Here is a 57,671-nt window from a genome sequence, read left to right as displayed (position 1 = left end):
TTACGCAACGACGAGGCTTATTACGTCAAGCCCATTACGCTACGGCATCCTCTCATTTTTTATTTAGGACATACGGCTACTTTCTTCGTTAATAAATTGATTCTAGCTGGCTTGATTACCGAGCGCATCAACCCCAAGATGGAATCGATGTTCGCTGTCGGTGTCGATGAAATGAGCTGGGACGATCTGGATACGACTCACTATGATTGGCCCGCTGTTGAAGAAGTGCGCGCCTATCGGCGCACCATGCGCCGCATCGTCGATGAATTGATCAGCAAAACCCCCTTGAGCTTACCCATCGGTTGGGACAGTCCTTGGTGGACGATTGTCATGGGCGTTGAGCACGAACGAATTCATCTGGAAACTTCTTCCGTATTGATTCGCCAGCACGCATTGCAATATGTTCAATCTCATCCCGATTGGCAGCCTTGTCGCAAGACAGGCACGGCGCCGGACAATCAATTGATTACGGTTCCGGCAGGCACCATCCAGATCGGCAAAAATAAAGCGGACTCAACCTACGGTTGGGATAATGAATATGGCCACCATACTGCGGATATCCCCACTTTCCAGGCGAGCCGTCATTTAGTCAGTAACCAGGAATTTCTTGCTTTCGTCGAAGCCAATGGCTATGGTTCTGAAGATCATTGGGAAGAAGAAGGCCGCGGCTGGCTGCGGCATACGTGCGCGCAATACCCCACTTTTTGGATCAAACGGGACAATGAATGGCATTTCCGTCTTATGACCGAGGAAATATCGATGCCTTGGGATTGGCCGGTAGAGGTCAATTACCACGAAGCCAAAGCATTTTGTAACTGGAAAGCAAAAACCAGCGGCTTGCCGGTGCGCCTCCCTACAGAGGACGAATGGTATCGATTATACGATGTCGCAAACTTGTCTGAAGTGCCGCATGCGAGCCCAGCTGCCGGCAATATTCATCTCGATTATTATGCATCGAGTTGTCCCGTGACAGAATTCCCTCAGGGTGAGTTTTTCGATATTGTCGGCAATGTATGGCAATGGACTGAAACCCCCACTTATCCATTTGAAGGCTTTGAAGTTCATCCGCATTATGATGATTTCACCACGCCTACTTTTGACGATCGGCATAATCTCATCAAGGGCGGCTCTTGGATTTCGTGCGGAAACGAGTCATTGCGATCGTCACGCTACGCGTTCCGCCGTCATTTTTTCCAGCATGCGGGATTTCGCTACGTCGTCACCGATGCCCCCGCCTTTCAACCCAGCTCTCATTACGAAACAGACAAATTACTGTCCGAATATGCAGAATTTCACTATGGCGATACCTATTTCGATGTACCCAATTTTCCAGCTACTCTCGCCAAATTGGCGATTGCGGCCATGGGTAACAAACCTGCCCGCAAGGCGCTCGATCTAGGGTGCGCCTCCGGTCGTTCCACGTTTGAACTGGCCAAGCATTTTGATCATGTAACCGGCGTGGATTTCTCGGCGCGTTTCATCAATCAGGGCGTACAGCTCGCTCAGCAAGGCATTTTGCGATATACGTTAACGGATGAAGGTGAGCTGGTTTTCTATAAAGAGCGTTCACTCGCGAGCCTCGGTCTTGATGATGTCAAACATAAAGTCGAGTTCTTCCAGGGTGATGCATGCAATCTCAAACCCATCCTTACGGGCTACGATCTCATTCTCGCTGCCAATTTGATCGATCGATTGTATGATCCAGCCAAGTTCCTGGCCAATGTACATAGCCGCATCAACCAAGGCGGTTTGTTGATGATTGCATCGCCTTATACCTGGCTCGAAGAACATACCAAACGAGAAGCCTGGGTTGGCGGCTTTAAGCGGGATGGTGAAAGCTTCACGACATTGGATGGGTTGAAAGCAATATTGGGCAATCATTTCAAATTGATCCAAGGTCCGCAGGAAGTGCCTTTCGTCATTCGTGAAACCAAACGCAAATTCCAGCACACCCTATCTGAAGTCACGATTTGGGAGAAATTCGCGTGAGCGAGAAGTTCGATCGAGATATTGATCGGTCAGGAACAAACAGCACAAAATTTGACGATCGGCTCGGGATATTTGGCAATGCCAACGTAATGCCACTGTGGGTGGCTGATATGGATTTCGCCGCTCCTGCAGAAATCACGCACGCGTTAATCAGGCGTGCCACCCACCCCATCTATGGTTATACGCTAGTACCGGAAAGCCTCTATGAATCGCTTATTGATTGGCTCAAGCGCCGCCATCATTGGCATGTGGAGCGCGAATGGATCATTCTCAGCCCAGGCGTGGTCCCCTCACTCACCGCGGCAGTCATGGCACTTACGCAACCTCGCGAGCAAGTCATTGTACAGCCACCCGTGTATTTTCCATTTTTTTCAGCAGCAACCAAAACCGACAGGCGGTTAGTACTCAATCCACTGCATCTCGAACAAGGACACTATACGATCGATTTTGATCAGCTTGAACAAATCGGTGCTGATGCACGTATGCTGCTTTTTTGTTCTCCTCATAATCCTGTCGGTAGGGTGTGGCGTAAAGCCGAACTGACGCGGCTGATCGAGATGGCTCAACAATACGATTGGCTGATCATTTCAGACGAAATTCATGCCGACCTGATTTATCCAGGGCAACTGCATTACCCCTTAGCCAATTTAGCTCAAAATGCCGACCATATCATCACGGCAATTGCGCCCAGCAAGACATTCAACATCCCCGGACTACATTTGTCTGCCTTAATCGTGCCTAACAAAACCCACCGAGCTGCGATTATGCATTTTTTCGACATGATCCATGTCAGTGCAGCCAATCCGTTCAGCATCATCGCATTTGAAACTGCGTATCGGCAGGGAGAAAAGTGGCTGGATGAATTGATGCCGTATTTACGAGAAACTCGGGATCAAGTCAGTGCCTATCTATCAGAATATTTAGCCCCCATTCAACTGATCAAACCAGAAGGTACTTACCTTCTGTGGCTCGACTGTCGCGCCTTGAACATGAGCGACAATCAACTCAAGCATTTCTTTATTCATGAGGCCGAGGTTGGACTGAGCCCCGGAATTTTATTTGGAAGAGAAGGGAGCGGATTCATGCGTATGAATATTGGCACGCCCCGCCATCATATTATGAAAGCACTTGAAAATATCAAAAAGGCTTACGATAGAATGAAAATGAGGTCAGGAAAAATAGGTTAAAAATGAAACTATCTCAGTAACTTCCCAATAAACATCGAAACATTCGAGCTGTTCCACAGCAAAATATCTTCGTCTCTCAACAAATCTGGGAATTTCTTGGCAGGCATCTCACAAATTTCATCATCACCGATCAACATAATTTTCAATTTTGCTTCAAACGCACAACGCAACTCCCACAATTGTCCATCAGCCCGCATGGTATTGGTCGAGATAATCCCGATCACCCCATCGCACCCTCTTACCTTTTCCTTGCACTCTTCTTTCCATGCGCTTTCCCACGATCTTTTTTCAGGCATGAAGACACAAGTAAGCTCGGGGCTTTCTTTGTTGATCTGCTCTATCAGCTGATCTCGAAGTTCAGCATCCTTAAGCGCGAAACTGATGAAAAGCTGCTTCGTGGTCGTTTCTTCCATCTAATTCCTCCCTGACTTTTGTTGTTATTAAAAGATGCAAGCTTTACATCTTTTCAGCCTTTTTTCAGGCTGGGAAGGAATATAGCACTCACCCAATCTAGCGTCAACGCGGATGCAAGCGTAACAACCCTATGCCAAGACTGGCCATTGCAATAGAAACTAAGGGATTGAGCAAATTCAAGAAGGCATAAGGCGCATAGTCCAAAACCGGGATTCCCAGCGTCGCAGCATAGAAAGCCCCTGCAGTCGTCCACGGTATCAACGCAGTTGTCAGCGTAGAGCCCTCTTCGACAGAACGAGAAAGTACCGCGCTATCGAGATGGGCCTTATGATAGGCATCTTTGAACAACTGACAATTCAGAATGATCGAAACATAGGCTTCCCCCGTGCCCATATTGCTTGCCAATCCAGAAAGTATCGTGGTCGCGACAAGAGTACGGATACGTTTGATACGCGCGATGAGATGTGCAAGAATGACAGATAAAAATTTCGCTTGATGCAGGATGCCCCCCAGCGCCAAAGCCATGATCGAGAGCAACAATGTCCATGCCATGCTATAAATGCCACCTCTACCCAGTAAAGTATCGATATTCTCTATACCGGTGTTGCCGGGTTGATTGAGCCAAAGCGCATTGAATACCTCGATGATATTTCTTTCTTGATAAATAATGGCGATCAGCATGGCTAACACGATGCTGCATGACATGCTGACTACAGGTGAATACTTTTTGATGCTCATGACCAACATGCACACGAGGGGTAATGCAGTAACCCATAAGCTCAACTGAAATACACTTTCCAGTCCGCTCTGAATCAATGCTATTTCCTGCACTGGCAATACACGATCCGAATATTGCATCCCAATCAGAGTAAAAATGATGAGCGTCAGTACAAAAGCTGGAACGGTGGTATACAGCATGGCGTAGATATGGCGATAAAGGTGGGTACCCGCACTCATGGCCGCAAGATTCGTCGTGTCCGAGATAGGCGACAATTTGTCACCAAATGTAGCGCCTGACACGATCATACCTGCCACGATCGCCAAAGGAATGCCAATGACTTCCGCCATACTGATCAGTACCACCCCTATCGTTCCCACCGTTCCCCATGAAGTGCCCGTGGTAATCGACATGACGCTACACAAGATCAATCCCGAAACTAGAAAAACAGTGGGATTCAGGATCTCAAGCCCATAATACAGAAGACTGGCTATGGTGCCGCTTTGCATAAAGCTGGCGATGACCATCCCAATCAAGATGAAAATATAGATTGCGGGAAGTGCGTTACTGATCCCCTTATTCATCATCTGCTGAATGTCATTGAAGGTATAGCCCAGCACTGCGGCATGTCCCCCCACCCACAATAAGCACAGGAAGATGAGCGTGTGAATATGGATTTCAAAAATGAACATCCCCAATGAAATTGCCATAAACACACCGAGCATACAAACGATCGCCTGTAAAAACGAAGGCTCTTTTTGTGCTGTCACGTCAGTTTGTGCCATTTGTTTTATCAGCTATGCGCTTATATTTAATTTTCAGTCAACACGGGCACCAATGGCCAGAAAAACGGGATCAGCAAGGCAGCACCTATCCCCAGCAGTATATTTAACGGGATCCCTAAACGTGCAAAATCACTAAATTTATAGTTCCCGGCACTGTAGACCAATGTATTGGTTTGATAACCGATAGGCGTCGCAAAGCTCATGCTAGCGGCAAACATCACACCTACCACGAAAGGCCTTGCATCTACCCCCATATGCTGCGCCAGCTCGATCACTATAGGCGTCATCAGCACCGCGACTGCATTGTTACTCAATATTTCTGTGGTCATGGATGTCAGCAAAATCACTGCCAAGAGTATCCACCATGGCCCCCATCCTTCTCCCAAATATAGAAGGCTGCGCGCGATGATATCCGCCAAACCCGATTCGCGCATGGCGATGCTAATGGCCAACATTCCAAATATCATTACGATCAATGGCCACTCGATTGACTTGTAGGCTTCATCCGAACGGATACACCCTGTGGCCAATACCACTGCCACGCCCATGATGGCCAAAGCTTCGATTGGTAAGATTTTGAAAGCAGCCAAAATCATGACACCCGCCATCACTCCCAAAGCAATCGGCGCCTTATGCTGGCGTGGCGCAGTCACCTTACCTTCCGTCAGGGCAAATACATCGCCATTCTCACAGAACCGCTTAATTTGCGCAGGTGTCCCTTCTACCAATAAAACATCACCAAATTGCAATTGGAAATCATCGACGATATCGCCTATGCTTGCATCTTTCCGATGCACTGCGATGAGATGGATGCCGTATCGCGCCAATAAATCCAGATCTCGAATGGGGCGTTGTACATAGCGGGAACTCGAACCGACTATCGCTTCGATAACGATCGCGTCCTTGCGTCGGAGCATTTCGAGATCATGATTCGTATTACCCTGCAAACCCACCAGATCCGATGAGTGCAAATCCATCATGGTGCTGCCTTTGCTGTGAACTATCAAACGGTCACCCACTTTCAACCGGGTATTGATAGGCGGGGATGAAACCGCCTCGTCATTACGAAATAGCTTTAATACAGCCACCCCTGCTTGCCCTAGTTTTGCTTCTGCTAACGTTTTACCCGCCAATCGGGATTTTTCGGGCACAAATAGTTCCGTCATAAAGGCACGGTCGCTGACACCCATAAACTGTTGAGCGAGTGTTTCACGCAGAGGTAAAAACTTTGGAGCTAAAAAAAAGATGAAGATCAGACCCAGGAAACCAAGAATGATAGCTGGCACAGTAATTTCAAACATGTTGAAGGGAGCCAAACCCATATCACGCGCCACGCCATCGACAAGAATATTGGTAGAAGTGCCGACCATCGTCATCATGCCGCCTAAAATCGTCGCGTAGGAAAGCGGGATCAAGAAACGAGAAGGTGACGTCTGTAATTTAGTGGCCAGCGTGATGACGGCAGGCATGAGCACCATAACCACAGGCGTATTGTTGATAAACGGTGATATGACCAACGCCGTTATCATGATGACTAGCAAAAGCTTACGCTCGCTTTGGCCAGCCGTCCCCCCCATCCACTGGGATAGCTTAGCGACACAACCTGTCTTCTCAAGCGCCGCACTGATAATAAATAGCGCTGCAATGGTGATCGGCGCACTATTGCTGAACACACTCAGCACTTGCTTACTGTCGAGCAGCCCTAAGCTCAACAACACAGCAACGGCCACAACAACCGCGGTATCCGGTTTAGTCCATTCTCGTACAAAAGCGAGCAGTAAAAGAAAAATAATGCATGCAACCAATATTGGATTTATTAATTCAGCAGCCAAAAATCACCTCAAGTTTATTATCAGACAAGCATTGAATCACCACTCATCGTTTATTGATTATTCCATACCCGGATGTAAAGACAGGGCAATCATTTGCTCAAGTACTGCTTTTTGCATTAATAATTTACCCTCATAGTGTTAGTGATCGCGTTATTTCCATGCGCTTTGAAAGCCAAATCCACGCTCCGAAACGCTATCCTACCCAAGCTAGTAATTTTAAACCGTCTACACAAAAAATTATCACTTTCCTATTCATGCAGCGAATTTAGCAAAATGAATCGAAATATCTTGCTCACTGAGAATTGCAAGCGTAGTATTTTTCCAGAAGAGATTTATGAATAAGCACAACTAAGCCGTTGTTCGTTTTCTAGGGATCATTCAAAAAATGCTGGAAAACTTCGATCATGGGTAGAGTTTGCCATTCAAAGGTCTACACTGATGTTGAGCTGTCTACTGACTGACTAAAGGAGTGGTATATGACACAAAGAATTGCCCACGTCGATGACGATCCTGATATTCGAGACACTGTTTGCCAAATTCTGAGTGCGCATGGCTATCTAGTTGATAGCTATCCAACAGTAGGAGATTTTTTCAATTCACTCAACAACCCCGCTGTTATTCCCGATCTGGCCATTCTTGATGTCATGGTTGAATCCATGGATGCAGGTCTGAATGCTTATGTCGAATTACATGAACGCTTCCCTAAAATGCAAGCGATCTTTATGACATCTCTGGGCGACATGATTCTGCCCTATTTTGAAAACAAATCGCAAGAATGGATCTGTATCATCGAGAAACCAATCGAGCCAACTGTTTTACTATCGATAATTCGGGATCGTTTGAGCGCCACGAAACCTGAAATGAGCCCTTCTTAGCAGAAAGCAGTATGGCGACAGCCGATTTTTCATGGAGCAAGCCAGGACAGCAATTTACTCTGGCCGAAGGCAAAACAAGTGGACAAAAATTAAGCGACGAAATCTTAGTCGATAACATTCGCTGGTTCATTGTTTTTCGATGGGCGGTAATTGGTTCGCTAGTTTTTTTTCAGATTTTCACTTTAATCGCCCCTGACACGCTCAACCAGTTAGGCATCAGAAACCAGCAAGATTGGCCGCTAATCCTCACGGTTATTTTGAGCGCAGCCAACTTTGCCTATATCTATGCATTGGATTTCTGCCCACCTTCAAAATATAACTCACCCTCGATCAATATCTGGGTACAAATCATCGTTGATTTATTGTGCCTATCGGTTGTCGTACACTATGTCGGCAGTACGGCTACACCTGCTCCGTTTTTTTATATCTTGCACGTTGCCCTGGCATGTATCTTTTTTTCAACGCTCGAGAGTTTCTTTGTAGCCATTGTAGTCTCTACGATGTATACGATCGTTTTACTGATTGAAAGCGGAATGTTTTTTCAGGTACCCCATTCGATTTTAATCGACCCACACTATTCGAATGAAAGTTTGAACCAAGGACGCGTGCTCGTTTGGATGGTCGCTCTCGATACCTTGTTCCTCATCGTCTGGTACGTTGTTTCGCGCCTTACCCTGGTGGTGCGCAAACACGAGCAACATCTGCGGGAAGCTTATGAACAAATCAATCAGGCACAGATTGCGAAAGACCAGTATGCCATGTTAATGACCCATCAATTGAAAGCCCCCTTGGATGCGATCCGCAGCAAGATTAACCTTGTCAAAGGAGGCTATTGTGGTCGAGTACCCCGCAGTATCGAAGATGTGCTTGTCAGAATCGATAAGCGGGGACAAGGGATGTCCAGTTTAATCCTGGACGTGCTCAGACTCGAGCGGCTTAAAACGGCCGGAAGGAATACGGACAAGATGGAAGATGTGGATATCTCAACCACCCTCCATAAATGCATCGATAAATTGGAACCCGTAGCAAATGCTAGAAACATTAAAATGACGCTGTCGATGCAAAATTTTATCGCTTTTGGCATTCCCGATCAGATAGAGATCCTGTTGGAAAACATCCTATCGAATGCAATCAATTATTCCTACGACAACGCAACGGTCGACATCGCTTCAGTGATTGACGTGAAGAACGATACAGCTACAATGACCATTACCGATCATGGCATAGGTATTGAAGAAAAAGATTTGCCTAATATTTTTGATGAATACTTTTATTCGCCCAGAGCCGTTATGCATAATCAATCATCGAGCGGCATTGGCCTATCCTTGGTCAAAATTGCAGCTGCCAATAATAATATTCAGTTGAAGGTTTCTAGCGAACCGGGGTTAGGCACTTCATTTTCGATCATTTTTCCCAATATTCGCATTCCGACAGACAACGAACAAAACTAGTCCATACCACGAGAACCTGCATGTAGTAGTCCTTACACAATACAATCAATATATACCGGTTATACCTCATAATTCGGCACCTATACCTTCTTCCGCTGGCTGAGTGAGGATGATAGAAACCGGATTCTGACTTTGGTTCTATAGATTGTTGGGTATACATTTACGTAATTGGCTACGCTACATCGCGATACCGCTATGCATCCTGCTCCTGCTGGGGAGCTGCCCTTATACTCGACCCTTTACAGACGCTTCAGGTCGGGCTATTCCTGCTAGCCTCGCACAAATGGAAATGCTCCAAATTGGCGGCGTGAAACAATCGGTCTGGTTTCGAGGGCGCGACACAGCAGCTCCGGCACTACAATGCCGCATTGGAAGACTATTTTCTGGTTGTCTATTGGGAGCAACGAGGAGCCGGGAGGTCGTATCATGGAAACATCGCTCGCGAATCGATGACTATCGAACCAATCGAGCAGGATCTTGATGAGCTTGTCGATCTGGTACGAAATCGATTCGGAAAAGAACGCGTCATTTTACTGGGTCATTCCTGGGGCACTATCCTCGGCACTCGCTATGCCCATGTTCATCCGGAGAAAGTTGCCGTCTATGTCGGAGTCGCGCAGATCGCCGACTTCGCGGAAGGGGAACAAATCTCGCTTCAATGGGCACTGGCACAAGTCAAGGCACACGATAATCAAAGGGCATTGAATACGCTACAGTCTATAGCACCTGCGCCACAGACAGTTTCACAGGAACTCGAGCTTGGGCGCTGGGTAGGGCGCTCGGGGGTTCACTCCGCGGAGGACTCAATATAGGCAAGTTGATTTGGGCCGCGTTGTGCACGGACGAAGCCAATCCTGTCGATCTATGGAAATTTGGACCAGGCAACCACTTTTCACTGAACGCTCTGCGTCCGCAATACTCGCAGGTAAATCTGACAACTATCCACCGGTTTCAGGTACCTATCGTCTTCATGCTCGGTCGACATGATTGGCGTCAACTCCTTCGATCAAACGATTAGCGGCGCTTGCCGGTGAGTCTGCTCAAGACAAGCGCCAATCATCAGTTTTTAGGTAACAATCCTAATTGCTGTAATGCAGTCAATGCGCCTTCTTCACCTATCTCTTCGGCGATTTTGCCGTTTTCGATGCGAAATACCGTTGTGCCAGTAAAACGCATGGAACGACCTGACGCTTCCGGTAATGCACCGATGGGTAAATCGCCGAATGCTGGGCCGGTATGCGTACCACCACCTTCCCAACGACCCACAACGTAGTCGCCTTCAGCTATGAGTTCGCCAACACCCCAGAAATTCAGATCAGGAAACGCCGTGCGGAGTTCTGTCATCATTTTTTTGACGGCTTCACGTCCTCGTCGCGAGCCATGCATCGGATAATGTACCAGAACATCGGGCGACGCCAATTCGTCGATCACATTTGGGTGCCAGGGGTTGCCCCAAAACTCAGTAAACCAACGAGTAACAATTGCTTTATTCGTTTCTAACATAATCGTTCTCCAAACAAGGTTGCAGGAATAACCAGGATCGACGGAAGCAACCGGAACCGCCGAGTCGACCGTCATACTAGCCGGGACGACAGCAAAGCAAACTCCGATTCTTGCGATTAAACAAGATTCATGCCGTTATTTGGCATCGTGAAAGATGATACCCAGGGTGTGGCGCTGACCAGAACGGATACGGCTGACGCCATGACGCATATTGACGCGGTAATAACCACGAGAACCCTGTACTGGGCGATAATACACGGCGAATATGCATGCATCGCCCTGTTTTAACGGTACTACTTCCGCGCGTGATTGCATGCGTGGCCGTTGTTCTGTCAGAATGAATTCACCGCCGGTAAAGTCGACATTGGGCTCCGAAAGCAAAATCACCACTTGCAATGGAAATATCCAATCACCATACAAATCTTGATGTAGACAATTGTAATCGTTTAGCCCATAGCGAAGTATTAGCGGAGTAGGTTTGCACTGTCCTGCTTGATGGCAATGGGCAATAAAGTCATCATGGATCGCCGGAAAATGCGGTGCCAACCTCATTGCGCACTGCCAGCGATTGGCGATGTCTACCAACGGGACGTACAGCGCACGACGCAATTGCGCGATAACATCCGGTAGTGGATATTGGAAGTACCGATATTCGCCGCTGCCGAAACCATGTCTTGCCATGGTGACTTGACTACGAAACAGTTGGTCGTTGTCATAATATTCAGCTAAAGACTGACAAAGGTGCGGTGGCAGTAATCGGTCAATAACAGAGTAACCTTGATTATCCAAGCCTTGGTAAATAGAAGGCCAAGAAATCGTTTGTAGTTTGTTACAGTCATCCAAGACTTTATCCTCCACTGAATACCAGTTCCCATAAATGCGCAGCGACCAAAGTCCGCCATGGTACAAAGTTTTCCAACCATTGCTGAGCCTGATTTTCATCCGTCACCTCAGCCGGGTTTAATAAAACGTGTAAGCCGGGGGCGACGGCAGCATCGTCATGCAGTGAGCCGCTCAACCAGCCATAGCCGCGCAATAGCGCATAATTGACAGTCCAGGAGCCAATGCCGTGAATCTTCAATAGTTGTTGACATATTTGCTTTATCGGCGGCTCTTTTTGAGTGTTATTCAATATTAATTCACCGGACACGAACATTTGACTCACTGTCAACAAGGTTTGCGCTTTGCTTTGCGAGAATCCAGCTTGGCGCAAGTCGCCGATGCTTAAATCCGCTACATGCCGTGCGTACGGGTAGCAATATAAACTGCTGGAATACTGTAACCCGACCAATTGAATTAATTTACGGTGTAATGAAATAGCGGCGGCCATACTGATTTGCTGTCCGGTGATCGCTCACCTTAAGGCTTCACATGAAGTTGGTGCGGTCAGCAGGCACCCGCAATCCGGATTGCTTGTCAATCAGCCCCCAAACTACGGATGTTGACCAACGCTTTTCTCAAAAATATCAATGGGCTGATTTATTCCAAGCATCCGAACGAACGTGGATGATTCGTCAGCTGCCAATGAAGCTAGTGTATGACCGATACTCAGTACTATTTCAGTGAACAGTAGTAAAAACCTAGGTGTTAAATCAGCCGTCGAACTATGCCATACGATGCCTTTTCGCAACTGGTTGGCCTCTAGTGAATCTGAACTGGCTGAGGCATCACTGATATGGAAAGACAAAATATCCATCATCTGATAATTTGTATGTAACGGCAGCGTGCAAAACAATACGCTGGTGCTCATACTTGACTCTCCCGGCGTAACAGCTCAGCTTTGCGCTCAACTCCCCAACGGTAACCGGACAAACCGCCGTCCGAGCGGATAACCCGGTGACATGGAATCGCCACGGCCAGTGTATTCGCTGCACAGGCACTGGCTACTGCTCGTACTGCTTTTGGTGCACCGATGCGTTGTGCAATATCCCTATAGCTCACTTTTTCGCCGATAGGGATCTGCTTCAAAGTCTGCCAAACTCGCAGTTGAAATGCAGTGCCACGCATGTCCAGCGGTAAATCCAAGCCGATAGCTGGAGCTTCGACAAAACCGACCACTTTGGCAACCCATTGCTCGAACTCATCATCGCCGCCGATCAGCTCAGCCTGGGGAAAACGGTCTTGTAACTCCCGAACCAAGTAGTCAGGATCATCGCCCAAGGCAATAGCACAAAGTCCAATTTCACTGGCCGCTACCAGAATAGAACCAAGAGAGCATTCGCCCAAGGCAAAGCGAATCCGGCTATTGGCGCCACCAGCACGATAGTCGGATGGCGTCATGCCTAACAGTTGCGACGATTGCGCATAAAAACGGCTGTTAGAGTTATAACCGGCATCATAGATAGCCGCAGTAACCGTCTGACTTTTCATTAGTTGGTCCCTTACTCGGTTACCGCGCTGGGCCGCCGCATAGGCTTTGGGTGTCAAACCGGTGATTGCTTTAAAAATTCGGTGGAAATGAAAAGAACTAAGTCCAGCAATAGCTGCCAACTCTGCGAGACTAGGCTCGTTTATCGCCGTTTCTAGCAAACGGCAGATTTCGGTAACTTTATCGATATGCTGTTCGCGCAAGGAAGGTTGATCCGGTTTACAGCGCTGACAGGGACGGAATCCAGCCGCTTCAGCTTCGTCTCGACTAAGATGGAACTGGACGTTTTCCGGTTTGGCGGTACGAGCAGGACAAGAAGGTCGGCAATAGACGCCAGTGGTTTTAACCGAATAGAAAAAGCTACCATCAGCTGCTGAATCACGGGCAAGCACGGCTTGCCAACGATGATCGCTCTCAATTGGCAAGGTGTCAGTTTTTTTCGAGTTCGGCATGTTGATTTCTGTTTTCTTTCATTCATGCCGTAACTTTACTTGAATTGCCGTTTTCAAACACTCCGAGTCTTGCTTTCAAATTCGAATTAGTGTCTTATCAAAATAAATGCCGCATTACTTAACTGCCTAAAATATTATAAGTTTGTAGACAGGATAAATTTGTTCATTAATTAATCATAATCAAATTCAGAAAGTTATATAAAGATCTGAATAAAAACGTACTAACAGTGTAAATAGTGCTCATGAGAATCAATCTTGAGCAATGATGTATTCGCCCGGTGAACAAATTAGAGGAGCCACGCTACCGAGAGTTGATGTAGCGATAACATTATCTTGGTGATTCTGCCAAGATTGGTCACACTCTCTGGTATGTTGCCACTCATGGTGAAGAAAGGGCGGCATCAATTAGTTTTTCCGCTGCTGCCTGGAAGTGCGGTGTGCTTGATCGCTGAATAGGATGGGACTTTCGTCACCAATAAGATCGTTTGAATTTGAGTCGACAAAATCAACATAACCCATACGCTAACTTACAATTTTACCCTGATTCTGTGTTCTCCCCTACCGGGTGTTAGCCCTTCAAAATCCTCTAGTAGCATGTAATCCGTGATATTGTAATTCAATGATTGTTTCCTTTAAAAACAAAGGGTATATAATGGTATTGTCCCCCGCCGTACCAGGAAGGCTTGCCCTCAGAATTTATGGCGAATAGCAAAAATATGAATATCTTTATTAAACGAGCATATGAAAAACCAGACCTAAATGATGGGTTAAGGATCTTGGTCGATAGACTCTGGCCTAGGGGCCTGTCAAAAGCGGATGCCAAAATTGACGTATGGCTAAAATCTGTAGCCCCTTCGAATGATCTGCGTAAATGGTATCAACATGATGTTCAAAAGTGGGATGAGTTCAAAAAAAGGTATTTTGCCGAGCTAGATAGAGAAAAAGAGGCTGTAAACGAATTATTTGAGTATGTAAAAAAAGGCAAAGTCACATTTCTTTACTCGGCAAAAGAATCGCTCAAAAATAATGCGACCGCCTTAAAAGAATATGTAGGTTCAGCACTGTCTTAGTTGCATCACAATATATAGCGCAGGATTCTACAAGCGCAGGAGTATTCTTCGCTTTGCCGGCATTGGGTGAAGTCCCCTATTACATTTCATGTATTCCTAACTGCCGAACTGAGAATGAGCTCGTGTTTAATCTGCTTTAAAGTACGCGATGAAGATAATCATCGTAAGGCTATCTACCAATTTGTTTTTTTAGTTCATCAATTTCAAGTCTTAGTTTAGCCAATAACGCTTTGCGCTGCTCGATACGTTGATCCCAGCGGCTGAGGATCAAATCACGCTCTTTGGCGGCCATTTCAATATCTTTTTCTATACGTTCGAGTGCTTTCTCCTTTTCCTCGATTAAGGCCGGGGCGGTCAGTTTTCTGCCTTTATGCAAAGCTTCGAATTGTTGAGTCAATTTAGAATTGAACTCTTGCTCCAATTTCAAAGCATCTTGTACTGTTTTGATATCCATCATGAGCTCCTTTATATCGCGTCCTTAAATCTTGACATTGAAATTATTGATCGGGGTGGGGGTAACGGTACCCACTTGTATATAATCACCCGTCGTTATATTGCCCATGAGAGCGACTTGGTTACGGTTGCTGAGTGACATGGCATTGACTCTGAGCGGAGCTTTTACATGATTCCCCATCGCGATGAGATGGCCGCCCCACAAGACGATCGTTGCACCCGATTGATTGAAGGTTGCGTTCAAGTGATCACAGACATTATGACTGAAGGTGACTTTTTCAAAACGAAAATCAAAATTGTCGTTGATCACTATACGAAAAAACTCCACCAAACTCGTTTGTCCCGGTCCACGAAAGTGATTGTCGCTCACTTGCGCACTTCCCGACATCAACTCGACAATGGCTGCACCTGTTGCCACCCGGGCAGCCAGCGGCCCAATAAATAAAAATGCACGGTGCTCTTGCTGCATGTCCAATCGGTCTGCTTGTGTATAGCCGACTCGATTATTGATCGCCTGCAGAGCCGGCACCCAACCCACCATACCCAGCGCACGCACCGCTGTCACTTGACTACCGTCCGCGGAAATGCCGGTATCGAGCACTTCGCAGCCATCAATACGCACCATCGCACCCTCACTCACCATCAATTCTTCCGAGAAAACGGCCAGCGCCATGGATAAAGCGGGCGAATAGCCACAATTCATCAGACGGTTATCCAGTAAAGCGGTCGATCCGCGCGCGAACAGCGTGATACCCGTCATGATGCAGGATTGCAGATGATTGTCACTGATCTCCAAATTCAATTCCTGCGTTGCGGTAATCCCGGTCACAACCTGATCAATATGATTGCCGAGTAAATGATTATGCTCACCTTCCGTACTATGCAACGCAAAGAATACCGCTTGCAACATATTATCCTGCACACAGCTATGATGGCAGTCATCGAGCCGTACGCCATACCACCCACCCCCTTCCCCATCGATAACATTCCTGCTCACGATCGCATCGTTGATACGTGAGATGACGATACCCACTTGGGGTCCCTGCAGATGATTGTCGCTAAGCGTAATGTGATCCGCAGCACTTCCCTGTTGAGCACTCGGTAAGCAATAAATACTGGCGGGTACCAGCAATTGGTTGGGCCTAAAGAAACTATGCAAACAATTTGCGGCTACCGTCACCTCAGCCGAACTGACAAGAATACCGCCCCACAAGGGGGAGTTCAGGTCGATATCGTTGCGGCGCACTTCGCAATCGGCCGCTTCGACAGTAATGGCATAAAAACGGGTATCAAGATATTGGCGTAGCGATGCAGTATCGGTTGGTGGAGGTTCTGGTGCTTCAGAGGTAAAACCACTTCGACGAATACGATTGCCGATGATAACGGAACCGGCTGCGTAATACCCCACATGTATCCCGATCCAGAAATGGTCGATCATATTGTTCTCAATATGACAGGGCATCGCTTCCTCAGGATTTGCGCGGATGCCATATTGACCCAATGAGAAGTTACCGGCCGCAGCTTCACCGACTTGGCCGCTAATAACATTGTTGCTGATCAACATGCGTCCGCGATACTCACCCAGCCAGATACCATAGAGCAGATTCTGCAAGCGGTTACCAGCAATGGTGACATCCGTCACATTGTTGAGGTAGCAACCTACCTGACTGGTGAATGTGCTCGCAGTAACGACTAATTCACAATGCTCGATGCGGAGTCTTGAGCAACTATCGGCATACAGTAGCATGCCCATATCGATGGTGCGAGCCGTCTCAAATCGGATACTCTTCACAACGATGTCGGTTACCAGAGCGTTAACGCCAATTTGCAATACCTGCGAGGGACTGCTCGATCGAACGATGGCACCGGGCCCTTCCCCTTGCAGAATAATCCGGGAAGCGCGAATTTCGATCGGCGTTGCGACAAGGTGAACACCGGTTTTCAAGCATACGCATCCCCCTTCGGTGGGTAAAGCATCCAATGCAGCTTGGATGCTTTCACCGGGTGCGACGGTAATGGTACAGCATCCCCCACATGCCGGCGGCCAGTGCGTACGACAGTCTTGTTCCGTATCGGGAAAAGTAACGAGAGCAAGGCGTGCATAATGGCGATGGATGCCTCGAGGCGGTGCATCATTAAATGTTTCCACCGAAGTGTCGTTCGTTCGTGCAGCCGACATCCAATAATCGCCGCAGCGGAATCCATCACCAGCGGGATCGAGACTGAACTGAACTTGAATGCCCTTCTCCAGTACCACCCACACCCCGGCCGCGGGTACCGGAATCACCCCCGAACTCCCCGCCATATCGAGGTTGATGATTTCATTGTCATCCGCATCGCGCACAATGCCCTGCTGATCCCAGCGCCGTACACGTGTATGGCGACTGGTCAACGTGTCGTCCCCACCAGCAGGAATCAGATCAACCGGCAACGCTGGAGCGAATTGGATGGTTTGCTTGGCGTCATCCACAGTAATTTTGCGCATTTCGCCGCGCCGTAGCGCAGGGTCGCCATTTTCTCCGCTGAGTTCGCGCCGGTCGTCGAGTATTTCCACCCAGTCCCCGGTATTGAAGCGTAGTACGGTATCACGGCCTAAACTCGCTAGTTTGAGTTCGGTGCTGGCCGCAGTGTGAGAGACGATTTCGACTACATTGCTCGCCACACTGGCGTTATCACGCGACCATTTGAAGGTTGCCACGCCCACAACACCCTCATCGTGAATCTCGATGCGATAAAGTTGATTTTCCAGTCCGCGATAACCACCGCTTGGTGGTAACTCGCAAGGATCGAGGTCAGGCGGCACGCCTTCCGCCTTGATGGACATGCGACCGGCAGAAGGGCGAATCAGCGTTTGCCATGCGGAAAATTGGTCATCCGGGGTTTTGCAATCAGCAGTACCAATATTGCCGAGAAAGCGTACCTGCCAGACGGTTTGCCAACGTGTGGTCGTATCCACACCGACCGCATTCTCGATGATCTGAGGGTGTTGCAGATAAGTCAGTTCACGTTGCCATACTTCCAGATAAGCGAGATGGGGACCCCCAGCGGGAAGTGCAGGTGGGGCAGGGAAATAAGGCTGTTGGTCATACCCGAGTGCCGTCTGTCCGCGTAATTCGGCAAGCACCGGATCAAATTCTACCGCCCCTCCGCCATGATTTTCCGCCAGCAACCCATCCACATACATCCGCCCACGGCCAATAGTGATATTGCCGCCCGCTGCCTCGATCTTGAAAGCGTCGGGCGTTTGCGGAGAAACGACGGCAACACCTATCATTCCCGGTGTCGGCTGTACGCCAAACGTATCCACGCTTTCCGCGCGAATGCGCCGATCCAACGCCGCTACCCACTCGTTCCAATCCGAATCCAGTTGCACCCGCCCCTGCTGCATCAAAACGCCTGCAAAATCGTTTTCCGGTTTAAAGCGAATCCGGCTGTAGTCTCCGCTCATACAATTCTCCTTATTGTGATAACGGCCAATCTATAATCTTTAAAGGCGTTTCTGAAAAAATTTATTTTTCTCGTTCCAGCAGTACCCGCTTTCAGTCTGTTTCTGGGCTTCTATCTCTTGAACTATAAAAACGATTTGTCCAGAATACTGACATCCTTTTATCCCTTAGCTTCCATAAATCAGCCCCGTTGCCAGACCAAAACGCAGGTATTCCTCCACGCGTACATGCAAGTTAGTCTCGCGCTGTGGCTGGTATAACCCGTGCAACACACCCATTTCGCTCTCGTCGTGCGCCCCACGGCGTATCTTGTCCGAGGTTACCTGACGCAACTGGCCATAACCTGGATCGCCATAGCGCAGCGAAGTAAAGTGTGGCCGGATTTGCTGATCCCCTTCCTCTGGTTGGCAACGATAGCGGTGTGGCGTACGTGATCCAGGCGGAATATACGAGAAACGCACGCAACCCTGCTGTCGTCGCTCAACCCAGAGGGGTGCTTTCCACACATCACCGCCCAAGGCCAGCGCAGCCACGAACAAGCAATCGCTCGCGAGCGTCAATTGTTGCGTATGGACTTTGCCGATTACTGTGCAACTTTCCAACGTCATTGCGCCACCCGGTGCAAGCACATCTGCTCCAGGGGCACGATAGGCGATAAGATCATGGGCAGTGGCATCGACGATGCAATCATGTAATGAGATTTCCACTTCTTCTGCAATATGCAATGGCGCAGTGATGCACCGCTCCAGTTCAATTTTGGTGAAAGGATGATGAACCACCAAACCAGGGTCGTCCGCTTGCGGGGGTGCGCCACCGCCTTGAGTGCGTGGGCCTGGAACCAAAGTACAATCGCGCAAGATGAGATAACGTGGTTGTGCATCGGCAAACGCTGGCATCGTCAATGTTCCGCCCTGGATGACCCAACCGTCCAGAATGAGTGTGGCTTCCGCACCAAGATCGAGTTCGATGTCGCCGTTGGCAACCAACAATGGTCGTGTGCCGTTAATCGCTCGCACAATGACCGTCTTGCCCGCATCAACTTTCACGGTGGGCGTTTCCACGTAGCGGCGGCTATCCTGGACTGCTACCGTGCCACCGTTCTGAATCGTATTGAACGCAGGTTGTAAGACCGATCCGCCTTGAATGGCTTGTACAGGCGCCACGTGTACGGCAGGATCGCTGCGCTCATATTCTCCACCACCAATCGCAATGGGAAAACCATAGTGGAAGCTTACGAGCGGCAGAGTGGCGGGCACATCGGCGAAAGCAAGACGACCCAATACCGGATCGATGGCGACCAGACCAGAGCCTGCAGCCGGTTGGTGTGCCCAAGCGATGACATTGCCCCCGCCATCCTTCACATCACTCAAATCGCAAATATGAATACGATTGCTAGTGATCAATTGCGGTGGATTCTCATCCAGCTCCACCCAAAGACTCTTATCTGGACCATAATAGTCATCAAGATGCCCCTTGAGCCAGCGATGAGTAAGCGGCAGCGGAACATTGCGCGGTTCAGCCAAATGACTGATCACTTCTTCCGTTTCCGGCGTGTTATAAAGGGCAAGATCTACACCGAGTGGATTGAAGCGAAAGCGCAAGCCGCTGCCTATATCAGGATCTTCCACTGCAGGTGAGCGGGTTAGCTGAAAAGCCCGGACCCGCCACAGCGTAAGACCAATATTTGGGATATTATGCCGCCCTGCCCCGGCGCTGATATGCCGTACATCCACCGTATGGGCAAAGGTATCGAATGCACTGCCACGCCAGAGTAACGCCTCTGCACGCCGCAAATCAGGCGCATAATAAGCATGGTGGCGAAGATGATTCATATGCTGGCTCCAGCCCAGTAACTGAAAATATTCTACCGCCCGCGCCGGCCAGCCGGTCACATCGCGCGCCAGTTGCTCCAGCATGGTAGCTGTACCTTTGCGGCGACGATAACGAATCGTGTTCGCCACATCCGCACGCGGAGACGCTACGCTGGGCACGACACCGTGCAAGGTACGATAACCGATTAGATCCCCGATATAAGGCGCCACCCAAGGCGCGCATGTTTCAATAAATTGGTCATCATAGAGTTGTTCAAGGTTTTCCTCGAAAGCTGCAACCTGCTCGGCAATAACAGCCAGCAACTCACGGAGTGGATAGCCTTGTTCCGCATCGCGAATACGGTGAATAGCAGGTAATAACGCATACAGGCGTTCAGCTGTCGTATTCATGGCATTTCCTCCAGATAATCGAACGGCGCATCATCAAGCAGCAATAGCTCGGCTGCCACTGCATTACCAAACCCATCAACTGTGGCCGAGTGGGGTGCCAGTTGGCCCTCCAGCGTTATCGCCACTCCCCGGTAAAAACGATCCAAATCGACACCCATGACGCCCTTTACGGTTTGTGTAGCGGCGATGATTTCGGATCGGGCAACCCATTGCCCAAAATCGCGTGCATCAAACGAAAAAGCCGTGCGCAATGCCATTTCCACCTGCTTCATGACAATATCGCGCTCATGATCTGGATGAAGCTTGATTCGCATGGCCAAACGGAAGGTTGCAAGCTGGTAGACTGCAACCTCGCATCGCACCAACGGATCACCATTCTTTTTGAGCGAATTGAGTAACTTGGTCAGTATCGAATCAGACAGCATCTCACCTTCTTCACCGGCAACGGTGATGACGATAGTCCGCCCAGCGCGGGTATTCAGTACCGCAGCCTTTGCCTTAGCGACCCCGGGGTAAGCCCGCGCAAAATCCTCGTAATCTTGTAATGACACCACACGTCCTAACGTACGCACGCCTAGCGGCATGTTGCGTCGTGCATGATCGATACTGTCAGCATCGACACCCCCGCTTGCAGCCAAAGGATTACTCACCGCCTTTAAACCAAGAGGACGGGTAAGTAATTGTGAAAGTTGGCCAGCCTGCAGATTGCCAGCCCGTCCAATTCCCTTGCGGTACTTGGCTCGTACATTCTCTTGACCTGTCGGCAATCGGGCGCCGTGCCGGCCATCTCCGAATTGAATCGTACCCGTGCCATATTCATCGGTATGCAACACATAAGAAGCATCATTGGCCTTGGCATCATAAAGCGTAGCGGTTTCGTGCCAAAGTACATCATTGACCCGAACCTCCAATGCTGGCTTAGCACCCGATTCAGTGTCCGCAGCAATATGAGTAAGCGGTGCATGCTTGAGATCAAAACGCTGATGCGCCTGACGAGCGCTGCCGCTCCCCAGGGTTTGTTGAACGGTTTCTCCATGCGTTGCCCGGGCAACATTCGCATAGACCCTGACTGAATCACGCCGATAACGATGCTGCAGCGCAGTCGTGAAGAACAAACGGCTGTTCTCGCCATCCGATTCCACCTTGAGTAGCGTCAATATCTCACTCTCTTCTGCGCCCTCGGTGGTCATGCCACTGAGAATCAGTGAACGCTTGGGCATTAGGGTTTCAGCCTTGCGATCAATACGCAACGAGTCGCCTGCCACATCGGTGGTAATCGGTGTTTCAGTCAATTCCAGCAACTCGCTACCGGCAAACACGGCTGTTTCGCGTACCCGTTCGTTAAATAATTCGCGCAAATTCTCACCCTTGACGGTCAATCGTGTCGTTTTGCCTGTTAGCATAAAACGTGCCCGCGCATCTTCCCCTGCCGTCACCACCTGATAGAGCTCCTGGTATTCGGGTATGGATAATACCAGCCAGCTATCCGGCACGATTTGAGGATACACGGCATCCAGATGCAAGGTATGGATATTGCGCGGATAGAGCTGCGATTGTGGAATAATCTGCTTGCTTTGCCCTGGTGGTGCCCAAGAGAGCTTAATGACCGCTGCACCAGTATTTTCATAAAATTCTAATTTGATATCGTATTTATTTCCTGCAGTGAGCGAAATACTCCCGCTGTTCTCAGTGACGCCATGGTCTGTCCAGTTATTGATCAGCAGATGGTTGTTCACCCATAACCGCACGCCATCGTCAGAGGTGGTATAAAAAGTATAAATCCCCGTCACCGGTGTATGCACCCAACCTGTCCAGCGTACCGAAAAAGTGTTTGCGCCAATCAGCGGATCGGGCGAACCGGCTCCCCAGTCAAAATTGATTGTAGTATCGATACGGCTAAGCTTGCGGTCGGTCAAATTTCTGGTATCGAAATATTCGCCATAAAGCCCCGTTCCCGTAGGAGTACTGGTAGGTGGATCGGAAATATCAGCGATAGTGAAACCCGGCCACTGCGTATCGGTTACGGTAGCACCGTCAGGCAGCTCCAGGTAGCCTCGCTTGATGTCATCGGACATCACACGCCAGTCAGGCGCATTATGACCAAATAGCGAAGCACGCAAGCGCAGTGCAAAAACTTTAGGATTGGCTGCAGGCGCCACAAAAGGAGAAGCCGTGCCCAAGCCTCGTTCCAATGCCACGATAGTGTGGCCAGCTTCGCTATCCAGCGTGACACTCAGTATCCGCCTGAAATCCCATCGTTCACTGCCGGAATCGAGCTCGCGCTCGCTTCCGACGAACAGCAAAGCGTCTCCTGCTTTCAGTTGGTTGGCAGTTCCCTTCAAGTATACGATCTGCGTCCCAAACGCAGGGATAACCATCTCGTGTGTTCTTGCTTTAAACACATTCCATGTTGGCCGAGCTTCGATCGATTCCACCGTTTCGAAGATTTGTGGCGTTTCGTCGGATTGCGGCACGCTTTGGACTTTAATGCCGATCGGCAGGGTTACGTTCTCTGGTACACCACTCGCCTGCTTGGGATCGTCATTGACGGATTGTAGTGGAGGCTCTTCAAGCGTAAATGCCAGATAGGTTTCTGCAGCGATGCCCGGCTTAAGCCGATAGCCTATCAGCCGGGCAAGTGCGCTCAAGGATAAGCGCTCACCAGCAGTTCGCAGATAAGATTCATTGGCCAACCGCTCTTGATAGAAACTCAGCACATCCGCCATGCAGGCATAGGCATCCAGTAGGGCAATCGAAAAATCGTCCCGATCCCGGGTACGTAATTTTACGAGCGCCGGAAGCGCCTTGAATGACAATCGAGCTTGCAGGCTAGCAAGTATCTGATGATGGGTTCCGATACGGTATGCTATGACAGTAAGACCTGGACGATTATACAGCTCAACGGGTGACTGCAGGTTGATGCCTTCACAACATCCACATGCATCTTGCAGGTTATCTTGTTGCATTGGATTTCCGCTCATTTACCGCCTCCCATCGACAGTTTCAGAACCCCGCGCTCAGGGTAATTGGGATCGTTATCCAGCCTAGCGATCTCGAGCCGCCCTACCGTCAGCACGCCATCCTCCAAAGGTTTAGGGTCGGGAGGTGTGCGCAATTGCTGGAAAATCGTTATTGCGACCGATGCTACGCCTTGTACCGACTGCGCTGCTTCATAGAGTCTGCTCAGATAAACTGGCTGACCAAAGGTAAATTGATCAGGATGAAATAGCGCACGTGATCCATCGGCCAGCCAGCCACGGCTGAAAACTCGCATCAATGCCGCACGCACATCGGCACGAAAATAGTCTGGCTTCACGCACACTGTCATACTCAATTCCAGGGGGATATAGCGTGGCCCATCGATTTCCAGATCATAACCGGCCATTCGATAACGTTCGATATGATCTCGGAGGGTCTGCTCATAAACAGCATCGACCTCCGCTCCCCCTTTGCGGTCGACCGTGAGAAACACGGTATACCAACTGCCCGTCCAACGAAATGTCGCTGCTGCGCGTTGCACGCTAGGATGGCGTTCCGCGACTTCGGCATAATCTTCCGGTGTCACCGCCCGTTCTTGGATACGAAAAGCCTCGGGAGCATCGCGTTTGATATCTTCTGCACTTTCCGGTTCGGTGCCGCCTTGCGCAGGCAGAGGATTCGTTGCCCGCAGCAAGCGTGCATCGTTACTGACAATATGCGCGATCGACTCCAAGCCGATATTGCCAGACGTGCCATTCCCAATACGGTACGTTGCCGTGAAAATCGTGCCGCTATCTGGCCGCTTGCCATGCACATCGTCTCCAAAACGTAGAAAAGCAGTGCCATCTTGTTCGCTCTCTACGACGAATTCATTCGCGTTCGCATCACTTGCAAGTAAATCTAATCTCGGCTGCCAAGTTGCGGGAATGCCCTGGTACTCACTTGCCAACACAATGGCAGGACGGGCTCGCCTTGGCTCGGCAACGGTCATCAATCGGGCGGGTACCGTGAAGGCGGTCACCCGTATATCGCCACCGGCCAAATGTAGACCATAGGCATGCTTACCATCGGCTACCGACCAAACACCGTCTCCGCCTTGTACCACGACGAAACTCGCTTGCAAGACAATACCGTGTGACTGTAATGCATGCTGCAAGGCTGGCGCATAAGTGCGCGTTTGCAAGGCTGTCTCGATTGCAGCCGTGGCGGTAAAGCTGAACAATGGCATTGTAGCCAGTGGTAACGCATGAGTGAGTGGGCGTTCCGCCAATCTCGGCCGAAAACGAGGCGGTATTGTTTTTAGCGGTGGGCGTTGACAGCTTAACTCATCAGTGACGGAAGCAACCGTGAGATACGAAGCCGGCACTTGGCCCAATGCTTCACCGGTCAATGTCCGGCCATGATCGGCCAATACGATATTGCCATAAACTGCGCTGATTTCATCGAGAAAGATCGCACCGTGATCGTGATCTGTGAGGGTGGATAGGCATAACGGAAATGGCAAAGCATCCTCCTCTGCCCAATGGATTTCGGTCACGTCTAGTGGATTATTGTTGGGTATCGGCAAGAAGAGTCCGCCGGAAGGATCCTGGCTCAGACGGACATCGACCAACCTCACCGACCAGCGATGATTCCGATCCGCATCCTCGACGAATCCGGTACGCGGCCCGCGTTCTTCTGCAAATACCAACACGTCACCGGCCTTGAGGTTGGGAAAATGTCCGAGCAGCGTTGCATATTTTGCGCCCTTTGGCAAACAGCATTCACGCTCGCCCCATGTGTAAAAAACCATGCGCTCATGCGCCTGATAGAGCAAAGTATCTTCAATCGTCTCGAAAACTTCCACTCCGCTTGCCAGTGCATGACGCCATTGATCGCTTCCTGGCACCAGTCGATCAGGCATGTTGGCTACACGTGTCAGCAAGGATGTCCGCGCGGGTATGGTCACGCCATTATCGTTGACAAATACACGCACCCACGCGCGCGCATTACATCCCTCGTGCACCGCGTAATCGACCAACCGAGCATGCCGCCGCAAAGAGGTCCGCTTACGTGCTGTGCCAAGATAAGCTTCCGTGGCAACGGCATCCTGTTGATAGGAAAGCTGGTCTCCAACATAGGCCAGCAACTCGACCAAGGTTACCCCGATATCGGCCGGGTTGCGGCCTTGCCATTCGGGCATCAGCACATGCAAGCGATCCAGCATGAGTCGGCGGAAACTGGCGTAATCCTTGGCCAGATAATCCAATCGGGGGCGATCTTCTGGCGGACTGGGACAAGAAATAGATGAAGCGCAATCAAAATCTGATTCACACTGTACCTTGAACGAAAATGAAATTTCGCTCAGACGGGGATCGAAGCCGGCTGGTGGACTCTCACTACTCGGGCTACTCACCAGGCTGAGTGTGTACCGTGAGAAATCACCATAAGATTGTGTACGAATCACCAAAAATTCATTGAGGGGCGCCAGCCCATCCACTAAAGCCGGCGGCTCGCCTGCAGGCAGGTTATCCGCAACGGCGACCCATTCGATACCCACTATCTTGACCCGTTCGCCGCCCGTGATACGAAACTGATCCGCGCTCAACACCGGCACGGGACGCAAAAATTTGAGGAACAACGTGAGCTGACGCATTGGATCGCCCGCCAAGCCGCTGTCATGGACTTCCAAATACTCCAAACCATTGAGCGTGCCATGCAGTTTGACGATTTCAAGGCGCCGCTGGTCGCAGCAATAGTATTTCATGGCAACCCTCCCGGCACGCCGATCTGCGCGATCCCCTGAGTTTGGGTACGGCGCTCGATATAGCGCACCGTAATGAACAGTATGCTGTCTTGCGTTTGCACATCGACAGATTCAACGATGATGAGATCGCCGAGCCACTGCTGTAGTGAGCCTTGGACAAGAAATTGAGTCGTGGCGGCAATTTCCGGGCTCGTTGCTGCGAAAACGAGTTGCATGACACCGCTGCCAAAATCAGGGCGCATTACGCGCTCTCCAGGCGTGGTCAGCAGAACTTGCTCGATTAAATCGCGGATATAATCGGCACTATCAGTTTGTGACGTACGCCCACGATGATCGAAATGAAAAGGATAGTCGATATGGTTCATGTGGCCATCACCCTCGGTTGAACTACCAACGGCAGCAACCCTGTGCCAGTTGGAACACATACTGCCGTGCTGGTTTGCAAAACGACAGGAACACCTCCTGCCAATACCCGTACTGCACCCACTACCCATTGTGCCGTGATACAAGGTGGATTGGACGTCCCCGCCAGCGCACAACCGGTAATCGCATACGGCGTTGACTGTGTCACGATGGGTTGGCCGCTCACCAGCACACGCGGGAAAGGTGTCAGCGGTGTGGCAGGGCCTGCATGCAAGCAAGTCATGGTTGCACCAAGATGAAGAATGGGGGCAGGCATATCGTCGGCCTCCTTATACCACCGTGAGTGCCCCGAGATTGATATCCACGGTAGGGCCGGTAAGATTGATCACAGCACCTTTGCCGTTTGATATCATGATTCCGATATCCGTGACAGAGATCATTGCGCCGGTCGCAGTCTGCAGCTGAATGCCGCCAGTGGGACCAGGCACATCACTGATGACGATGCCGTTCTTGAGCGATGTTTGCAGCGTGATCCCCGGCACGGCAGGCGGCACCATGCGTGACATCACCGGCACTTCAGCCGCGCTCCCCCAGAAACACCCTACCCATATCGGATAATCCGGATTACCCTGCTCGAATTCCACCCATACCCCACTACCGATCATGGGTAAAGCAAACATGCCGGAATTGATCCCAGCGATCGGCACACAGGGCATTGCCCAACTGGCGGGCGCGAGACCCGCTACGTCGGGGACTTGCACTTGTAATCGACCTTGCTGCATGGGGTCGACGTTGTTGAGCACCATACCGCGGTACTTGCCAAAAAACTTATTGTTGTCAGTCATACTGGAACCCTCGGCGTAATTGAAACCAACCCATTTCTGGTCAAATTAAAGCTTTGCTTGAACTCACCCCGCTTAAGCGTGCTGGTCACACTTTTGACGAAATAAAGTCCATCGTAGGCCACCCCTGCGCCACGCACACCGACCAACTGGCGGGCTTTCAATGGCCGTCCGTAGCGCAGCACATCCAAACTGCCATTGGCGCTCACTGAATCCTGAGATTTTTTTGCTTCATTAAGTCCTGTAGAAATCGCCTGCATCGGATTCATTTTGGCCGTATTTTTCAATACCTTGAGGTTGCTGAGCGGAGTAGATAGCACACCCAACGGGGGTTGCAATGGATTGATATTCGGAATCGGAATCGGGATCGGCACGCGCGTCATCTGATTCTGAATGAACACGATGGGTAGCACCCCTTTGGTCGGGTCGAACGAGAAATTGATATTTTCTACGTTGGTGAAAGCATCCATATCGACGTTGAGCGCAGGCTGAGGTACGCCAATTTTAATTTCCGGCCCGAAGTAGGCGATGTTGGTGCCCGGCGCCGGTCCTGGCTCGATATAAAAAGTGTAGCCTGCTTGCTCTGCAAGTTGCTGGATATATTCGAGATCCGTGCCCTGATGGCTGGGGATGCGTTCTATTGGAATAGGAACATCGGGAAACAGTACGGGAATGATCAAGGGAATCAAACCAAAAGCTGCATACTTAGCGCAGATTAGCGCCACCCGCGCTTCGATTGGCATGGCGGGATAGGGCAAGCCGCTAAAATCGATCATGTTCATCGCTTTCGTCAGATCTTCACCGGTAATCCTTACCATGCCTGGCGCACCATTATTGCCTGCCTGCACCTGAACATTGGTCATGACACCATCGAACAGCGGCTGCGGTGTACCATTGAGGGTCACGATCAGCAGCACGCGCAGTGGCGGTGTTGCCGGACCGCTGTTCATCGCACCAGCGATGAGAAAAATGGTATTCAATTCTGATTTGCTGTTGAACTGAAAACTCATCTGAAAACCACTCGCTTCTCCAGCAGCAGAAGTGACTTGAATGCTATCTAGCGCATCCATCACCACTTGCGGCACTGGGATCGGTACGACCGGCCCGATCAAGATGGTCAACTGTATGCCCTTAGTCAGCATCGGATACCCCCGGAACGCCGGCCGGTAATGTGATCCGCAGCGAACTGCCTGCTGCCTCGGTCAATTCATCAGGGCGGATCGCGCCATTGGCATCACAGATACGCCAATATTGGGAAGGATCGCCCATGTAGCGGGCGGCCAGATTATCCAACCGGTCGCCTTCCGTCACCTGATGCGCTTGCAAGAACGAGAAATGTTCGGGCGGGGGAACAAAACGTCGCTTCAAATGCACGATAACTGAGCCATCGGCTTGATAAAACTGGCTGGTGGTAATGCTATGATAGCGGCTCTCAGGCGGGTGAACGGGTGTCACCAGCGTATTTGCCTGCAGGAAAGCCTGAATCGGATCGATCATTTAGAGACCCCCTATTCCCAGCGTAGAGAATGTGCCAGCCTGCGTTTTGCCAGCAAGCTGCTCCTTGGCCTGTAAGTAACTCATGAATAAACTTCCGCCCTTGTGCGCAAAACCAAGATCATCCACGCTCAATACCCGCAGCCCGATGCTCACTCTGGCGCGTATCGGGTTCAATGACGGATCGAAGGCCTCTTCGGTAATACTGAACTCGGTTACCCGCACGGGAACGACGCGGTGCTTGCTCCAGATAAACAGCGCCAGTGGCGCTTCCATCGGGGCGATTTCCAGCGTACCGGACTGCGCCATGGCGTTACGATCGAGTAATTGAGTGCTGGTTGGGTATACCAGCGATTCCAGCATGGCGAGCTGAGGCTGTATCCCATTCTCCACCACGGCGCGGTATTGCTCTGGAAATTCCAGTTGATCTGATGCATCGATTTCCGCATCCAATTTTAATGTTTCTACCGCAGGCCCTTTAAAGCGCATCGCCTCCGAGCGGTTACCTTCCTCTCCACCTGTGCCCTGCACCTGCAAGTTGCGCGTCAGTGAATCAGGGTTATACTGCAGCGAAATAATGCGCTGCACACGCGCCGATTGCGGATCAACCAGTACGAGGCCACCCTTGAGAATTTTGGGAGCGTTAGGGAAGGTCGTCATGCGCTATCTCCTTTCATTGATCTATCTTATAAACCTGAGTGTTCATCTCTCGCCAGCGGACTCCATTTAAGTAGCGGGACAAGCAGGGATACCCGGTGCCAACCCGAAAATATCCGCCACAAAGCTTGCATAGCATTCGGCATGGCGGAAATTTCCGCCCGCTCCCCTGGCGCCATGGAAAACACTCTCCCAAATCATGTGCGAAGTTTCGTGAATGAGTAACGTAGAGCTGGTACGCAAATCACCCCCCCAGAACCCCGGACAAAGGAAAATCGCATTGACCCCAGGACATGCCCAAGCATCATTGGAACAATCGGTAATATTGCATCCACCAAACGATCGGCTAGTGCTCATACACAAATAATGAATGAATCCGCTGCCAAACTGGTTGGCGATTAATTCATAGCGCCGCGCCATCAGTTCCATCTCTTCACTGAGCGCGATCTCCAGTGTAGGCCGAACATCTCCCGTAAGCCGATTCATGAAGCCACCTCTAACGGCCGGTGGTTCACCGAAACGATCGTCGAAAGCCTGTTCTACTGTGGAGCCGACCGGTCGCATACCTGCCCTGGTCAGTCCAGCAACGAGGGTCAGCAAAATAGATGCTGCTGTCGCCATGCCTTCCGCTCGATCGACAATAGTGGTCAGTTCCGTCACAGGATCGGCAGGCGCGCCATCGGTGCCAGCCGTGCAGTGTACTAACCGGGGAATGACACGACGTGAGAGCAAAGGAGCGCCAGCCCCTATAACTCGATGCGGCAAGCGCTCACCAGACAAGGCGGAACGCGCAAGATGATCAGCATTGACTTCTTCGGAGCCAGACGGATGGCCGATTCGAACAGGCAACGCATTCGATGCAACCTGTTCCTGTTGCATGACATGTGCCAGCTCATGCACCAATAACTCTCGCCCTGAAGCCGTGCCGGGTGTATATTGCCGTGCTCCAAAAACTATATGTTTCCCCGCCGTATAGGCCAATGCATCCACGGCATTGGCCGATTCAGCGGCTTTGTCATCAGTATGTACGCGTACCTGACTAAAATCATGGCTAAATCGCGACGCCATAAAGCCAAGCGTGCCAGAATCCAGTGGATGGCCAGGCGAGCGCAAAACGTCATGTACGATCGGCGGTATTTCAGTTGCCTCACTTCGACGGACCGCTTTCTGCAGTAAACCCATTTGATTATTTTTCTTACACGTGCTACACGAGCTGCTAGCCACGGTGTAGTTGCCGCAGGTGCATTTACGCTGCAGGATTCCTTGCTGGGGCTGCAAAATAGTTACCTGCTTGTTTTGGTAAGAAGCGTTCACTTTATGCATGGCCATTCCTTCCATGCTGAATGTGACTTCCCGACCATGTAAGCTCATGCAAGATAGAAGAGGTCAGCGATTGTTGGATTGGTGCCAATAAAGCCATCGATCTCGATAACACGCCCAACTCATAGGTCTTTAAACCTGTCTTGATCTCTGCTTCCCACCTCAGCTGCTTGGCCGAATTCACATCATGGATAGTTTGATCAATATAAATATATCGCCATTGTGGCCTACTCGATGGCAATGAAGGAAAACTTGAAAATAATTCAGGCGCTATCTTTGTCGTTGTTTTGTTCATCCTATGTTTCCCCTCATGCCTTTTAAAAACTGAATTTCTGTGGAAATTCCATTCGCAACGGTGTATTGATCGGGGGCTTCGATAACGAGGGTGCCCCGAGCGGAGGGCATATCGATTGAAATTCGATTTCAACTCGCCTGTTTTTTGCAGAAAATTTTTCACCGGCAGCGGGATCCACGGGATTATTTTCTCCTTCCGAGCGCGCCAGAATCAGCGGTGATATCCCTCCAGAAACGATCTTCATCAAATCGAGCTGTAGAAGCAACTTAACATGATCAGCTCTGCGCTGCCCAAGCTCCAGATTGTGCTCCTCTGTGCCGGGTTTATCCGCAAAACCCGTGATGGTAATGATGCTGGCTGGGCAGACTTCGATAAACTGACGGATTTGATCCTTTACTTGATCGAAATGGGGTTGTTGCCTGCTGTTGATAATCGATCGGTCGATATCGAAATCATCTATCACACCTATGGTGAATTTCAGATTGAAGGGTCGGGATGAAGGCTCTGGCTTTGGTTCCTGCTTTGGTAGACTCACACACAAACCATTGACCACTTCATCCGGTGGCATACAACATTTGCCTAACGAATCCTTTTGTCCTGGCGGCATGCAAATATTGCTGAGATCTACAGGCACTATTTTTTTACACTTGAAACCAGCCGTTACATACTCATCTTGCCCACAACATACCGGCGAATTGTTGGGAGCAAATTTATCTTTTGGGCAGCAACTAGATTCGCTTTCAATGGTGCTGCTGCAGCACATGCCTCTATATAAAGAAGATTTGCCTTCATGGTAGCCGGGTATATCACATTTGCTGGTTGAGGGCGCCTTCCTGCCTGTAATGGTTTTAATGATTGCTTCGCCCGCTTTTTTCAGACCACCCTTATATTGCTCATCGATAGGTGCAAGATCGATGATTCGATCTAATACGGCTTGGGTAATCGTTTCAGGCGCGTTGTCGATTTCATCTAAGATTTTTTCCTGAGCAAATTCAGGTAATTTTTTAAAGAGACTGTTTTTCTTGAGTGCCTTAGCAACTTCACTAGCAGGCTCTTTTTTCTTGTCATCTGACTGTCTTCGCAGGGTAGATGGATAATTTACAGACTGCTGTACCACGTGAGTCAATTCATGCGCGAGCAACCTTCGTCCCTCTTGAGTTCCTGGAGAGAACTGCCCCGCACCAAATACGATGTCATGCCCTACCGTATAGGCTTTAGCGTTCACTTCGCGTGCTGACTGGCTTGCCGCCACATCAGAATGTACCTGTACCTGAGAAAAATCATAACCAAAACGCTGTTCCATGTCTTGGCGCAATGCGGGTTCTAGCGGACGACCTGAGCTCGACAAGGCCTGATCGACACTATCAGGGGCTATGTTCATCATTCCGCTCGATTGCATGGTATTGCGTTGGATGGGGATGGACAAAAATGCATCGGTCACTCTGGAAAAAGACATCGGCATGGCCATTACCTGATCAGCGATACGATCGGCCTCATTTTCCAGTGGATCGTTACTTGCACCGATCGCCAGTTTACGTTGCAATGTCCTTTTCTTCTTTGCACACTCACTGCACTCTTCACCCATGGGCGTGTGATTGCCGCATGCGCATTTTCGCTGCAACCTGCCACTCGCCGCCCTGGCTAGGATCTGTGGAAATTTGAGAGTTGTTTGTTGTAAGGTCACGATCATAAGCGCTATCTTTGTTTTCAGCCGATGCTGTCACCTAAGTTACTTCACAGGTTCCCACCAGGACACGATTAGGCTCTGGTGATGCCGTTGAAGGATTGATCCCCAGGCCGTATCTTCCCGGAATCAAATTAGCCAAATTAACAGTATGTTCCGTGCCTATCGCGAGATTTCCCGATTGAACGGATGAAGCTGGACTCCCAACATGCGAAGAATCGCAATCATCTACCCAGCCATTGAAAGTAAGATAGTACTGGGGGCGATCGGCTCGCCTATTTCGTTGGTCTGGCGGTCTTTGGTCGGGATCGGTGATCTGCTCTTCCCATCTTGCAATGATCTTGATAGAAACGGAACTGCCCGTCACGAGCAAGCCACCGGGACCAGGATGACCGTCGGAAGGAATGGACGCAAAACCCCGCTCACCACGAAAAGTTGTTCTTACCAAAGGGAGGCTTCGACCTCTGCCCCGTTGCCGACTGCACTCCGGCCCCGCAGCCATGGGGATTGCTTCAGATTCCAGCGGATTGATTCCTTCAGGCTCTCTTCCGGTGGTCGCGACCAATCGAGCAATTTGTGGGGGGCTTTCTTGCAATTGGGAAGGTATTGTAGGAACACTTTGGTGTTCTTCACTCTGCATGGAGTGTACCGATGCCGTTAATACTTGATCGGCGATATGATCTGCTTCCTGCTCGTAACGATCGTTCGGCTCGTTCACTTTGAGTACGTTGGTCGTTAAAGCGATATTTTTATCTTGTTGAAGGGTATGCGCCAATTCGTGTGCCAGCAATCGCTGCCCCATTCTGGTATGGGGTGAATACTGCCCTGCTCCAAAGACCACATCCCTGCCAACCGTATAGGCAAATGCGTTGACCATCCTTGCCGATTCTGCCGCATTCGCATCAGTATGAATTCTTACTTTACTGAAATCGCGTCCAAACCGCGATTCCATAAAAGTCTTGGCAGTCGGATCAAGTGGTTGGCCGGCAGAATTTAAAACGCCATGAACGATCGATGAGACTGGCGTCATGTCATCACGATTAATCGCCTTGCGCTGCAAGGTCTGCTTTTGTTTAGCACACGCGGCACACTCTTTGCCTGCCGCTACATGGCTGCCACATGCACATTTACGCTGGAGCATGCCATGAGAAAGTGGGGAAAAGCTCGTTTTATTGGCCAATTGCGTTTTGTCGGTTTTATTCACGCCCGATTCCTCCATACACTGATTGTGCAATCTGCTGACCAAGTTTTACCGGATCGTTGCCTGTCAATTGAATACTATCGACAGGCAAACGCGCCAAAATGGTATCTCCAGTAAGACTGGACGCCAATCTGCCGTTCTCAAGAAGACGTGTCAATTCGCTGATAACATGGGTTTGGAGCAGATGCTGTTGATCAGGCGGAAAATCAATACCCTCCAGCACTAACCGGTCGATATGCAATGTAATGTTCATGCTTGAATCTCCACAGCTTGAATGAATCGGAATTCAGCTTCATTGATCGGTTTCTCCAGCTTACGGAATTCACCGCGGATTGCTTCGAAAATAAGCTGCATGGTTATCACACAGCCCGTGCTTGCTGCCAAAAAGGCTGCGTTGATGGCGATATTTTGGATGCTGCCTCCGGTGAGGTTAAAACGAGACAAACGGTCATAATCGAGCATTTCTTTTTCGGCTTCCTCGGGGAAAACCCTTTCCCAAATACGTTTCCGTTCAGCCAAACCCGGGAATGGGAAATTGACGATAAAACGCAAACGTCGCATGAAGGCAGTGTCGAGTGCACTTTTCATATTGGACGCGAGAATTGCGAGTCCCCGAAAGGCTTCCATGCGTTGCAACAAGTAGTTGATCTCGATATTGGCATAACGGTCATGGCTATCCTTCACCTCGCTGCGCTTGCCAAAAAGTGCATCTGCCTCATCAAAAAATAAGATAGTGCCGCCATCTTCAGCAGCATCGAACAACCTGCGCAGGTTTTTCTCCGTTTCACCGATATATTTGCTGACTACTTGCGACAAATCGATACGGTAAAGATCGAGTTTCAACCGATGGGCGATCACTTCGGCTGCGAGTGTCTTACCCGTGCCACTTTCTCCAGAAAACAATGCGCTGATACCCAATCCACGCGTCATTCTGCGGCCAAACCCCCACTGCTCATAAACATGGTGGCGCTGATCGACCTGGTTGATGATCTGCTGTACCGTATTGATTTCTGCATCTGGCAAGACCAGATCCTCCCAGCGGCGAGCTTTCACTTCCAGACGCTGTGCCAAGGCATCCAGTCGCGGTCGCGCCGCCAGCAAACAGGCTTGCCAAGCATCCTCTTGAATCGCTGGAGCCTCGGTCTTGGCAGGTAGCGTGGTATTTAATAGGGTATAGGTGACATGTCGAATATCGGCCACATTCAGATTGAATTGCCCGGCCAGCACAGCCGCAGTCGAGCTTGCATTATTACCCAGCATTTGCCGCCATATCGCTGCCTGTTCCGCTGACGTCGGTTTTGTGACATCCAACGGCACCATACCCCGTTCGGTGGAAGAATGAGGTTCACGCGTATCCAGCAACAACAACCCATTTAATCTGGCGAGCAAGCGGTTAATTACCGGCAGTACTTTATCGGTATCCGGTATTTCCAGATAAAGCGCAAGAGGCAGTAGATAGCTTTCACGTTGGTATAACCGTACAAACGTCTCCAATTCCGCCCAGGCAGTGGGCAATAGCTCGGCAGACAACCGGTAGCAGACCAATCCTATCGATCTCGTAACGTAGTTTGCAATCGCACGCTTGCTGGCTGAGTCCACACCCACTAAGTTAACCATGGGCCATTCGGAAGGTGACGCTTGGATAGACTGAAGCAGCTTTTCGGCTTGCTGAAGTTGTGACGGAGGCAAAATATCGATCGCATCCGTCATCGGTATGATCAACGTCTTCAATCGATCATCCAGATAATTAAGCCCTTTGATATAACTCACCACGCGTTCGTCCGCGCGCAATGCACTGACGGTTAGGGTCTGCGCTGCGGGTTGATTGATTTCGATCAACTGCCAGAAACGCAGTGGGCGTTCGGGCGAAAGCGCTTCCCAAACAGGCTCGTCGAATAATGCGAGCGCAAGGGCAAAAGTGGGATAAGGGCGTGTCGCATCGTTTTGTGCCTTTGCACACAATGCGGCAATACGTGTATCGAACTCCATGGCAGCACATAGCAATAAAACATCGGTCTCGAATCGTGCTAACCCCAAACGTTGACTCAGGATCAACAAGGCAGGCGGCGGATCTGTACTGGCTAGTTGTTGCATCGCCGACCTAGCTCCCTCGAGTGTTTCCGCATCATCGTCCTCATGCGCCTTAGTCAAATGCATCAATCGCAAACGCAACCATGAAATTGCTGCAGAGAGATAATCGTCATTGGTCTTATGCCAGGCCGCGAGATCATTCATAGGATAGTGACCTTCTGGTTGTTATCGAACACTAACCGAGGTGGCGGAGGAACGCCCTGGCGCCTGAAGGGCAAGCTATCGACCCCATCGATACGCAAGCGTATCAATGCATCGTTCACGACCGGCGCATCTTCGATGATGAATTGTAAAGTCGCCGTATCGATCGGATGAGGCTCAGCATCGATTTCCCGATCGGCAATGAGCAATGCCGCGCGCTGGCTAGTACGTACCACAGGGCCGCACGTAATCGTCATAGTGACGTCACCGTTTGCATCGCGCATAATGGGATTAGCCGGTACGATATTGTTCACTTTGGATGCGAACGACAAGGGCAATTGATTGCTCATGCGTTCTACATCCCCGTTTTTTACCAGAACCGTGACGGTATACAGCCCCGCTGCCCAGCCCGTTTGTGCAGGGCCATCGTCTGCCAGCATGATTCTTAATTCGGAATCTGACCGGTCATTGGCTGGAATGAGGATCGTTCTAATCAACGCCAATCGCGTGTGATTGAATTGGATTTGGATCTGCTCTCCGACAAGATTGCGTCCAGCAATTATCAAGGCGGTGCCGAGTTGAACACTAGGATAGGCGGTAATACGAGGATGTAATCCCAGCTCTTCAGGTGCCCCTATATGAATGCTGTCGATGATCGGAAATGGTCCAAGCAGTAGCTGAACACCGCGATCTTCTTCGCCTCGACGCAAAACCGGCAGAGGAGAGTGAGGACTTTCTTCGCTTTCAATCAGCACGACTGTACCCTGATAGGCGACTGATAAAGCATAAGGCGCCTGAAAAAAAACAGACCAGAGCTTCGAAAGCTCTTCCAGCGAGAGCGTCAATGGCGTGAATTTGATTTGCTCGACTGCGTCTGCCAGATTGGAAGTCGCCAGAAATGGTTCACTGGCAATTGCATCCTCGATCATCTGCCTCATCAATACAGGTTTTGCGTGAATATCACGCACCGTTGCACCCAACATTTGTTGTGGCTCGAGCGTATTTTCATTGCCGTAAAATGCCAGTAAATAAGATAAATCAAGCGCAGCAGTGGGGCGTTTCACCAACCGACCATCCGCGGAACGTGCCGGCAAATCATGATTCCTTAGCGATGAGTTGGGTGTGACCTGATACAGGTAGAGCCGTACACGCGGCTGTCCCAGAGGCGTGCTGTCAGGCCGGTCAGTCAATACATCCGCACCAGGCAAGACCGACTGAACAGCCGTACGGACAATTTGCGCCAGTGCTGTGGTAACAGTCGCGATAGCCAGCGCGTTGCTCACCGTCCACCCCCGTTACGCTGCTTGAGATATTCTTCCAAACTCATCGCGGGTGTTCGTGTCGATCCTTTTCGGACTACCGCCGAGGAAGGGGTCGCACGAATCTCGACGCGCCCAATGGTTACTTGTATCGTACGCGACTCGGAGTTAGCGATTTGATATGACGTTTCTAATCGCGATGAGACCATCTGCATCGACTCGTGCATTGAGTTGTGTTGAGGAGAAAGGTTTGGCTGCGGCGATATGAGAAGCGATTGTAAGGGCGTGAAGTGTAAGATTTCCGCTGAAGTATCAGCAATCGTTTGTTCAAGGGATGCCTCTGCATGTGCAGTCGTTGATTCCTGTTTTAATCCGGTTTCCTGTTGGGTGTCTATTTTTGATATCGGTTGCGATGCCGTCTTATGGTTGCCATCATCCTCCGCGCTGCGCCTTGTTTTGCCCGATCGATTTTCAACGTCAGGCAAGGGAGAGTGGCTGGTATGCTGAGCTAAAGTCCGCGGCTCGAATGAACCCACAGGAGTGAGAGCATTGATCACTCCCGTTGCAGCCGCATTCTCCTTCTCGGTACTTGTGCTTTGCGACATCGAAAAACCATCTGCTCGACCCACTCCTTTTGTAACCCACTCTGAGTGAGCTGATTCAATGGGTAGATCGTTACTGCTGATCGGCGATTTTTCTGGCGATACCGCTACATAGGCGAATGAGGTCAACGGACGAACAAGTGATGCCGTTCCTTTACCCCGCGCAATCATTCTCTGCAAATAGCCGTTCATCCCCAGACCCTCTCAAGGTAAGCAAGGCGGCGTACCTCGCTCAGCGCCAGTATTTCAGGTTCATTCCAACCGTAAGCGCGTGCAAGGGTATGGATTTGATTGAGAAGTTGGCTGGCGTGTTTCTCAATTTCACGCCAAAGATAATCGTTGATATCGAAAGCTGTTTGCCATGCATGACCACATTGGTCGCACGCGAAATTGAGTACGATATCGGTGGCTGCATCGATCTCAGCTAGGGAGGCTTCTATTTTCGCCAACTCAGTTGCGCTAAGCGCGGGCAATTCATCAACCATGCCTTGTTTCTCAATCAAAGAGCAGCATCGTTGCGCGAGGTGATAGGCCGCCCGGTCAGGCTCCGCGATATTTATCACACTGGCCAGATCACGGCTTGTCGGTTGACGAATGCGGATGCCATCGACGTCGATCGGTACACATTGGATTTCACTCCGAAAGGCATCGATATCAAAAACAAATTCCAGGCGTGTCTTACATTCAGGACAATCGACATAACCTGGCAGTTCACGGCCGAACAATCTGGCGCGCAACGTCAGCAACATCTGATCACGCTGTCCGATCACCATATCAGCCAGTGCTGATAGCGTCATGTCTGGCTGCATTCCCTGCAAAAGTAGCAAGGCACGATCAAGGGGGTGACGGCCTACGCCCTGTTCCCACAGAGCCAATATCTGCGCAGAAGCGTTATGCAGCATCATGCTATCGACCCATTAAGCAGGTTCGTTAAAGCTCGGTTCTGACGGCTCGGCCACTTCATAATCGCGTTCCCAGCCCTCATTCTCGAGTTTAATGGTTTGAATCGCCACCGCATTGGCATTCGCATCGAGGTCGGGTAGTGCCTGATATTCGGATACCCAACAACGATACACTTTATACGCCAGCGCAAGCTGTCCTGCTTCGTTGTAGACCTCGATGATGAGGTCTTTACGGAAATCTTTGAGCGAAACCTCAGCGCCTAGACCCGAGCCAAAATTCCAGACCTTGTTGGCCCATTTCTCGAATTCGGTATCATGCGTAACGCCACGCTCGAGAGTGATGGCTTCATACTTGGTGCGACCAGGTGATTTACGCGCGGTAGATGGGTCCCCACCCTCGCGATGCTCTACCAATTCCGTTGAGCGTTTAAGTGCGCCTACTTTGCTGATTCCGGCAACATAGCGCCCATCCCATTTCACACGAAATTTAAAATTTTTATAAGGATCAAAACGTGATGTGTTGACACTAAACTGGGCCATAAGCTGTTCTCCTTAAGATTCGATTTGACCAGCGATTTGCTGTAGCTTGATGACGACGAATTCGGCCGGTTTCAATGGGGCAAACCCGACGATGATGTTGACGATGCCGAGATCGATATCATTTTGCGTAGTGGTTTCACGATCACATTTGACGAAATAGGCTTCTCGCGGTGAACGGCCTTGAAATGCACCTTGCCGGAACAAATTCTGCATGAAAGCACCAAGATTCAAGCGTATTTGGGCCCATAGCGGCTCATCATTCGGCTCGAACACCACCCATTGCGTACCCCGAAACAGGCTTTCCTCGATGAATAGCGCAAGCCGTCGTACCGGTACATATTTCCATTCGGAAGCAAGCGAATCTGCACCCTTGAGTGTACGCGCACCCCACACGACACGGCCGATCTCGGGAAAAACCCGGAGGCAATTCACTCCCAGCGGATTGAGCTGACCATTTTCGCCATCGGTTAATTTGACCGTCAGTTCAGATACACCATTGAGGGTCGCTTCAATGCCAGCAGGTGCTTTCCAGACACCACGCTGACTGTCGGTACGTGAGTACACACCCGCGATTGCCCCGCAGGGGACAAATTCGGCTAGACGTCCTTCTTGTAAGGAATCAGGGCAGCGCAATCGTGGAAAATAAATGGCCACATTTTCGCTTCTCGCCAACCCCCAAGTCACGCTATCCAGGCTATTTGCTCCCGAAATGAGATCCGAGGGTTCATCCCAGCTGTTGAGCGGATCGGCAAGATAGAGCGCACGGCGTGCGCGACAGTAATTAGCCGCTGCTGTTCGCGTCTGTGCGCCGATATCACCTGTCGCTTCGAAAGAAAAAGGAGGGATACACAATAAATTGAACAAATCGGCTTTTTCCAGTGCCCAGATACCTCGCTTACCGGCTTCGAGCGTTGGTGCCGATAGCTGCGTATCGGTGAGAATAGCGCCATCATCCCCATCGGCATTGAATGCAAAAGAACCCGGCGTAACCGTCATGGGATCGACACCCGGTGCGGCATCGGGTGTGGCTGCAGGGCGGGTGGCGGGAGCCGGCGTGATCAGCCGAACCAATTTGGATTCTTGTTCGAGCACACGGCCAGCATAGCGCGGATGAGCGGTCAGTACAGAGATATTGAGAAACCGTTCGGTTACGCCGGTAGCTGTATCGCGCAACGTCAGATTGAATAGCTCTTCCACCCCCACTTCTGGGCGTGTAGCGTGGTCGATCCGCACCCTGAGTTGTTCTCCCCAGTTACCTGGTGACGCCGCGACCAAATTAAGTGTATCAGCAGAACCGGTGGCAGCCGCCCCGCCATTGATCACGCGCACGATCAATGCGTCCGACCCGCCATTCTGGAAAAATTGACTGACCGCATAAGTCATCGGGCTTTGTCGCCAGAGACCACCGAAAGTACGTTCAAATTCGGCAAAGCTCTGCACGCGTATAGGCCCGGTTGATAATGGATCTGTATCGACAGGCCCACGCAGTGTCGAGCCGATAAACGCAGTAATCGAGGTGGCAACCCCTGTGATCGTACGCACACCACTGGGAATTTCTTCGATATAAACTCCGGGATAAGTCAAAGCAATAGGCATAGTCAGGTTCTCCAATCAAGAGCAAATTAATCAGGGTGTTGCATCGCGTGCGATGAAGATTTCAATGTGTGCTGGATGCGCGCTGGCATTTGAGAATTTCAAGGACAACGGATCTAGACCCAAGTGCACACCCGCACCACCCGAATAGAATTGTGGACCCGCTAATTCGATTGCTGCGCCATCAGTTGTTCCATCGCTGACTTTATAGGTAATCTCTGTACCATTTCCGTATTGGCTGGATTTAATCAATAAAAGGTAAATCCCGCTGACAGGACCAGGCTGCAAACTCACCTCCTTATCAACATCGCCCGCGGCAATGGAAACTTCAATGCGATCTGTCGCCTCTGCCGCAATGGGCCCTTCTACCGCCGTCACAGTTGGACCACCTGCTACTTGAATCGAAATTGACCAGCTTACATTAGCCATTGATTTCTCCTTAAATAAACCGACGGTCACTTGTAATACACGATGGATCGATACAGTATGGTGCCATCGACGAGCAGTATTTTTTCTACCATACCTCCTGCAATTAACCGGTCGAGTGCGCGCATGACTTCTTCTGTGTTTGCTTGCGCGTGCCCAAGCTCCGGTAACCACCAATTCATAATACCTTCCAATGAATCGGCTGCATTTGGATTACTTCGCAAATAATGCAGAATCGCATCATGCAAGCACTGGATCTCAAATGCTAATTCATCATTTTTCACATTCTGAAAAACCTATATTTACGCCCCAAAAAAAAGACCATCCATCATATCGGCGCTTTACTTCTAAAGAATGCAAGAGTCATGCCAAAATTAAAATATCTCTTATATAGCTGATTTATATAATTAAATTGAATGATATCCGAATAACATCTGGGTCATATCCTACCCACTCAATCACTTTCAGTTACATTCGAATATCTATATCTTATTGATAATAATATAGATAGATATTCAACCCACTTCTGGGTAAAATTTAGACCGATTTGTTTAATGAATAAGCCGAATTAAATGGCAAGAAACGAATTACAGTAATTTTTTGAGTGTTCACTCGTGAAAAAGGCAGTGAAGTAAGGATCAAATACGATTAAGACTGCTACGACCGCATTAATTTAACAAAGCAGCCCTTCATTTTTCAAAAGATGGCAGATCCGATGATCTCGTGTTGGATTAAGGAGGACGTAACTATTAATGCCTAGATTCAAAGACATTAGCCGGCAGTACGTGCCAACTGGCGATCCGATTACCGCATAATAAGCTTTTATACAGTTCCACTGTATTGACGATACTCAGTGGAACTGTTCTGTTAGTGAATTTAGCTTTAGTCGTCCTCGGTTTTTGTTTCAGGCAGCAGTTGCCCTCGAATGACACCGCCCGGAAAAGCCGTGTTATGCACATTCGCGTAGATTTTGCCTGCAAGCATGGCAAACGCAAGAGACGCAATATTATTGAGAGGCCCTCCGCACGCTTCGATACCTTCAGGCGACTCAGGAGGTAGGATATTGGCGTTATTTAATTCGCTTTCTGCCGCCCCTTCATCCACATCAACCCCCGGGGGCGCTACCGGCCCGAAAAGAAAGGCCACCACAGGTCCATTTACTCCCGCAGGACCGCAGTGGAAATGGGCTTGGGTAACGCCGACGCCATTGCGTACGACGATACGAAACTCCGCTTTGCTGAGTGCCTTATCAAATTTGACTGTAATTTCACCACTCGTATCGGTGTCAACTCCGCCCGGTGGTGTGGTCACTTCTTGTGCACCACTTAAATGTGACTTGAATGTCAGTTCATTATCAGCCGACACGATACCTGGGCTAAGTAAAAAAATCGATAACAGAAGCGGCCTAAGATAATCTTTTTTCATGCGCTATCCTCCTTATTGAAGTTTCTTAACAGTACAGTAATATCCCCAGGAAGGGTACAAACCCCGGGACACATCAGAAAACAAAAATTTCACCTCAATCCCCTGCGAGAGCCACGTGAATTCACTCTATAATGAATAAAAAAAATGGGCACCCCTTAGAGACTACTATGCCAGTTTCCAGAGATGCCCAATGAGGAGGGAGAACATAGTTATAGCGTTAATGAACAATAAAATTGTTTATCCATTCCATACTTCTTCAACAGCTTGCCAAATGCACGGCGTTCTTTACCAGCCAGTTTCGCTGCTTTAGTTACATTACCTTGTGTTTGCGCCAGCGCCTCGGAAAGATAACATTGCTCGAATTCAGCAATAGCATGGCTTTTAGCTTCGTTAAAAACTTTGCTGATAAGCGCCGATTGCCGTCGCTCTGTTCCAGTACGTCTTTCAATCGCATCGAAATCAGGTGATTTAACCCGGATGATAGCACCATCCTCCAGTAAATATTCGCGACAAATCAGATTTTCCAATTCTCGAATATTACCTGGCCAGTAATATTCATCTAGCCAAGCAAGTGTTTCAGGATGCAGCTTTTTTTCACCGTAACCAAATCGCTGAGCACAGGCTTGCAAAAAATAATCTGCCAGCAATTTGGCGTCACCCTGCCTCTCCCGTAGCGGCGGTAACTTCAAGTACATAATTTTGAGTCGAAACAATAGGTCAAGGCGGAATAGCCCCTGCTTTGCCAACTTATCCAGATTGGCATTGCTGGCAACGATCACGCGCACATCAGCTGAAAATGAATGTGTGCCACCCAGCGGACGATAGAGCTGATCTTGCAGGAAACGCAGTAGCACGACTTGTGCTTTGGGAGATAATGCGTCTACTTCATCCAGAAAAAGTGAACCATGCCGTGCATGGGTAATCAAGCCTGGATCATCAGATCGTGCGTCTGTATAGGCACCTCGTTTATGACCAAACAATTCGTTCTCAATGAGCATATCGGGAATGGCGCCACAATTGACAGGGATAAAAGGACTTTCGTGCCTAGCACTGCCGTAATGGATAGCACGCGCCACTAATTCTTTTCCAGTGCCTGTTTCACCTTCGATCAAGACAGGAACATCGCAACGCGCCATTTTTGAAATCTGTCGTAGCATTTCAATAAAGATGGATGACTGTCCTATCATCGTCATAGGTGTTCCTTTCTCTTAAAATGATTGAGAAATTTTCGACGAATATACACTATCGAAATTTCTCCCTCTCTTTTTAGCACAATTACTCTTTCAGCGTATAAATGTCAATAGGATAATTTGGGCGGTCGATCATTCGAGTAATCATTCTTCTCTAGGTATTTCCTGACCCAAGCTTTCCATATACGCCTCGTTACCTTACAAGCAATATGAAAATTAGTCATTACGTATTAACACGTATATGTATTCTTTTAATCAGGAATAACGACGTGACTCACCAAGATACCCGCCAATTAATTTATTGGGTTTTGGCGAGGAGGAATTAAATCTATGGTGCATAGAAAAGAATTCAGGCGAGTCGTTTTAGCGCCCGACATGACTAATGAATTTTTGTTCAGGATTTACAGTTTGAACCTGAAATCAGGTGGGTAACACTTCTAAGTTAATGCATTGGTCCTAGCTTAGCGCTATCGAATAGGACAGCAGGATGATATTTTATGGAAATGGAACCCGATTCCTGTCAATACGAAACCTAACTAGCTATTTGGACTAGCTATAGCTTTAGCTTTATTCACCGTTCTTACGCCAACAGTTTGGGTGCCATCAGCCGATGGTTATTAAGAAACGTAAATCAATTGATTAGGGCGAATCGGATTACTCTTCGCACCTAATCTTTGGATCAAAACTATTCTAATCCCAGAGAGCTGAGTGTAATCTCAATGTCTTCGTAATCATCTTTGGTGAATTCAATTTCATCAATGATCTTCGCGATCCGACTATCTGGCATGATGTCGTCAGAAAAATCATCTGCGTCAATATCGTCAAAAGAAAGTCCCTTGTTCATAACAGCAACCCTCCTTATTCCATCATAATGAAGATGGTAAATTAATATCACACGAATCAGTTACACTAAACAGAAATTACTCATACTTTCTCTATTCAATTTACACTTATACAATATAAATCAGCTATTTAAATATTGCTATCGTGTCGTTTTTTATCATACGGCTTTTTGACACCATTTAATCCAGTGAATTCAACGTTAAACTCCATTCTTTAAAATATTTTGATAACAAACGCATAACATTCCGCAACAAAAGCGCTACAGACGATTCATTTCACTCAGCGACAAAAGTGCCGCATTACCTCCCACGGCTGTAGTATTAACCGTAACCACACGCTCGGTTGCAAAGCGTTGCAAATAATGTGGGCCGCCAGCTTTAGGACCAGTTCCTGACAGTCCTTCTCCTCCAAAAGGTTGTGAGCCTACTACTGCGCCAATAATGTTTCGATTGACATAACTGTTGCCGCAATGGGTATGACGGGTAATATAGTCAATAGTGGCATCAATTCGACTATGAATGCCGAGTGTGAGGCCGTAGCCGCTGTTATTGATATCTTCCACGACTTTATCTAGCTGATCGGCTTGATACCGGATGACGTGGAGAACGGGGCCGAATACCTCTTTCTTGAGTTGGTCAAGGCGCTCAATTTCATAAACGCATGGAGCAAAATAACTGCCCTCGGCATGACTCTGTGAGAGCGATGCTATTTTGATCTGGCGAGCTTCGCTATTCATCCGATCGCAATGTTGCCGCAATTCCTTGCAAGCTGCAGAACTGATGACCGGCCCAATATCCGTAGTAAAATTCATCGGGTTACCGATGCACAGCTCATCCATTGCACCGCTTAGCATTGTCAGAATTTGCGGCGCGATTTCTTGTTGCAAAAACAGTACACGTAACGCCGAGCAACGCTGCCCCGCACTATTAAAGGCAGAAGCAATGGCATCTTTAACAACTTGCTCCGGTAGTGCAGAGCTGTCAACAATCATGCAATTCTGACCACCTGTTTCAGCAATCAAAGGAACGATACGTTCTCCTTGCGCCAGAATTTGATTAATCTGTCGTGCAGTGCTGGTTGAGCCTGTAAAGGCAACACCGGCTATACGTGCATCACTTACCAATTTCATGCCGATTTCATCACCCCTGCCGGGTAGGAAGTGTAATACATCCTTAGGAATACCTGCTTCATGCAGCAAGCTCACCACATACCCAGCACATAACGATGTCAGCGCTGCAGGTTTGGCAATGACGCAATTGCCCGCTGCAAGAGCAGCAACGATCTGGCCGGTGAAAATCGCCACGGGAAAATTCCATGGACTGATACAAACAAATACGCCGCGACCCACTAAGCGCAATTGATTCATTTCCCCCGTGATGCCTGGCAAAACGATGGGATGCTCAAAATGTCGGCGCGCCTGAACGGCATAGTAACGGCAAAAATCGATCGCTTCACGCACTTCGTTAAGTGCATCATGCAGGGTGCGTCCGCCTTCACGCATGATACGTGCCATGAGTTCAGTGCACTTTTCTTCAAACAGGTCCGCAGCACGCTCTAATAGAGCGGCTCGTTCACTAGCACTGTTATTAGCCCATTTAGGTGCTGCGCTATGTGCGATGCTGAACGCCCGATCAACGGCACTGAGATCGGCCAACAGTACTTCTCCGATTGCATCGCGATGGTTGGCAGGATTCAATCTAGTTTGTTGCTTACCGGTAAGAATATCCCCATTGACGATTGGCGCCGCTTGCCACGACTGCTGACACGCCTGTCCCAGAGCGTGTATCAAGCGGTTTTGTATTTCTCTGTCAGCAAGATTGATACCACTCGAATTGAGTCGCTCATCTCCATAAAGATGACGCGGCAGAGGTATAGCGTGCGTCTGGTGCTCAAGTACGGCTACTGGATCTGCAATCATGTCATCTACAGTAACCTGATCATTGGCGATCTGGTTGACAAAGGAACTATTAGCGCCATTTTCCAGCAAGCGGCGTACAAGATAAGGAAGTAATTCTTGATAATCCCCAACCGGCGCATAGACACGGCAAGATAACTGCGGCCTTTCATTGAGTACGGTCGTATAGAGGGCTTCTCCCATGCCATGCAAACGTTGAAACTCGATTGAGCGCCCCTCTGCCATAACAATGAGAGAAGCTACAGTACGGGCATTGTGAGTAGCAAATTGCGGGTACAAAAGATTATCATGATCAAAAAGGCGTCGAGCGCAAGCAAGATAGGAAATATCTGTCGCTGCTTTTCGGGTAAAAACTGGATAACCTTCCAAGCCTCGTTCTTGCGCTAGTTTGATTTCACCATCCCAGTAGGCGCCTTTCACGAGGCGAACGGGAATCGAACGTGTATATTCACGCGCCAGCTGCGCCAACCAATCGATCACATGAATTGCCCGTTTTTGGTAAGCTTGTACTGCCATACCCAATCCATTCCACCCATTCAACCGATCATCACGGTATACAGCTTCAAATAAATCAAGCGCGAGATCGAGTCTATCAGTTTCCTCCGCGTCAATAGTGATGCTGATATGGGCCGCTTTGGCAGCAAGCACCAAAGCCAGCAAGCGGGGTAATAGCACATCCATTACCTGTTGCCGCTTAGTGTATTCATAACGAGGATGAAGTGCAGAAAGTTTTACAGAAATACCGGAACGATCTTGTAATTTGCTCTGATAATCTTGCTGGCCGAGGGTTGTGATGGCCTCATGATAGGCTTCCCAATAGCGCACAGCGTCAGCAGCGGTCAGTGCCGCTTCACCAAGCATATCGAAAGAATAACGGTAGCGCCTATTCTCACTCTCCTTGCTGCGCCTCAAAGCTTCCTCAAGGGTACTGCCCATAACAAACTGATGTCCGATCAAACGCATTGCTTGTTTAATCGCCATGCGGATCACTGGCTCCCCGCTCCTGCTGATCAAACGATTAAAAAGTGAGGTAGAAGCTTCCAATTTGACAAATTTACCAGTCAGCAATAACCCCCAGGTTGAAGCATTGACCCACCATGAAGCACTATGTCCAAGATGGCGACTCCACTCTGCGCTTGCCAGCTTATCCTGAATCAGGCGGTCTGCAGTAACATTATCGGGTATACGCAATAACGCTTCAGCCAAACACATGAGCAGTACACCTTCTTGAGTACTCAAATCATATTCATGAAGCAACGCATTCATTCCAGCCCGCGCCCCTTCCTGGTCACGAACCTTGGTTACCAAATGTCTCGCTAACGCTTCTATTTGCGCTTGTTCATGCCCAGCGAATCGGATGGAAGCAAGCAAACTGTCGAGATGTGCAGCTTCATCGCAAAGATAGGCTTGATTAATTGCTGTTCTGGCATGAAATAAAGAAGGAAAAGGCATATCGTGTGGCATGGTGTCAAACATCCTTACACTATAGAAACAAAAATTATCGATATATCGAAAAACTGCACAGCATTACAGAGAATGCCACAGGATAATGCAAAATAAAAAGTTACCCACTGCTGTTACAACGGTTTCGGATTAAAACATGACTCTCTGACACGAACTGCAAGATAATAGCGAATAAGATTGAAAGTCATGCGCTCTAAACCATCTCGGCCTTTTCCTTTTCATTACAAGCGCATTTCTTTGTCAATCGGGCATAAATTCGATCCGGGTTAATAACTCAAGAACGATACGATGTACTCATGACTAGGAGATTGTCCGAGAATAGCGATCGTAGCGAGGGTGAGTCTGGTTGAGCTGGATTTTTTGATCATTTGCGGCGAATAGTCGTTCTATTTAACGATAAGGATCGGGAAATCCGACCTGGCAGGCTCGTCCGCAGTAGATCCGTCTCAGACAGTCTAGTATCATCTTTATCGGCTGAGTTTGCACACGAATAGGGGAGTTTGGATCAACTGTAACCTGCACAGCCAATTTGTTTATTCTATGCTAGTATTTCCCATGAGAGCGGCAGAAATTCTTTATCATTCCATCAATCGGCGCTGGCCAATCGATGCTAAATCAATGGGTTAGTTCAAAATTTGCAACAATTGACTTTTAGTGCGCTGCCAAATAATCAGGTTTTGAGTAGGTACAGGCCTCCTCCCTGTTTTTGGCGATATAATGCTTCTCGGCAATAAGCGTTCGGTCATCTTCCTTATAAAAATAATTTCCTAGATTTTTAGATATATTCATGCATGATTCAGAATCTATTGGCATCGTTACGCCCCAAAGGTTTTATTTTGATACGCCACTCAGTTTGGAAAGTGGCGCAATATTAGATAGCTATGAACAGGTTTATGAAACCTATGGTGAATTGAATGCAGCAAAATCCAATGCGGTCTTGATTTGCCATGCGCTTTCCGGCAATCACCATGTCGCTGGCGTTTATGCCGACAACCCCAAAAACGTAGGTTGGTGGAACAACATGATTGGACCGGGCAAACCAATTGACACACGCAAATTTTTTGTAATTGGCGTCAACAATATTGGTGGTTGTCATGGCTCTACCGGTCCTGCAAGTATCAATAAAAAAACAGGTAAGCACTATGGTGCTGATTTTCCAGTAGTGACGACGATTGACTGGGCGCAAACGTATGTCAGGCTGGCGGATAAATTTGGCATTGATGAATTTGCCGCCGTCGTGGGGGGAAGCCTTGGCGGTATGTCAGCCATGCAGCTTGCACTCGATGCGCCTGAAAAGGTCAGGCATGCAATCGTAATCGCGGCTGCAGCAAAATTAACCGCACAAAATATCGCGTTCAATGACGTAGCGCGCCAGGCGATCATTACCGATCCGGATTTTCACGGAGGCGATTTCTATTCGCATGGCACCATCCCGCGCAGGGGCTTGCGCCTTGCTCGGATGCTGGGTCATATTACCTATTTGTCCAATGACTCCATGGCAGAAAAATTTGGCCGTGAACTACGATCAGGCTCGTTAAGCTTCAATTTCGATATTGAGTTTCAGATCGAATCCTATCTGCGCTATCAGGGGGATAAGTTCGCGGATCAGTTTGATGCCAATAGCTATCTGCTCATGACGAAGGCGCTGGATTATTTCGATCCCGCACGTGATTACGATGATGACCTGAGTGCTGCTTTCCATCGTGCCAAAGCGAATTTTTTAGTGCTGTCATTCAGCTCGGATTGGCGCTTTTCTCCAGAACGTTCACGCAGCATCGTCAAAGCCTTATTGGACAACAAACTCAATGTTAGCTATGCGGAAATTCCTTCCAGGCACGGCCACGATTCCTTTCTCATGAAGGATGAGCACTATCACCAACTGGTGAGAGCTTACATGAATAAGATTGAGACATAACATTCAACGGTGTTTTAATGGCTAAACAACCCTCCTCTCTTACTTTGTTAAGACCTGATTTCGCAATTATCGCTTCTTGGATCCAACCAGGGTCGAAAGTGCTCGACCTGGGTTGTGGTGACGGGACACTGCTTGGGTATTTGCAAGACACGCTGGGCGTGCATGGATATGGCGTTGAAATCGATGATGCCAATATATTGGCATGTCTCAATAATGGCGTGAATGTCATTCAAAGTGATCTTGAATCTGGCCTATCGGGTTTTGAATCGAATTCTTTTGATTACGTCATCTTGTCTCAAACGCTGCAAGCAATGAGGCATACAGAAGACATCATCAAGGAAATACTTCGCGTTGGTAAAGAAGGAATCGTCACTTTTCCTAATTTTGGTCATTGGAAAAATAGGCTACAAGTCTTATTCGGCCATATGCCCGTATCTCAAACGCTGCCTTATGAGTGGTTTGATACGCCTAATATCCACCTCTGTACTTTGAATGATTTCGAGCAGCTTTGCCATCGGCATGGTATCCACATCATTGAACGCCGTGTGATGAATGGAAGTCAGCATATTACTATTGCACCTAACTTATTTGGCATGCTGGCGTTTTACCGTTTTACTTGTGGAAAATAAACATGTCAGAATGGCGCTAAGAATGATCCGCGGGTGGGGGTGCTTTAAATTCGATTCGGCCAACCAGCCATACTAAAACAAGCACGGGTACACCCAGTAGCGCAGTGCCACTGAAAAATAATGCGTACCCGTAGGCATCTACAAATTGTCCACTGAAACCAGCGATGAATTTAGGCAACAGCAGCATGATTGAACTGAATAGCGCGTATTGCGTTGCAGAATAAGCCGAATTGGTCAATCCCGAAAGATAGGTAATAAAAGCGGCCGATGCAATACCTGCCGAAAGATTATCTGCAGAAATAGTGAATATCAGCCCTACGACATCGTGCCCTCTCATTGAGAGCCAAACAAATAATAAATTGGTTGCAGCCGATAACACCGCACCCAGGAATAATATCTTGAACACGCCGAGCCGTGCGATCAGTACCCCTCCTATTGCCGCACCCATGATGGTCATAATGACGCCATACACTTTGGAAACGGTCGCCACTTCATCTTTGGTATACCCCATGTCAACATAGAAAGGATTGCTCATCACGCCCATCACGACATCTGAGATACGATAAACAGCGATCAGCGTCAAGATCAAGATGGCATGGTAGCCGTGCCGTACGATAAAATTCTGAAATGGTGCAACCATAGCCCCATATAGCCAAGTCAACAGCCGTATCACGTGAATATTTAAGTTCCAGCCCGCAATGACACGACCGACTTGTTTTTCATTCTCTAGAGCAAGGTGATTGATGGAAACATCGGGTTCGCGAATGATCAGCGTTGTCGCTATTCCCACGGCCATGGAAGCAGCCATCACCAAATAGGCCATGCGCCATGACTGATAATCGTATTCAGAGGGAGAAGCATCCAATGACGCGGCGATCCATAGCACGCCAGCAGATGCCAATATCATTGCCAAGCGATAACCAGCTTGATAAGTTGCTGCCATAGCGCCTTGCAATCTCAATTCGACCGCTTCAATACGATAGGCATCCAGTGCGATATCTTGAGTAGCCGAGGCAAACGCGACTGCCAGCGCAAAAAACACCATGTGAGACAAATTCAAGAGTGGATCGGTATTCGCCATGCCGATCAACGCAATCGTTATCGTAATTTGCGAAAGTAACAGCCATGCTCGGCGCCGTCCAAGCCATCTCGTCAGTAGCGGCAATGGCAAGCGGTCAACCAACGGTGACCACATCCATTTAAAACCGTAGGCTAAACCAATCCAACTTAAGTGCCCTATGGTCGCGCGATCGATCCCAGCTTCTCTTAACCAGAACGAAAGCGTCCCCAATATGAGCAATAGCGGCAATCCAGCCGAAAAACCCAATGCCAGCATGCCAACTACGCGAGGATGCGCATAAATACGGCAAACACTCAGCCAGTTTGCGACCGTAGTATTGCTCATAAACGGTGATCGTAATCAATTATTAACGGCGCATGATCTGAAAACCGTTCTTGCTTATAAATGGCCGCATGGGTCGCTTTATCAGCAATCGTAGGTGTGGCAATCTGATAGTCGATTCGCCATCCCACGTTCTTTGCCCACGCCTGCCCTCGATTGGACCACCAGGTGTATTGTTCTGGGGAAGGCTCTATTTTTCGAAAAACATCAATCAGCTTCAGCTCATCAAAAACCGCTGTCAGCCAGGCGCGTTCTTCTGGTAAAAAACCGGAATTTTTTTGATTAGCGCGCCAATTCTTTAGATCGATTTCCTTGTGGGCAATATTCCAATCCCCGCACAAAATAACCTCCCGATTGCATTGGGCCAGTCCTTTCAGAATCGGGAAAAATTGCGCCATAAAGAAAAACTTGATCGCTTGCCGATGCTCACCACTCGACCCCGAAGGCAGATAAATCGATATGATACTCAAATTACCAAAATCAGCACGCAGATAACGACCTTCTGCATCGATTTCTGGAATACCGACGCCTTCTATCACATTATCCGGCTCGTGACGGGAGTAAATTCCAACACCACTGTAGCCTTTCTTATCGGCGCAATGAAAATAGCCATGGTAGCCATCAGGGGCTTTCATTTCAGGGGTCATATCGTCAGGCTGTGCCTTCAATTCCTGCACGCATATCACATCAGCCTGCTGTGCAGGCATCCATTGAAAAAAACCTTTATTAGCTGCAGAACGAATGCCGTTGACGTTTAACGTTATAATTTTCATTTTGTTGGGTTTTGGCTATGTCAGATTTTAAACAAGCTTTTATTGAGTTTGCCATTGAATGTAATGTACTGCGTTTTGGTGAATTCATCACTAAAGCCGGACGCCGTTCGCCTTATTTTTTTAACGCTGGGCTATTCAATGATGGCGGCTCATTACGCAAATTGGGGCAATTCTACGCGAAAGCCATACTGGCTGCGCAGATTCCGTTTAGTATGTTGTTTGGCCCTGCTTACAAGGGTATTCCACTGGTCAGCGCGACTGCGATTGCACTTGCCGAATCGGGTCATAATTACCCTTTTTGCTTCAACCGCAAGGAAATCAAGGATCATGGGGAAGGTGGTAACACCGTCGGATCACCACTGGCAGGCCGTGTATTGATCATCGATGATGTCATTACTGCAGGCACCTCGGTAAAAGAGTCTGTGGCACTGATTCAAGCCGCTAAAGCGATTCCCTGTGCTGTTGTAGTTGCGCTAGACCGAATGGAAAAAGGCCTGGGTCAGTTATCTGCCATACAAGAAGTCGAGCAAACATACGAAATTCCCGTTATCAGTATTATCAATCTAGACAATATAATCGATTATCTCGCCGCTCAAAAAAGTATGGCACAGAACTTAGCAGCGATAGAGCGCTACCGCGCTCAATATGGTGTCGCTTAGATTCGGCATTTTCTCAGTGAATGGCTAGGCATCGAAAAAAACCCCTACCACAGATGGTAGGGGCTAAGGGCCTCGTCACATTTAATATCAACTCACCAAGTTCAGCAATTTTGCACTTCCACTTCTAGACTAAATTAGGCTTATCAATAGCTAACACTATAAGGTAAATCAACCAGCATCAAAGTGGGAATAACACCCTATTTTCTAGCCATCTTCATCGTTTAGCTTCTAGGATTGAGCACTGGGATGCGCCATGTTCGATCGACTTTTTTCGACTTTGCACTAAGAAATATATTTGTCTTTCTATAAAAGTTATGTTAGCTTGTCTCCAAAATCGTTTCTTAGATAAGTATGAGTAGTTAGATTGTTTAATTAGCTATTGAGAGGCGTCACTGGGTTATATCAGTCGATATAACCAATGTAATAGCAAACTAGGGTTCCGGCTTTTCTTATAAGAATTACAAGAAAAGTGACTGGTCCGAGAGTTTCTGGCTTCGACCATGACGAAGCTCCACGGAGGGATAAAAGCCCGGGAGATTACGTAATGTTTAAACACATTACGACTCTCGTTGCTTTTCCTGATGATAAAAGGAGATTTCGTTATGTTTTCATCTATCTTGCCCTTATTGCTTCGCTGCCGTTCCGGTCTTGTTCAGGTAAATTCAGCGGCATCACCACAGTTAGCTTTTGAATCCAATGGCTTCATCAAGCTATCGGGCAAAAATTCCCGTTTCTTGATTCACCCTCATCCCTCGCAAGATTGCTATCCCGATAGCCAATATATGGCTGGCTTTATATAGCTGGATTTGGCTTGATCGATCGTCTACTGGCCCTCAATTTGCGGCCAGTTTCGACTTAGGTTGAATCATTTTTCACACTATTTTCGAGGCAAGTTATGTCTTCCACTCATAATCCCAAGAGTTTTACAACTGAAATGAAATCGGCCGATCCCGATATACTTAATCGCAGTATGGGGGTTTGGAATAGCTTTACACTCGGGTTCGCGGTGGTTTCTCCCGTCGTCGGGCTTTATGCTATCGTCGGCGTGCAAACCAATGTAACCGGGGGTGGCTGGTTCGCCGCCTTGGTAATCTGCTTGATCATGCAGTTACTGGTTGCAACCGTTTATGCCGAATTATCCTCCCAATTTCCGATTGCAGGAGGCGCTTACAAATGGGCACGTCAACTTGGCGGAACGATCACTGGCCAGTATGCAGGCGCAATTTATGTTTGTTCAACCATCGCCATGTTAACCACCACTGCTTACACAGGGGGGATCTGGCTCGCCATTTTGTTCGACTCCCCAAGTGAGACAGGCATTATGATGGTGTTCTGGGGCGCCATTTTCCTCTTGATTTGCATGCTGCTCAATCTCGCCCATGTTAATGTCTTTAAGTCGATTATTGCACTTGGTGTTTACGCCGAAATCATCGGATCATTCGGCATCGCCTTGCTGCTTTTCTTTTTCTTCAGGGAACACCCCTTCTCCGAGTTATTCCAGCATCTGGGTAGTGGTACGGCACCCGACAAACTTTCAGCTTTTCTAGCGGCACTAGCGATTGCCGGGTGGGCCTTTATTGGATTTGATGCTTGTTCCACAACATCGGAAGAAACGCATCAACCCAAGCGTATGGTACCGCGGGCCATTTTTTTTGCACTCGGTGCGGTCGGCACCGTCGTCGTTTTCAATTCCTCAGCACTGATATTATCGTTCGACCATGATACCCTGGCGAAAACCAGCGCAACATTTGATCCTATTACACCACTGGTAACAACGCATTTCGGCAGCTGGATCGAGAAGCCGTTTCTGATAATCGTTGTCGTGGCTTTTTTGGCTTGCGGCGCATCCGTAGTCAAATATACCTCCCGCATCGTATTCTCCATGGCGCGTGAAGGGAACATGCCGTCGATACTCAGTCATGTAACGGCTTCAAAAGCACCCCACAATGCGATTCTATTCACGGTATTTCTAGCTGGTATGGGGTTATTGTTCGGGCTCAATGATCAAGCAGTTGCAACCATCATTGCCTTTGGAACTGGCGGTCTCTATGCCATGTTTTCCATGACTACGGGGGTTGGCTTATACACGCGGCTTACCGGTCGCTGGGACCCTGCTTTGGGTGAACTGAAGTTGGGAATATGGGGATTGATCATCAATATTATCGCTTTTGCTTGGTCACTCTTCGAACTCATCAACATTGCTTGGCCACGTACCTATTTAACCTCACCCGATGCACCTTGGTGGCAAATCTGGGCAGTTCCCCTTGTATTGAGTGTTATCTTAACTGCGACGACATTGAGTATTCTGATAAGGAGAAATAAATGAATCACAACAACGTATTTCTATGGGAAGAATCTATTCCCGGTGGATGCCACTGGTCCGGTATCCTGCGACGCGGCCTAACCCTGCGGTTAACGGACACCAGTGGCGGTGCCAATGCCGCCGTATTGTTCTATAACCAGGAAGAAAAACTGGAGCGCTACAATATGGCAGACACCCTCAAAGCGCAGCATACCTTCCGCCTGACCAAGGGGCATGCCTGTTTTTCCGATATGGGGCGGATATTTTGTTGTATTACTGATGATACGGTGGGCTGGCATGATACGGCGTGCGGACTGAGCGACAGCAAACTGATACAGCAAAAATATGGCGTTGCCCGCTATCAAGAGCATCGCAATCAGATGTATCGCAGTGGCTTGGATGGTATGCTGATTGAACTTGGCAAGTGGGGGCTGGGTATGCGTGATATCGTGGCCAATATCAATTTTTTCAGTAAAGTCATAGCTAGTGCTGCGGGTGAACTCACATTTCACTGCGATCATAGCAAAGTAGGCGATTACGTCGATCTCAGTTTTGAGATGGATACATTGGTTGTTCTGACTGCAGCGCCCCATCCTCTCGATACGCGTCCCACCTATCAACCGGGCGATATTCATCTGGCAGCGTTTGTCACACCAATACATGCTGTTTCAGAATGCAAGCAGATCGCAGAGAATGCACGCGGATTACATAACACCCACCGACTTTATCATCCTTGCGGAGGCGCGCTATGAACACATCTCAACTCATCGAAAGCAAACTCACCCCTGATACAGCCATCATCGATGAGATTTGTGCAGCAGGTGAACCCTGGACCAAATTCGTCAAACGCGGGCAGACATTCCGTATCGTTGATCTGGAAGGCAATCAAGCGGTCGACACACTTTTTTTCAATGCGCATCATGCACTCGAACGCTATAGTGTAACGGATACCATACGCGCTCAGAACAACCTTTACCTGACAACAGGCAGTGTCCTTTACTCGAACTTGGGCAATAGGATGCTTACCATTGTTGCTGATACCTGCGGACGTCATGACACGCTAGGAGGAGCCTGCGCCGCAGAAAGTAACACGGTACGCTACGCATTGGAAAAATACCCCATGCACAGTTGCCGAGATAATTTCTTGCATGCCTTAGCGCATGATGCTGCGTGCGAACTACTTGACATGAGCAAGCGCGATATACCGAGTAACATCAATTTCTTTATGAACGTGCCTGTCACCGAAGAGGGGGG

General features: G+C 49.0%; 51 protein-coding genes and 1 riboswitch (2 of these 52 running past the window's edge). Of the genes, 13 read left to right on the top strand and 38 right to left on the bottom strand.

Going from position 1 to position 57,671, the window contains the following annotated elements:
* On the top strand, window positions 1-1,989 hold the 3' portion of the coding sequence (ovoA, locus tag C8R30_RS04150) for a 5-histidylcysteine sulfoxide synthase (protein ID WP_107789603.1). 123 nt of this gene lie to the left of the window's left edge; only the last 1,989 of its 2,112 coding nucleotides appear in the window; the start codon falls outside the window, past its left edge; it ends in the stop codon at window positions 1,987-1,989.
* Window positions 1,986-3,176 (top strand): MalY/PatB family protein, encoded by a 1,191-nt coding sequence (locus tag C8R30_RS04145; RefSeq protein ID WP_090666297.1) that lies wholly within the window; start codon window positions 1,986-1,988, stop codon window positions 3,174-3,176. Before ovoA ends, C8R30_RS04145 begins: the two co-directional genes overlap by 4 nt.
* Before the next feature lie 8 nt (window positions 3,177-3,184).
* Here the strand turns inward: C8R30_RS04145 and C8R30_RS04140 are convergent, their stop codons facing one another.
* The 3 genes from C8R30_RS04140 to C8R30_RS04130 form a co-directional block, all read right to left on the bottom strand.
* A complete protein-coding gene (locus C8R30_RS04140; RefSeq protein WP_090666295.1) occupies window positions 3,185-3,589 on the bottom strand; it encodes a TIR domain-containing protein in 405 nt (134 codons plus the stop codon).
* A 103-nt stretch (window positions 3,590-3,692) separates the two neighbouring features.
* Window positions 3,693-5,093 carry a Na+/H+ antiporter NhaC gene (gene nhaC, locus C8R30_RS04135; RefSeq protein ID WP_107789602.1) on the bottom strand — a complete coding sequence of 467 codons (1,401 nt, stop codon included), beginning with the start codon at window positions 5,091-5,093 and terminating at the stop codon, window positions 3,693-3,695.
* Between the two features lie 26 nt (window positions 5,094-5,119).
* Window positions 5,120-6,925 carry an SLC13 family permease gene (locus C8R30_RS04130; RefSeq protein ID WP_090666291.1) on the bottom strand — a complete coding sequence of 602 codons (1,806 nt, stop codon included), beginning with the start codon at window positions 6,923-6,925 and terminating at the stop codon, window positions 5,120-5,122.
* 476 nt (window positions 6,926-7,401) lie between these two features.
* Between C8R30_RS04130 and C8R30_RS04125 the strand changes: the two genes are divergently transcribed.
* The 3 genes from C8R30_RS04125 (at window position 7,402) to C8R30_RS04115 (ending at window position 10,063) form a co-directional block, all read left to right on the top strand.
* The gene (locus C8R30_RS04125; protein WP_090666290.1) at window positions 7,402-7,800 is read left to right on the top strand and encodes a response regulator; all 399 of its coding nucleotides are present in this window, start codon (window positions 7,402-7,404) and stop codon (window positions 7,798-7,800) included.
* Between the two features lie 11 nt (window positions 7,801-7,811).
* Window positions 7,812-9,251: a sensor histidine kinase gene (locus C8R30_RS04120; RefSeq protein WP_107784537.1), complete on the top strand. Its 1,440-nt coding sequence runs from the start codon at window positions 7,812-7,814 to the stop codon at window positions 9,249-9,251.
* Between the two features lie 368 nt (window positions 9,252-9,619).
* The gene (locus C8R30_RS04115; RefSeq protein ID WP_090666286.1) at window positions 9,620-10,063 is read left to right on the top strand and encodes an alpha/beta fold hydrolase; all 444 of its coding nucleotides are present in this window, start codon (window positions 9,620-9,622) and stop codon (window positions 10,061-10,063) included.
* A gap of 247 nt (window positions 10,064-10,310) precedes the next feature.
* Here the strand turns inward: C8R30_RS04115 and C8R30_RS04110 are convergent, their stop codons facing one another.
* The 5 genes from C8R30_RS04110 to ada all read right to left on the bottom strand — a co-directional run bounded on the left by C8R30_RS04110 (window position 10,311) and on the right by ada (window position 13,574).
* Entirely contained in the window at window positions 10,311-10,754 is a 444-nt protein-coding gene (locus C8R30_RS04110) for an ester cyclase (RefSeq protein ID WP_090666284.1), read from the bottom strand.
* 135 nt (window positions 10,755-10,889) lie between these two features.
* A complete protein-coding gene (locus tag C8R30_RS04105) occupies window positions 10,890-11,597 on the bottom strand; it encodes a 2OG-Fe(II) oxygenase (protein ID WP_107789610.1) in 708 nt (235 codons plus the stop codon).
* Window positions 11,598-11,601: 4 nt separating this feature from the next.
* A complete protein-coding gene (locus tag C8R30_RS16085) occupies window positions 11,602-12,105 on the bottom strand; it encodes a DNA-3-methyladenine glycosylase family protein (protein WP_258191929.1) in 504 nt (167 codons plus the stop codon).
* An 81-nt stretch (window positions 12,106-12,186) separates the two neighbouring features.
* Window positions 12,187-12,504: a hypothetical protein gene (locus C8R30_RS16080; protein WP_204799176.1), complete on the bottom strand. Its 318-nt coding sequence runs from the start codon at window positions 12,502-12,504 to the stop codon at window positions 12,187-12,189.
* Window positions 12,501-13,574: a bifunctional DNA-binding transcriptional regulator/O6-methylguanine-DNA methyltransferase Ada gene (ada, locus tag C8R30_RS04095; RefSeq protein WP_107789601.1), complete on the bottom strand. Its 1,074-nt coding sequence runs from the start codon at window positions 13,572-13,574 to the stop codon at window positions 12,501-12,503. Before ada ends, C8R30_RS16080 begins: the two co-directional genes overlap by 4 nt.
* A 698-nt stretch (window positions 13,575-14,272) precedes the next feature.
* Between ada and C8R30_RS04090 the strand changes: the two genes are divergently transcribed.
* Complete coding sequence (locus C8R30_RS04090; protein ID WP_239654046.1) at window positions 14,273-14,644, top strand: DUF488 domain-containing protein; 372 nt, start codon at window positions 14,273-14,275, stop codon at window positions 14,642-14,644.
* A 169-nt stretch (window positions 14,645-14,813) separates the two neighbouring features.
* Here C8R30_RS04090 and C8R30_RS04085 read toward each other — a convergent pair whose 3' ends face one another.
* The 28 genes from C8R30_RS04085 to putA all read right to left on the bottom strand — a co-directional run bounded on the left by C8R30_RS04085 (window position 14,814) and on the right by putA (window position 48,737).
* A complete protein-coding gene (locus tag C8R30_RS04085; protein WP_143068199.1) occupies window positions 14,814-15,101 on the bottom strand; it encodes a hypothetical protein in 288 nt (95 codons plus the stop codon).
* A gap of 21 nt (window positions 15,102-15,122) precedes the next feature.
* Window positions 15,123-18,545: a DUF6519 domain-containing protein gene (locus C8R30_RS04080; RefSeq protein ID WP_090666280.1), complete on the bottom strand. Its 3,423-nt coding sequence runs from the start codon at window positions 18,543-18,545 to the stop codon at window positions 15,123-15,125.
* A gap of 165 nt (window positions 18,546-18,710) precedes the next feature.
* A complete protein-coding gene (locus tag C8R30_RS04075; RefSeq protein ID WP_107789600.1) occupies window positions 18,711-20,765 on the bottom strand; it encodes a hypothetical protein in 2,055 nt (684 codons plus the stop codon).
* The gene (locus C8R30_RS04070) at window positions 20,762-23,746 is read right to left on the bottom strand and encodes a putative baseplate assembly protein (RefSeq protein ID WP_107789599.1); all 2,985 of its coding nucleotides are present in this window, start codon (window positions 23,744-23,746) and stop codon (window positions 20,762-20,764) included. The genes C8R30_RS04075 and C8R30_RS04070 overlap by 4 nt, the downstream gene beginning before the upstream one ends.
* A complete protein-coding gene (locus tag C8R30_RS04065; RefSeq protein ID WP_107789598.1) occupies window positions 23,743-26,490 on the bottom strand; it encodes a putative baseplate assembly protein in 2,748 nt (915 codons plus the stop codon). The genes C8R30_RS04070 and C8R30_RS04065 overlap by 4 nt, the downstream gene beginning before the upstream one ends.
* Entirely contained in the window at window positions 26,487-26,855 is a 369-nt protein-coding gene (locus C8R30_RS04060; RefSeq protein WP_090666272.1) for a GPW/gp25 family protein, read from the bottom strand. The genes C8R30_RS04065 and C8R30_RS04060 overlap by 4 nt, the downstream gene beginning before the upstream one ends.
* Window positions 26,852-27,169, bottom strand: a complete 318-nt coding sequence (locus tag C8R30_RS04055) for a hypothetical protein (RefSeq protein WP_107789597.1) — start codon at window positions 27,167-27,169, stop codon at window positions 26,852-26,854. Before C8R30_RS04055 ends, C8R30_RS04060 begins: the two co-directional genes overlap by 4 nt.
* A gap of 13 nt (window positions 27,170-27,182) precedes the next feature.
* Window positions 27,183-27,698 carry a phage baseplate assembly protein V gene (locus C8R30_RS04050; RefSeq protein WP_090666269.1) on the bottom strand — a complete coding sequence of 172 codons (516 nt, stop codon included), beginning with the start codon at window positions 27,696-27,698 and terminating at the stop codon, window positions 27,183-27,185.
* Window positions 27,695-28,837, bottom strand: a complete 1,143-nt coding sequence (locus C8R30_RS04045; RefSeq protein ID WP_107789596.1) for a hypothetical protein — start codon at window positions 28,835-28,837, stop codon at window positions 27,695-27,697. Before C8R30_RS04045 ends, C8R30_RS04050 begins: the two co-directional genes overlap by 4 nt.
* Window positions 28,827-29,192, bottom strand: coding sequence for a LysM peptidoglycan-binding domain-containing protein (locus tag C8R30_RS04040; RefSeq protein ID WP_177182264.1), 366 nt, complete (start codon window positions 29,190-29,192; stop codon window positions 28,827-28,829). The genes C8R30_RS04045 and C8R30_RS04040 overlap by 11 nt, the downstream gene beginning before the upstream one ends.
* Window positions 29,193-29,849, bottom strand: a complete 657-nt coding sequence (locus C8R30_RS04035) for a CIS tube protein (protein ID WP_107789595.1) — start codon at window positions 29,847-29,849, stop codon at window positions 29,193-29,195.
* Between the two features lie 66 nt (window positions 29,850-29,915).
* A complete protein-coding gene (locus C8R30_RS04030) occupies window positions 29,916-31,169 on the bottom strand; it encodes an eCIS core domain-containing M35 family metalloendopeptidase (protein ID WP_219908817.1) in 1,254 nt (417 codons plus the stop codon).
* The gene (locus C8R30_RS15705) at window positions 31,162-31,461 is read right to left on the bottom strand and encodes a hypothetical protein (protein ID WP_143068198.1); all 300 of its coding nucleotides are present in this window, start codon (window positions 31,459-31,461) and stop codon (window positions 31,162-31,164) included. Before C8R30_RS15705 ends, C8R30_RS04030 begins: the two co-directional genes overlap by 8 nt.
* 22 nt (window positions 31,462-31,483) lie before the next feature.
* On the bottom strand, window positions 31,484-33,151 hold the full coding sequence (locus C8R30_RS04025; protein ID WP_107789593.1) for an eCIS core domain-containing protein: 1,668 nt from the start codon (window positions 33,149-33,151) through the stop codon (window positions 31,484-31,486).
* A 34-nt stretch (window positions 33,152-33,185) separates the two neighbouring features.
* A complete protein-coding gene (locus C8R30_RS04020; protein WP_219908816.1) occupies window positions 33,186-34,349 on the bottom strand; it encodes an eCIS core domain-containing protein in 1,164 nt (387 codons plus the stop codon).
* The gene (locus tag C8R30_RS04015; RefSeq protein ID WP_107789592.1) at window positions 34,342-34,599 is read right to left on the bottom strand and encodes a hypothetical protein; all 258 of its coding nucleotides are present in this window, start codon (window positions 34,597-34,599) and stop codon (window positions 34,342-34,344) included. Before C8R30_RS04015 ends, C8R30_RS04020 begins: the two co-directional genes overlap by 8 nt.
* On the bottom strand, window positions 34,596-36,581 hold the full coding sequence (locus C8R30_RS04010; RefSeq protein WP_107789591.1) for an ATP-binding protein: 1,986 nt from the start codon (window positions 36,579-36,581) through the stop codon (window positions 34,596-34,598). Before C8R30_RS04010 ends, C8R30_RS04015 begins: the two co-directional genes overlap by 4 nt.
* Complete coding sequence (locus C8R30_RS04005; RefSeq protein WP_090666254.1) at window positions 36,578-37,861, bottom strand: Pvc16 family protein; 1,284 nt, start codon at window positions 37,859-37,861, stop codon at window positions 36,578-36,580. The genes C8R30_RS04010 and C8R30_RS04005 overlap by 4 nt, the downstream gene beginning before the upstream one ends.
* Window positions 37,858-38,631, bottom strand: coding sequence for a hypothetical protein (locus C8R30_RS04000; protein ID WP_107789590.1), 774 nt, complete (start codon window positions 38,629-38,631; stop codon window positions 37,858-37,860). The genes C8R30_RS04005 and C8R30_RS04000 overlap by 4 nt, the downstream gene beginning before the upstream one ends.
* On the bottom strand, window positions 38,628-39,344 hold the full coding sequence (locus tag C8R30_RS03995; RefSeq protein WP_090666251.1) for a T4 family baseplate hub assembly chaperone: 717 nt from the start codon (window positions 39,342-39,344) through the stop codon (window positions 38,628-38,630). The genes C8R30_RS04000 and C8R30_RS03995 overlap by 4 nt, the downstream gene beginning before the upstream one ends.
* Window positions 39,345-39,356: 12 nt before the next feature.
* The gene (locus C8R30_RS03990; RefSeq protein WP_090666249.1) at window positions 39,357-39,881 is read right to left on the bottom strand and encodes a phage tail protein; all 525 of its coding nucleotides are present in this window, start codon (window positions 39,879-39,881) and stop codon (window positions 39,357-39,359) included.
* A gap of 12 nt (window positions 39,882-39,893) precedes the next feature.
* On the bottom strand, window positions 39,894-41,477 hold the full coding sequence (locus C8R30_RS03985; RefSeq protein WP_090666247.1) for a phage tail sheath family protein: 1,584 nt from the start codon (window positions 41,475-41,477) through the stop codon (window positions 39,894-39,896).
* Window positions 41,478-41,507: 30 nt separating this feature from the next.
* A complete protein-coding gene (locus C8R30_RS03980) occupies window positions 41,508-41,903 on the bottom strand; it encodes a hypothetical protein (protein ID WP_090666245.1) in 396 nt (131 codons plus the stop codon).
* Window positions 41,904-41,929: 26 nt separating this feature from the next.
* A complete protein-coding gene (locus C8R30_RS03975; protein ID WP_090666243.1) occupies window positions 41,930-42,184 on the bottom strand; it encodes a hypothetical protein in 255 nt (84 codons plus the stop codon).
* A 598-nt stretch (window positions 42,185-42,782) separates the two neighbouring features.
* Window positions 42,783-43,325 (bottom strand): CHRD domain-containing protein, encoded by a 543-nt coding sequence (locus C8R30_RS03970; protein WP_090666241.1) that lies wholly within the window; start codon window positions 43,323-43,325, stop codon window positions 42,783-42,785.
* Window positions 43,326-43,534: 209 nt separating this feature from the next.
* Window positions 43,535-44,518, bottom strand: coding sequence for a sigma 54-interacting transcriptional regulator (locus tag C8R30_RS03965; RefSeq protein ID WP_204799166.1), 984 nt, complete (start codon window positions 44,516-44,518; stop codon window positions 43,535-43,537).
* Window positions 44,519-45,200: 682 nt separating this feature from the next.
* Window positions 45,201-45,359 carry a hypothetical protein gene (locus C8R30_RS15810; protein ID WP_177182263.1) on the bottom strand — a complete coding sequence of 53 codons (159 nt, stop codon included), beginning with the start codon at window positions 45,357-45,359 and terminating at the stop codon, window positions 45,201-45,203.
* A 258-nt stretch (window positions 45,360-45,617) separates the two neighbouring features.
* A complete protein-coding gene (putA, locus tag C8R30_RS03960) occupies window positions 45,618-48,737 on the bottom strand; it encodes a bifunctional proline dehydrogenase/L-glutamate gamma-semialdehyde dehydrogenase PutA (protein WP_107789589.1) in 3,120 nt (1,039 codons plus the stop codon).
* A gap of 787 nt (window positions 48,738-49,524) precedes the next feature.
* Between putA and metX the strand changes: the two genes are divergently transcribed.
* Both metX and metW read left to right on the top strand, forming a co-directional pair.
* Entirely contained in the window at window positions 49,525-50,652 is a 1,128-nt protein-coding gene (gene metX / locus C8R30_RS03955; protein WP_090666237.1) for a homoserine O-succinyltransferase MetX, read from the top strand.
* 17 nt (window positions 50,653-50,669) lie between these two features.
* A complete protein-coding gene (gene metW, locus C8R30_RS03950) occupies window positions 50,670-51,281 on the top strand; it encodes a methionine biosynthesis protein MetW (protein WP_090666235.1) in 612 nt (203 codons plus the stop codon).
* A 16-nt stretch (window positions 51,282-51,297) separates the two neighbouring features.
* Here the strand turns inward: metW and C8R30_RS03945 are convergent, their stop codons facing one another.
* Window positions 51,298-52,686, bottom strand: coding sequence for an AmpG family muropeptide MFS transporter (locus tag C8R30_RS03945; protein WP_090666233.1), 1,389 nt, complete (start codon window positions 52,684-52,686; stop codon window positions 51,298-51,300).
* Entirely contained in the window at window positions 52,683-53,456 is a 774-nt protein-coding gene (locus C8R30_RS03940) for an exodeoxyribonuclease III (protein ID WP_107789588.1), read from the bottom strand. Before C8R30_RS03940 ends, C8R30_RS03945 begins: the two co-directional genes overlap by 4 nt.
* Window positions 53,457-53,473: 17 nt before the next feature.
* Between C8R30_RS03940 and pyrE the strand changes: the two genes are divergently transcribed.
* From pyrE to C8R30_RS03915, 5 genes are all read left to right on the top strand, one after another.
* Entirely contained in the window at window positions 53,474-54,115 is a 642-nt protein-coding gene (gene pyrE / locus C8R30_RS03935) for an orotate phosphoribosyltransferase (RefSeq protein ID WP_107789587.1), read from the top strand.
* Between the two features lie 420 nt (window positions 54,116-54,535).
* A riboswitch (guanidine-I (ykkC/yxkD leader) is annotated at window positions 54,536-54,653 on the top strand.
* Between the two features lie 64 nt (window positions 54,654-54,717).
* Complete coding sequence (locus C8R30_RS03930; protein ID WP_107789586.1) at window positions 54,718-54,915, top strand: hypothetical protein; 198 nt, start codon at window positions 54,718-54,720, stop codon at window positions 54,913-54,915.
* Window positions 54,916-55,010: 95 nt separating this feature from the next.
* Window positions 55,011-56,441 (top strand): APC family permease, encoded by a 1,431-nt coding sequence (locus tag C8R30_RS03925; RefSeq protein WP_107783952.1) that lies wholly within the window; start codon window positions 55,011-55,013, stop codon window positions 56,439-56,441.
* Window positions 56,438-57,169: an urea amidolyase associated protein UAAP1 gene (locus tag C8R30_RS03920; protein WP_107789585.1), complete on the top strand. Its 732-nt coding sequence runs from the start codon at window positions 56,438-56,440 to the stop codon at window positions 57,167-57,169. Before C8R30_RS03925 ends, C8R30_RS03920 begins: the two co-directional genes overlap by 4 nt.
* A protein-coding gene (locus tag C8R30_RS03915) for an urea amidolyase associated protein UAAP2 (protein ID WP_090666221.1) crosses the window boundary here: on the top strand, window positions 57,166-57,671 show its 5' portion. It continues 166 nt past the right edge of the window; the window shows 506 of its 672 coding nt (coding positions 1-506); its start codon is at window positions 57,166-57,168; the stop codon falls past the right edge of the window. The genes C8R30_RS03920 and C8R30_RS03915 overlap by 4 nt, the downstream gene beginning before the upstream one ends.

The sequence above is a fragment of the Nitrosomonas nitrosa genome, from assembly GCF_003051105.1.
GTDB lineage: Bacteria > Pseudomonadota > Gammaproteobacteria > Burkholderiales > Nitrosomonadaceae > Nitrosomonas > Nitrosomonas nitrosa.
The sequence above is the reverse complement of the archived record's forward strand: the minus strand, read 5'-3'. Positions and strand labels throughout refer to the sequence as shown.

What these genes read in the sequence shown, in the direction of transcription:
- C8R30_RS04140 (WP_090666295.1), bottom strand. Translation starts at nt 3,589, where the DNA reads ATGGAAGAAACGACCACGAAGCAGCTTTTCATCAGTTTCGCGCTTAAG.
- nhaC (WP_107789602.1), bottom strand. Translation starts at nt 5,093, where the DNA reads ATGGCACAAACTGACGTGACAGCACAAAAAGAGCCTTCGTTTTTACAG.
- C8R30_RS04125 (WP_090666290.1), top strand. Translation starts at nt 7,402, where the DNA reads ATGACACAAAGAATTGCCCACGTCGATGACGATCCTGATATTCGAGAC.
- C8R30_RS04120 (WP_107784537.1), top strand. Translation starts at nt 7,812, where the DNA reads ATGGCGACAGCCGATTTTTCATGGAGCAAGCCAGGACAGCAATTTACT.
- C8R30_RS04110 (WP_090666284.1), bottom strand. Translation starts at nt 10,754, where the DNA reads ATGTTAGAAACGAATAAAGCAATTGTTACTCGTTGGTTTACTGAGTTT.
- C8R30_RS16080 (WP_204799176.1), bottom strand. Translation starts at nt 12,504, where the DNA reads ATGAGCACCAGCGTATTGTTTTGCACGCTGCCGTTACATACAAATTAT.
- ada (WP_107789601.1), bottom strand. Translation starts at nt 13,574, where the DNA reads ATGCCGAACTCGAAAAAAACTGACACCTTGCCAATTGAGAGCGATCAT.
- C8R30_RS04090 (WP_239654046.1), top strand. Translation starts at nt 14,273, where the DNA reads ATGGCGAATAGCAAAAATATGAATATCTTTATTAAACGAGCATATGAA.
- C8R30_RS04085 (WP_143068199.1), bottom strand. Translation starts at nt 15,101, where the DNA reads ATGATGGATATCAAAACAGTACAAGATGCTTTGAAATTGGAGCAAGAG.
- C8R30_RS04080 (WP_090666280.1), bottom strand. Translation starts at nt 18,545, where the DNA reads ATGAGCGGAGACTACAGCCGGATTCGCTTTAAACCGGAAAACGATTTT.
- C8R30_RS04075 (WP_107789600.1), bottom strand. Translation starts at nt 20,765, where the DNA reads ATGAATACGACAGCTGAACGCCTGTATGCGTTATTACCTGCTATTCAC.
- C8R30_RS04070 (WP_107789599.1), bottom strand. Translation starts at nt 23,746, where the DNA reads ATGAGCGGAAATCCAATGCAACAAGATAACCTGCAAGATGCATGTGGA.
- C8R30_RS04065 (WP_107789598.1), bottom strand. Translation starts at nt 26,490, where the DNA reads ATGAAATACTATTGCTGCGACCAGCGGCGCCTTGAAATCGTCAAACTG.
- C8R30_RS04060 (WP_090666272.1), bottom strand. Translation starts at nt 26,855, where the DNA reads ATGAACCATATCGACTATCCTTTTCATTTCGATCATCGTGGGCGTACG.
- C8R30_RS04055 (WP_107789597.1), bottom strand. Translation starts at nt 27,169, where the DNA reads ATGCCTGCCCCCATTCTTCATCTTGGTGCAACCATGACTTGCTTGCAT.
- C8R30_RS04050 (WP_090666269.1), bottom strand. Translation starts at nt 27,698, where the DNA reads ATGACTGACAACAATAAGTTTTTTGGCAAGTACCGCGGTATGGTGCTC.
- C8R30_RS04045 (WP_107789596.1), bottom strand. Translation starts at nt 28,837, where the DNA reads ATGCTGACTAAGGGCATACAGTTGACCATCTTGATCGGGCCGGTCGTA.
- C8R30_RS04040 (WP_177182264.1), bottom strand. Translation starts at nt 29,192, where the DNA reads ATGATCGATCCGATTCAGGCTTTCCTGCAGGCAAATACGCTGGTGACA.
- C8R30_RS04035 (WP_107789595.1), bottom strand. Translation starts at nt 29,849, where the DNA reads ATGACGACCTTCCCTAACGCTCCCAAAATTCTCAAGGGTGGCCTCGTA.
- C8R30_RS04030 (WP_219908817.1), bottom strand. Translation starts at nt 31,169, where the DNA reads ATGCATAAAGTGAACGCTTCTTACCAAAACAAGCAGGTAACTATTTTG.
- C8R30_RS15705 (WP_143068198.1), bottom strand. Translation starts at nt 31,461, where the DNA reads ATGAACAAAACAACGACAAAGATAGCGCCTGAATTATTTTCAAGTTTT.
- C8R30_RS04025 (WP_107789593.1), bottom strand. Translation starts at nt 33,151, where the DNA reads ATGATCGTGACCTTACAACAAACAACTCTCAAATTTCCACAGATCCTA.
- C8R30_RS04015 (WP_107789592.1), bottom strand. Translation starts at nt 34,599, where the DNA reads ATGAACATTACATTGCATATCGACCGGTTAGTGCTGGAGGGTATTGAT.
- C8R30_RS04010 (WP_107789591.1), bottom strand. Translation starts at nt 36,581, where the DNA reads ATGAATGATCTCGCGGCCTGGCATAAGACCAATGACGATTATCTCTCT.
- C8R30_RS04000 (WP_107789590.1), bottom strand. Translation starts at nt 38,631, where the DNA reads ATGAACGGCTATTTGCAGAGAATGATTGCGCGGGGTAAAGGAACGGCA.
- C8R30_RS03995 (WP_090666251.1), bottom strand. Translation starts at nt 39,344, where the DNA reads ATGATGCTGCATAACGCTTCTGCGCAGATATTGGCTCTGTGGGAACAG.
- C8R30_RS03990 (WP_090666249.1), bottom strand. Translation starts at nt 39,881, where the DNA reads ATGGCCCAGTTTAGTGTCAACACATCACGTTTTGATCCTTATAAAAAT.
- C8R30_RS03985 (WP_090666247.1), bottom strand. Translation starts at nt 41,477, where the DNA reads ATGCCTATTGCTTTGACTTATCCCGGAGTTTATATCGAAGAAATTCCC.
- C8R30_RS03980 (WP_090666245.1), bottom strand. Translation starts at nt 41,903, where the DNA reads ATGGCTAATGTAAGCTGGTCAATTTCGATTCAAGTAGCAGGTGGTCCA.
- C8R30_RS03970 (WP_090666241.1), bottom strand. Translation starts at nt 43,325, where the DNA reads ATGAAAAAAGATTATCTTAGGCCGCTTCTGTTATCGATTTTTTTACTT.
- C8R30_RS03965 (WP_204799166.1), bottom strand. Translation starts at nt 44,518, where the DNA reads ATGACGATGATAGGACAGTCATCCATCTTTATTGAAATGCTACGACAG.
- C8R30_RS15810 (WP_177182263.1), bottom strand. Translation starts at nt 45,359, where the DNA reads ATGAACAAGGGACTTTCTTTTGACGATATTGACGCAGATGATTTTTCT.
- putA (WP_107789589.1), bottom strand. Translation starts at nt 48,737, where the DNA reads ATGCCACACGATATGCCTTTTCCTTCTTTATTTCATGCCAGAACAGCA.
- metX (WP_090666237.1), top strand. Translation starts at nt 49,525, where the DNA reads ATGCATGATTCAGAATCTATTGGCATCGTTACGCCCCAAAGGTTTTAT.
- metW (WP_090666235.1), top strand. Translation starts at nt 50,670, where the DNA reads ATGGCTAAACAACCCTCCTCTCTTACTTTGTTAAGACCTGATTTCGCA.
- C8R30_RS03945 (WP_090666233.1), bottom strand. Translation starts at nt 52,686, where the DNA reads ATGAGCAATACTACGGTCGCAAACTGGCTGAGTGTTTGCCGTATTTAT.
- C8R30_RS03940 (WP_107789588.1), bottom strand. Translation starts at nt 53,456, where the DNA reads ATGAAAATTATAACGTTAAACGTCAACGGCATTCGTTCTGCAGCTAAT.
- pyrE (WP_107789587.1), top strand. Translation starts at nt 53,474, where the DNA reads ATGTCAGATTTTAAACAAGCTTTTATTGAGTTTGCCATTGAATGTAAT.
- C8R30_RS03930 (WP_107789586.1), top strand. Translation starts at nt 54,718, where the DNA reads ATGTTTTCATCTATCTTGCCCTTATTGCTTCGCTGCCGTTCCGGTCTT.
- C8R30_RS03925 (WP_107783952.1), top strand. Translation starts at nt 55,011, where the DNA reads ATGTCTTCCACTCATAATCCCAAGAGTTTTACAACTGAAATGAAATCG.
- C8R30_RS03920 (WP_107789585.1), top strand. Translation starts at nt 56,438, where the DNA reads ATGAATCACAACAACGTATTTCTATGGGAAGAATCTATTCCCGGTGGA.